The following is a 57,671-nucleotide window of genomic DNA, read 5'->3' as shown; positions in this document are numbered from 1 at the left end:
CCGGTATACGGCATATCAACCGCTTGTTGTGCACCAATAGCCAAGCAAACGCCGTCATATTGCTGCTGCAGATCCGCCAATTGCAGATCTTTACCCATGGCCTTGTTGGTGTGGATCTTCATGCCAGCGCGGCACATTAACTCAATTTCTTTGGCTAAGGTCTGCTTGGGCAGGCGGTACTCGGGGATCCCGTAGCGAAGCCAACCACCGGCTTCCGGCATGGACTCAAACAGGTCAACTTCAACGCCTTGGTGACTAAGGAAGTAACCGGCAGATAGACCCGCAGGTCCTGCCCCAATGATGGCAACGCGTTTGCCATTTTTCGCCTTAATTGGTGCTAGGTGCGGCTGCTCACCATTGAGGTCGATATCGGCAGCGTGGCGCTTCAACTGCCGGATAGCCAGCGGCTCATCAACCAAGTTACGACGACATTCGGTTTCGCAGAATGCCGGACAGACCCGCCCTACCGACATCGGCATTGGCAAGCTCTGTTTTACAATTTCGTTGGCTTTTACTTCATCGCCTTGGGCGATGTGGAACAGATAAGATTGGATGTCCACCGCGGCCGGACAGGCCGTCTTACAAGGCGCTTCACAATCTGCATGGTGATCAGACAGGATTCGGGTTAGCGCTTGTTGACGACGCAGAGTCAAAGCTTCCGAATGGCTTACCACCGTTACCGCGTCGGTAACGTGGTATTCACAGCTGCGTACGATCTCGCCATTAATCTCAACCACGCACAAGTCACATGGCGTTTTCTTGTCGGTTTGGTTATCGCCGCACAGCGATGGGATAGTCGCGCCCTGTTCGCGCGCCCAGTCCAACAAGCGTACACCTGCCGGTGCATGCAACTCTTTTTCGTCGAGAATCAGTTTGATCATATGGGTAACCACCTTGCCGTCCGCTCCGTACGGGCGAGAAAGAATGTAAATAAATCGGAGCCGGTTTGATGCATTCAATGCCGCTGCAGGATACCGCCTTCGCCGTATGTCCTCAGCGCTTTACCAGCTTTTCGTGAGCAAACGCACAGTCCATAAACCCAATTCAACCCAATCGTACTCAGAAAGATAGCAAGATGTTGCGGTGACAGCGATTTACTTAACGTATCGATAAAACCTGCTAACGCCGTCGTACTGGACATCGCCCAAAACGCACAGCGGTTTGTGCAGTTGGCCAGTAACAGCAATTTCTTATCGAAATTATCGCTGCAAACACTTGGTTTTAAGCGCAGTGTCCCCATATCAAACTGCAGATTATTCACTTCATTGGCAGTATTCATGAGCAACAATCCTATCAACGAGTTCAGTGCCAACTGGAACATTAGCCTCGACGTTAATGGCAACGCCGCCAGCGCTGAGGCTAAAACCGAGCTGGTGCCGGTAACCAAACCCGACGTGCTTCCGGTGATGCCGTTGCAAAACCGACCGTTTTTTCCTGCCCAAGTCATGCCTGTTGCCGTCAAAGGCGGTGAGTGGGAATCAACCTTAAAAGCGGTTGAAGAGAGCGAACATAAGTTGATGGTGCTGTTTCATACCAGCCAACCAGACGCTGCCAATGGTGAACTCAATTTAGACAAACTGGCGCAAACCGGTTGTGTCGTGCGGGTACATCAGTTTGATCAGACTGAAGATGGGCAATTCCAATTCGTAGCAGAAGGGGTTGAGCGGGCCCACGTACTCCGCTGGGTAACTAAGGAGCAGCCGTACTTGGCTGAGCTGAGCTACCCAATTGAAGAACACCCAGATACCAAAGAGATTAAAGCTTACGCCATTGCCATCATTAAGGCATTGAAAGAGCTGATCCCGCTCAATCCACTCTACTCTGAAGAGTTAAAGCAGTATTTAGAGCGTTTTGGCCCAAGCGAGCCTTCGCCGCTCAGTGACTTTGGTGCCGCGATTACCACCGCCTCTGTTGCCGAACTGCAAAGCGTGCTCGACACCGTCAGTCTGCTGCCGCGGATGCAAAAGGTATTAGCGCTGCTGAAAAAGGAGCTTGATGCAGCCAAGGTTCACTCTGAGATCTCTAAAGAGGTAAACAAAACGCTCGATAAGCGTGAGCGTGAGTTTTTCCTCCGTGAACAGCTCAAGGTGATTCAGCGCGAGCTGGGAATGTCTAAAGACGATAAAACCTCCGATGCCGATGAATTCCGCCAACGTATTGAAGGTAAAACTCTGCCGAAGCAAACCCAAAAGCGCTTCGATGAAGAGATGCAAAAGCTATCGGTGCTGGAAACCGGCTCGCCGGAATACGCTGTTACTCGCAGTTACCTTGATTGGCTGACTCATGTGCCATGGGGGGTGTTCAGCAAAGACAGTATCGATGTGGCCAAAGCTCGTAAAGTGCTTGATAAACACCATGACGGTTTGCAAGACGTTAAAGAGCGGATCCTTGAGTTTCTTGCGGTTGGCTCCTATAAAGGCGAAATCGGCGGTTCTATCATCCTGTTGGTTGGTCCTCCGGGCGTTGGTAAAACCTCAATTGGCAAATCCGTTGCTGCTTGTTTGGGGCGTCCATTCTATCGCTTTAGCGTTGGTGGTATGCGTGATGAGGCCGAGATCAAGGGCCACCGCCGTACTTACATCGGCGCAATGCCGGGCAAGTTGGTGCAATCACTGAAAGAGTCTGAAGTGATGAATCCGGTCATCATGCTCGATGAGATCGATAAGATGGGTAAGAGCTTCCAGGGCGATCCGGCCTCGGCTCTGCTAGAAACCCTCGATCCGGAGCAGAACGTTGAGTTTCTCGATCACTACCTTGATGTCCGACTGGATCTATCAAAGGCATTATTCGTATGTACCGCTAACACCTTAGACAGCATTCCGGGGCCGCTACTAGACCGTATGGACGTCATTCGTTTGTCTGGTTACCTTGCCGAAGAGAAGCTAGCGATAGCTAAACACCACCTGTGGCCACGCCAACTAGAAAAAGCGGGCCTGAAGCGCTCCCAACTTAAGATCAGCGATCCCGCTCTGCGAATCGTGATTGAAGGTTACGCCCGCGAAGCAGGGGTACGCGCACTGGAGAAGCAGTTGGCTAAGCTTGTTCGTAAGTCGGTAGTTAAGCTGCTGGAGAGTGAATCAGAAAAACTGAGCATTGGCATTAAAGACATTGAGCCGATGCTGGGTATGACCCGCTTCAAAAACGAAGAGGTTCTCTCTGGTACCGGAATTGTTACCGGTTTGGCTTGGACCTCAATGGGTGGGGTAACCCTGCCGGTAGAAGCCACTATTGTTCATAACCAGAGCCGTAACCTTAAGCTCTCTGGTCAGCTTGGGGATGTAATGAAGGAGTCGGCAGGCATTGCCCACAACTACATTAGCTGCAACCTTGAAAAGTACGGCGCCGAACCAAGCTTCTATGACAAAGCCTTTATTCACCTGCACGTACCTGACGGCGCAACCCCAAAGGACGGGCCAAGTGCCGGTGTAACCATGGCTACTGCCCTGCTCTCCCTAGCCCTAAATAAGGCCCCATTAGCGGGTATTGCCATGACTGGTGAGTTGAGCTTAACCGGACAAGTAATGCCGGTTGGTGGGATCCGCGAGAAGGTTATTGCCGCCAAGCGCCAGAAAATCAAAACGGTGATTCTGCCGGAAGCCAACCGCGGCGATTTCGACGAGTTACCGGATTATGTTAAAGAAGGTATAACCGCCCACTTTGCGGAGCAATACGCTCAAGTGGCCAAAATCATGTTTGGCTGACATCGGCATAATAAAGGCCGTGTCGTAGTTAGCTGTTGACGTTTATCTTAAGCCTTCGGCTTCACCGATTGCGGTGCTTTTAGGGGAGAATGTCACGGTGGCGACGGCACATTCTTATATGCATTAGGTCGCAGGCCAAAGCGCTTCGCTGGACTGCTCCAATGCGGCAGAAGATCAACGGCGGTTGTGCGTTAGCCTTGTATCGCGAATCGCCTAGTCGGTGCTTTAACTGTATTGGAAGATCAACACTTAATTGGTTCACAGCCATAATAAGCGGGAGGCAATCGCCTCCCGTTTTTCCATCGGCAATACCCGCAGGCAAACCACGCACTTGCTTCACCGCGACAATCCCCCAAAGGCGTTAACCGATAATATTGAGATAGTGTCTGTGCTTTGACGTCAGCGGTGATACTTGAACATAGCCTTGCATCCCATGAATATGTTTTAAGGGGTGATTGGCTTTTGTACGACTCCAGTCACAGAATGAAACAAACTCAACCCATCTCATTGAAACTATCGCAGCTTAACCCCATCAAATAGGTTCTACAGTTCGACAAAGGAGTCGAGATGGGAAAGTTTTTTAAAACGGCGTTAGCGATGTTGATGATGGTGGGGCAACCCGCCGCAGGCTTCGCAACGCAGTCGCAGTTTGAACAAAAGCACCAGCCAAACAACGCGGCTGAACAGAACCGTTTTCATACCGGCAACGTGCTTGAATCCATCGCCAGTTATCAGGCTTACCAACCTACTCAAGCACTAACAACCTTCGAACCGCTGTACCAACAAGCGCAACATGCTCAAAATGAGCTTGCTATGCTAACCCAAAAAAGTGCCTACCTTTCGGCCACCGATGCACTCATTCCTCAAGTAAAAAGCCCACAACGTGCATTAGCCAAGCTCCACGCCGATTGCGATGGTGACGTAACCAGACTGACTGATCTGGCGCGCAGCTCATTAGTAGCCAATGACGTTGATGGCGTTGTACGAGCCTACCGCCAGCTCAAAAGTGAGGTTGAGGTAGTACGGGTTAAAAACCGTTTCGCAACCCCTAAAGCCAATGGCTATCGTGACATGAACCTATTGGTTCGCTTGCCCGCTAGCGGTCATATTGCTGAAGTACAGATCCACTTAAGCGAAATTGCTGCGATTAAAAATGGTCCAGAGCACGACATCTACCAGCAGATTCAGCAGATTGAACGGCGCAGCAGTAATCCATCTGAATTTGAATTGGCACAAATAGACAAGCTCAAATGGCAATCCACCCAGATGTACGAAACCGCGTGGAGCAATTACATCACTCCAAAACACAAAGTCGGCTAACGCCACCAGTTACAAAAAACTAAAAAGGAGCCAGTGGCTCCTTTTTAGTATCAGCGGTGTCGCAATTTTAACTAGCGTTGCAACAGCAATTCCCCGGCAATAGGAACGTAGCGATCGGCAGCGTCAATAAGCGCCTTGGCGGTTAGGGCTTCAACCCCATACACCTCAACCTCAACGTTATATTTGGCACGAATATGATTAGCTAAAATGGCAAAGTCACCATCGCCAGAAAGTAGAATCACCACATCAACATCAGCCGCATGCTCCATCGCATCGATGGTGATGCCGACGTCCCAATCGCCCTTAGCAGTGCCATCTGCTCGTCGAATAAATGGCTTAAGTTTTACTTCAAAGCCGATCGCCCTCAGAATATTCTGAAATTGACGCTGCTTTTCATCACCACTATCGATGGCGTAGGCAAAAGCATTAACCACATTTCGATTTGCAGTCGCACTGCGCCAAAAGCGGTTGTAATCAAAGTTACAGCCGAACTGTTGTCGCGTAGTGTAATAGACGTTTTGGACGTCAGATAGGATCAAAACCGACTGCATGGGTATTTTAGGCTCTTAGAAATAATCTTAATTTATCAGGGCTTAGCTTACACCGACTGGGGCTAACTAGACAGTGTAACCACACTGTTAGGGTTACTTTAGCCGGTGGCTCGCAAGAGCTTGCAGCAATGGCTTAGCAAATGAGTAACCGGAGCGACTAGAACGGTCTTAGGTGGCTAAGGTCTGTACTACCGGAGAATCGCTAGCCGCTGCTGACCAAAGGCTGTTGCTGTTAAGGAAGCCAACAGCATGCCGTTAGTTTGGCGGGCGAAGAGTAAGCTTAATGTGGTCGGCGATCCGTAATGCCATTGCCACAACGGTTAAGGTCGGGTTGGCGTAGCCACCGGTTGGAAAGGTCGAACTGCCAGCAATATATAGATTATCAACACCATGCACTTGGCAGTTGGCGTCAACCACGCCGAATTTAGGATCCTCATGCATGCGGGTGGTTCCCATCAAATGGTGTGAGCCTGATGGCTTAACTATCTCCACTGTGCCTTCATTATTGAGCTCATAGTCGAAACTACCGAGGCCAGCATGGGACAAGGTTTCCGCCATTAATTTTACCGTTCGAGTTAAGTTGTCGGCGTCATGTTTGTGCCAATGCCAGTGGACCTCCAACTTGGGGCAACCCAACGAGTCAAGCTCGGCACTAAGCCGAACCCGATTATCGGGATGGGGCGTTTGCTCAATACAGTGGCGCACCTGAAAACGCTCAAAGCGCTTATGATTGCCGCTTAATGCTGACCAACCACCACCTCGGCCAAACTGAGGAAACAACGGCTGTTGTTGAAATAGAGATGCATATATCGCTTTAACGATTGCATCTGTTCCAAGCAGCATATTGATGGTCAGTTTTGGTAGTGACTTGAAGAAACCTGCTGGAATGGTGCGCTTTCTTAGCCCGGCGGCATTGGCATTCAAGTTCTTTAGTAAGCTCCAACCGTTTTCGCCGACGCTTTTAAACGATTCCAACGCCCGCGTTTGTCGGACGCTTGGGCAAGGAAACAACATGCTATTGATATTGATGAGGCCTTCACGTTGCAACACCGGTTTGGAGAAGTGCAAGTAGCCTTGCACTGGCACCCCTTTGACCTGCCGTAGATCGTAAACGCCAGCTCGCTCAAAAACCATGCGGTCACGGGGAGTAAAATAGCCGCTAACCGCGGTTGGATGATCATGGTAGTAGCGCCCAACAACATCATGTTGATTACCTAATCCCTGCGGCTGTTGCTTATTCGACATCAGCAAGATGCGAGCGTTTTCAAAGGCACCACAGGCCAGTACCACCACCTTAGCGGTTACCCAAAACTGATTACCATTAAGACAGGCTACACGAACCCTGCCCATGCTTTGACTGCCCTCTTTGGTGCGCACTTCCACCGCATTGGCATAGTGGTAGATAGTAATGTTGTCGGCATTCTCAAGTTCTTGTCGATAGTCGCCAAAGAAGGTCTTTCGTCGGCCAAATTGAAACATGCTTGTTTCGAGTCCGTCGACATCAAATGGCAGTTCGCTCTGTTGGTCGTGAAGCCACGCGGAGGGATGGTAATCAAGGGGGCCTATCTTGCAAATTTTTTGTGCTCTGGCAAAAAATGGCATTAGCGTTTGCCGCTTTACCGGCCAACCACTAAAGGCGACACTCTGCCGTTGCTCAAAGTCGATTTCGTCAAACATGGCGTAGCGCACCCCAATATGGTGCTTTTCTATCTTCAATACCCAACTGTTCGACAAACCGCCAAACTGACGATTAACCACCTCGTAAGGGGCAATCAACGGATCGCCAAAGGTGGTTCCAGCGGCTAACTGCTGTGTCTGCGGATCAAAGTCGGTCGTACCGCTTTCCAGCACGGTGACCTTAATATCAGCGCCGATCAACTCCCGCGCGATAGCGATACCTGCAGGGCCAGTCCCGACAATACAAACGTCTGTTACCACTTGGCTGTTCACGAAGCCACGCGCATCAATAGCCATCAAATGTCCCTATCAAGTCTGCCTGAGCCACGGCCCTTCATCGTTATGCAACCAACAAAAAAAATCGACTCCAGCAAAAGCTAGAAGCAAATCCCTATAATTGCTTAAAAAAATTGTGGCTATTTGGGCTCGGGAGTTAGCTAACGTGGTTGGGAATAGAGCAGAAGTTCACCATAGCGGTAACACTATGTCGCGCTTAACAACAAACGATCGCTGGGGTTAGCTAGCGGTTTAAACATTATTAGCGCAAACAACATTTCCGTTGTCGCAGCAAGGTTCACAAAGGTTGTCTCTAATGCCAAACAACGTGCACCTGCTGTGATAGCAGTAACACCGGCCAGCCATTAGGTTTGATTGCAGTAGCGCCTATTGAACAAAAGTAACTTACGCTAATGGCAGCGCCGTAAAGCTATAATCCTGCTGTTGCTGGGCATTAGCCACGGTCATTGGCACTCCTTATCCAATCGAGGCCGGCTCAGAACTAGCGCTTGTCGTCAGCAAGATCGAGTGCCGCCATTGGTGGCTAAATCCCATACCAATTGAGATACAGCGACAATAGCCACTCAGGGCTATAACCTATTCGCTTTGATATCAGGCTGCCATCAGAGTCAATGATAATAAAGGTTGGAAATGCAACTAAATCAAGTTGTTGCTGCAGTTGCTCGGTAGCTAAAAAAACCGTTGTTCGATCTAAGGCATGGGTAGCAACGAACGCTTCAACTTCCGCTTGGTGTTGGTAAGATGCCGCAACGGCGACGACATTGCGCTGTTGCTGCTGCCACTTCACCACTGCTGGACTGGTCAACTCACAAATCGTGCACCATGGCGCAAACAGATAGATGAGCTGTGGCTCACCGCTTGTTAGTTGCTGCGGTTGTCCAGCTAAGGTTGGCAGTGGGGTCGTATCGATAGCACCAGATACCGGTGCCATCATCATGCCCCGAGCCATGCCACCAAACCAGAGCGCCAGTAAACCGATAATCAGGTAACTAACAATGGTTTTAACTAGTGAGATTGCTGCTTTCATTAGGATCTCTATCTTCACCTGCACAAGAACAAAAACGGCCTGCGTAAGCAGACCGTCTATCGACTAAATTTGTTGCGTTAATCTGGCTTCGACAAACCAAAGTGCAGATAGGTTCGATCGGATACGATACGACCACGGGGGGTTCGTTGCAGGAACCCTTGTTGAATTAAGAACGGCTCCAACACATCTTCGATGGTTTCACGCTCTTCACCAATGGCAGCAGCAAGGTTCTCTAACCCAACTGGACCACCATTAAAGCGTTCGATAATGGTGGTGAGCAACTTGCGATCGAGCAGATCAAAGCCCTCTTTATCGACATCTAACAGTTGCAGCGCTCCTGACGCTACCTCAGCAGTCACCCGGCCATCGTATTTTACTTCGGCAAAGTCGCGCACCCGGCGTAACAAGCGGTTGGCAATACGTGGAGTACCTCGACTGCGGCGTGCAACTTCAATAGCACCCGATTGATCAATCTCGAGATTCAATACCTCGGCACTGCGGTTGACGATGGTGGTGAGATCAGCAACGTTATAGAACTCCAATCGCAGCGGAATACCAAAACGAGCACGCAATGGTGATGTTAGTGAACCTGCTCGAGTGGTAGCACCAATTAACGTGAACGGCGGTAGATCGAGCTTAATTGAGCGCGCCGCTGGGCCTTCACCAATCATGATATCCAGCTGATAATCTTCCATCGCTGAATAAAGGATCTCTTCAACAACGGGGCTGAGGCGATGGATCTCATCGATGAACAGTACGTCGTTTTCTTCAAGGTTGGTTAACATCGCTGCCAGATCGCCGGCTTTTTCAAGCACCGGACCGGAGGTGGACTTAATGTTCACCCCCATCTCATTGGCGACAATGTTGGCTAAGGTGGTTTTACCTAAACCCGGCGGGCCAAAAATCAACAAGTGGTCGAGCGCTTCGCCGCGATTGCGTGCAGCTTGAATAAAGATATCCAACTGCCCTTTCGCTTCCGCCTGGCCGGTGTAATCCACCAGCATCTTGGGACGCATAGCGCGATCAATCACTTCCTCTTCTCGGCTTTCAACCGGTGCCGCCACTAGGCGATCTGCTTCAATCATGTCTGTGCCTTGGAGTTACTTAACGCTTATAACATCGCTTTAAGCGCGTCTTTGATTATCTGTTCCGAGCTTAACCCCGGCGCCGCAACTTTGGCGACTACTTTGCTTGCTGCAGCCGACTTGTAACCTAATGCCACTAACGCGGCAATGGCGTCGTCTTGCGGATCAATTGGCTTATCAACCGCGGCATCAGTACCGTCATTACCTGCTAGACGGTCTGCATATGGTGTTAACAGCGGCGCACTGAAGTTCTTGAGGCGATCGCGCATCTCTACCACTAGTCGCTCAGCGGTTTTCTTGCCAACACCAGGGATTTTGGTTAAGCCAACAACGTTTTCCGCCTGAACCGCATCAACAAACTGTTCCGCCGACATGCCAGACATAATCGCCAATGCCATCTTAGGGCCAACGCCGTTGGTTTTGATCAACTCACGGAACAGTGCTCGCTCTTCGCGACTGGCAAAGCCATACAGTAACTGGGCATCTTCTCGCACCACAAAGTGGGTTACCACTGTGGTTTCAACGCCAGTATCTGGCAGTTTATAGAAGCTGCTCATCGGCATCTGGATCTCATAGCCAACACCACCGCATTCAATGATTACTTCCGGTGCCGTCTTTTCAACCAAGATCCCACGTAAGCGTCCAATCACACTGATTCTCCTAACAAGCGCTAAAGCGGTTACACCAAAAGCGGCATAAACCACTGTCTATATTTACAGTAGTGGTGATAGTAACGGATTGCGTTGCAGTCGTCATCCGCTAAAGAGATTATCTTATCGAATCACTTTGTCGCTGCTGCACTAACGGTAACGACGCCCCACTCGTGCAGTCGCTTTGCCGGCCATAGCCACCAAACCGCGTTGCATATGAGCATGGGTAATGGCAATGGCCAGTGCGTCAGCGGCATCCGCTTGCGGAATACCGGGCAATTTTAGGATGCTAGCAACCATGTGTTGCACCTGCTCTTTCTTGGCGCCGCCGCTACCAACCACCGCCTGCTTAATTTGGGTTGGCGAGTATTCATCAACCGGTAACTCGTTGTTCATTGCAGCAACAATGGCACTGCCCCGCGCTTGGCCGAGCTTTAAGGCTGAGTCGGCATTGCGCCCCATAAACACCCGCTCAATAGCGAATTCAGTTGGCTGAAACTGTTTGATGAGTTCGCAGACGCCGTCATAAATCACTTTTAGACGCTGCGGCAGTTCTTCGTCTGGCAGCCGAATACAGCCACTGCCTAAATAGTGCAGGTGACGGCCATTGGTTTGAATAACACCGTAACCGGTAATGCGAGAACCGGGATCAATGCCGAGGATGATTGCCATTATTATTGTTGTTCCGTCGCTATGGTATGAACTGCAAGATCAAAAAACCCGGCTTAGGGCCGGGTTTTTACTGTAACGCAGTCAACTAGACAAACACAGCGCCAAAGCGCTTTGGGTGTGTTAGTCCTGCTTTTCTTGCTGTGGCATGCGCGCGATAGCGAGCTCAACCAGCTGCTCATCGTTGGCTGTGCCCGGCGCGTTAGTAAGAGGACACGCCGCGGTGGTGGTTTTCGGGAATGCCATCACTTCACGGATAGACTCGGCGCCAACCATCAGCATGATCAAACGGTCTAAACCAAACGCCAAACCAGCGTGAGGAGGGGTACCGTATTTCAGTGCGTCCAGCAAGAAGCCAAACTTCTCTTGCGCTTCTTCATCAGAGATACCCAGTACGCGGAATGCCGCAGCCTGCATATCTGCTTGGTGAATACGTACCGAACCACCGCCCAACTCACAACCGTTCAATACCATGTCGTAGGCATCAGACAATGCGGTATCTGGGTTGGCTTCCAGCTCTGCTGGAGTCATGTTGGTTGGTGCGGTAAACGGGTGGTGCAAGGCGTAGTAACGACCGTCTGCTTTTTCAAACATTGGGAAGTCAACAACCCACAATGGCGCCCACTCACCAGACAGCAGTTCGAAGTCTTCACCTGCTTTGAGACGCAGTGCGCCCATTGCATCGGTTACCACTTTGTCGCTATCGGCACCAAACAGGATGATGTCGCCGGCCTCAGCGCCGTTACGCTCAACAATGGCGTTAACGATATCGTCAGACAGGAACTTAGCAATCGGCGACTGAACGCCTTCGATGCCGTTACCCGCTTCGTTGATCTTCATCCACGCCAAGCCCTTAGCACCGTAGATGCCAACGTACTTGGTGTATTCGTCAATCTGCTTACGAGACAGCTTAGCGCCACCTGGTACGCGCAGCGTTGCTACACGGCCTTCTGGATCGTTGGCAGGAGCTGAGAATACTTTGAACTCAACCTCTTTAAGCAGATCTGCAACATCAACCAGTTCCAGTGGGTTACGTAAGTCTGGCTTATCAGAACCAAAGCGACGCATCGCTTCTGCGTAAGTCATGTGCGGGAACTTAGGCAGATCCACGTTCAGCATCTTCTTGAACAAGGTGCGGATCATGGTTTCGGTTTCGGCCATTACCTGCTCAGCAGACATGAACGAAGTCTCGATATCGATCTGAGTAAATTCAGGCTGGCGATCAGCACGCAAGTCTTCGTCGCGGAAACACTTAACGATCTGGTAGTACTTATCCATGCCAGACATCATCAACAACTGTTTAAACAGCTGTGGTGATTGCGGCAATGCAAAGAACTGGCCCTTGTGAGTACGGCTAGGTACCAAGTAGTCGCGGGCGCCTTCTGGAGTAGCAGCAGTTAGGATTGGGGTTTCCACATCCATAAAGCCAGAGTCATCCAAGAAGCGACGAACTTCAGAGGTTACCTTGGCACGGAACTTCAGCTTGTTGGTCATCTCAGGACGACGCAGATCCAAGTAGCGGTACTTCAAACGCTGCTCTTCCGACACGTCGGTGTTGAAATCGATTGGTAACGGCTCTGAGCGGTTGATGATGGTCAACTCTTTGCCCAGCACTTCAATCGCACCGGTATTCATGTTCTTGTTGATCTGGCTGTCTGGACGTAAGCGTACCAAACCTTTTACTTGGACACAGAACTCGCTGCGCAAGCTCGATGCAGTAGCAAAGGCCTCTGGCAGATCTGGATCGTAAACCACCTGTACGATGCCTTCGCGGTCGCGAAGATCCAAGAAAACCACACCGCCCATGTTGCGAGCGCGGTTAACCCAACCCACTAGAGTTACTTCTTGGCCGTCTTGGGCCTCTGTGACGTTTCCACAATAATGGCTGCGCATCGTCAGTTCCTGTATATCAAAAGCATGAAGGCGTAGAGGAAGGTGATTCCACTACACAAAATTTAGTAATGGCGCAGTATAGAGAAAAAGCGGCGCAAGCAGAAGTAATCGAGCCGGTTCAGTTATTACTTTGCTGCGAAATCAACCATTTTTAACGGTTAACTACGCTAACTGGTAACCGCTTGGGCCTCTTTGTTGCACTTTAATGCCAGTCGCTACCGCTTTATTAAGTAAGCTAACGCCATCAAGACCGTGATTGGGGTAAGTGGCAATACCAATATGCACCTTTAGCGGGATGTAATCTGGAATGCTATGCAACATCGATTCGCTGCCAGTAAGCAGTGAATTGGCCACACTGACAATACCGTCATGTTGCTCCACTCGATCTAGCACGATGGCGAAGGTTTGTTGATCAAGGCGGGCAATGGTGTCGGAACGGCGTAACGCTTTTCGCCAAACGGCGACCAACGCACACAGCAGTTTACTGTTATCGGTTGTACCGTTTGAGTTTGCCGCTGAGCTTAAGTAAGAGCCATGGACGCTAACCACTAACAAGGCAAGCTTGGCTTGCTGGCGCTGGTGACGATTAACCGCCATTGCCAATCGGTCGTCAAACAGGTTGCGATTGGGCACACCAGTTGCCGGGTCCAACCCCACTGTTGGCACTTGCCGTTGCGCTAAGCGCTGATAACGGCGTGCACTGTGTTGCCACAGCAGCGCCAAAATTAAGCTTAACATTGCCAAAGCGCCGCACAATATCCAGCCTAATTGCGGTAACGTCGTTACCGTTTGCGGGGCAGCAGCAACCCGACTGGAGCATAAAATAACTAAAGCAAAGACAAGTAATTGCATTGATTTTTTCTATTCCAATGGCAGTTAACTAAAATTTACAAAGTATCGCTCAACAAATGGTCAAAATAGGTCCTAGCAGTTAGATTGAGCTATTGCCCGTGTATTGGCCTAACGCTAAAATCGGCGCCCTATTTCGCAGGAATCCGCCATGAGCTCAAAGCACGACCAAATTTTTTCCCAACCACATCAAGTCAGCGACTTTCGTTTTGACGAAAAGGTGGTTGCTGTTTTTCCCGATATGATTTCACGCTCGGTACCGGGCTATGCCGAAATCCTTAATACCCTATCGTTACTGTCATCGCGTTTTGTCTGTGCTAACAGCAACGTTTACGATCTTGGCTGTTCGTTAGGTGCCGCTAGCCTTGCCATGCGGCGCGGCATCAAACAGGATGAGGTAAAGATAGTCGCCATTGATAACTCTGAGGCGATGATTACTCGGGCTAGCGAACATCTCGATGCATTTGTTAGTGATGTTCCTGTCGAATTGCACTGCGCTGATATCCGCGAAGTAGAGATCAGCAACGCCTCGATGGTGGTGCTTAATTTCACCATGCAGTTTTTAGCGCCAGCCGATCGTGACGCTTTGGTGGCGAAAATCTATCAAGGTATGAAGCCCGGTGGCTTGTTGGTGGTTTCGGAAAAATTGAATTACAGCCAGCCTAAGATCCACCAGTTGCTGGACGATCTCTACCTCGACTTCAAACGAGGTAACGGCTACTCCGAATTGGAGATAAGCCAAAAACGTACCGCTCTGGAAAATGTAATGAAACCTGACACCCTTGAGGACCACCAGGCGCGCTTTGCTCGTGCCGGGTTCGAAGAATCGGAAGTGTGGTACCAGTGCTACCGCTTCGCATCAATGATCGCGGTGAAATAATGGACTTTAGTAACTTCTACAAACGCATTGCCGGAACTCGCCTTAATCATTGGCTCGAGTCAGCACCGTCGCAACTGGCACAGTGGAACAAATATCACCGCAACGGCAAATTCCCTAAATGGCAAAAGGTGCTGGATAAGCTGCCAGTCCGCCAGCCTGAGTTTAGCGATATCCAAACTCAGGTAGCGTTTGGTCACGCTGACGAACTCAGCGAAGGGGAGCAGAAAAAACTGCACAACCTATTGAAGGTGTTACACCCTTGGCGCAAAGGTCCGTTCCATCTATACGGCATTCACATCGATACCGAATGGCGCAGTGACTGGAAATGGGATCGTTTAAAGCAACATATTAGCCCAATGAAGTACCGGACCGTGCTCGATGTCGGCTGCGGCAGCGGCTATCACATGTGGCGAATGCTCGGTGACGGTGCCGAACTCGTTGTTGGTGTCGACCCGTCTGACCTTTTTTTAGCGCAATTTGAAGCGGTTAGAAAACTTAGCGGCAACACCCAAGATATCCATCTGCTACCCTTAGGGATACAGCAACTGCCCTCTTTGCATGCGTTTGATACGGTATTTTCGATGGGGGTGCTCTACCATCGCCGTAGCCCGATCGATCACTTGTTCCAGTTATGGGATCAACTTAAAGCAGGCGGTGAACTGGTACTTGAAACCTTGGTTATCGACGGTGACGAGAATCAGGTGTTAGTGCCAAGCGAACGTTACGGCAAAATGAATAACGTTTGGTATCTTCCATCCAGTGCCGCATTGATTTTGTGGCTAAATAAGTGTGGTTTCGTTAACGTGCGCTTAGTTGATGAAGATATAACCACTACCGACGAACAACGACGAACCGAATGGATGACCAATGAGTCTTTAGCGGATTACTTAGATCCAACCGATCCAAGTAAAACTGTTGAGGGCTACCCAGCGCCTAAGCGGGCGATCATCATTGCCGAAAAACCGAATAACGAGAACTAAAATGATTCGAACATCTTTTTTGTCTATCACCCTACTGGCCGTACTGAGTGGGTGTGCCGCGACAAAAGCACCGGTTGATAGCGTCACCACAACGGCATTAAACCAAGCTCTGAGTAACCACGGTGCGACGCTACAACAAACGTTGTTGGAGCAAAGCTCGATGCAACAAGAATCGCAAAGCGCGCAGCAACAGCTGTTGCTGGACAAGATTGCTGAGTTACAACAGCAGATTGCTGCCTTGCCACAGCCTGAGCACAAACCAGAACCTGTTATTGCCCCTAAGTGTGAGCCGGTGGTTGTGACGCAGCAGTCCGACAAAATGATTTTCGGCGATGCGGAACGCGTGCTTGCACCGCAATTTGACCGCACCTTTGACGCGCGGGTTGATACCGGCGCGGCCGGCACCAGCATGATCGCGATGAACACAGTAATGTTTGAGCGTAATGGCGAAGAGTGGGTTCGCTTTGACTTGCCTGAAGATGGCGAAAAACAAACCACATTCGAAGCCAAAGTTGAGCACTTCATTCAGATTAAGAAAGCCGCTTACGAAGAGAACGACCGCCGGCCAGTAATTAAGGTACGCCTAAAAATCGGTACCTTTAACGGCGAAACCGAAGTTAACTTAACCGATCGCAGTAAGATGGAGTTTCCATTATTGCTAGGCCGCAAGTTCTTTAAAGATATTGCGATCGTTGATGTATCCAAACAATACGTGCAAGAAAACAACTAAGGATTATTAGGTGTCTCGCAAACCATTTTATTTGTTGATCCTAACTCTGTTAATCGTTGGTCTTGGTTACTCAGGTATTCGTCACTCCGTTGATGGCATTCCGTTGCTGCCTGCAACCGCAACCACAGTATGGACAATCGAAGCTCGAGTCTCATTTGAAGGTCAAGGCCCGGTAGAGGCGTCATTAGCGCTGCCTGGTGACCCCAACTTCACCCTTATGTCTGAGTCGCCGGCTTCTAACGGTTATGGCCTTACGGTTGTAGAAAAAGGCAGCCAACGTCGTGCATTTTGGACCCGCCGGGATGCCGCTGGCACCCAAGAGCTGTTTTATACCACCAGTCTTAAGGTGAACGACTCGCCGGTTGAATTAGCAGGACGCGAACAACAACCAGTGCCTGAGGTTGTGTGGGACGCCAGTGTAGAGGCAGCAGCTCGGGCACTGATTAGCGATGCACACGCCAAAAGTGCTGATAACCTGTCGTTCACCCGCCAGCTTGTGCAACTTTTTAAACAGAGCAACAAGCAGCAAAACGTTGCACTGTTAAGCAGCCGTTATGACAACGCCGAGTTGTTTGTGCGCCTACTTCACTCCGCTGGTATTCCGGCAGCGAAGGTAATGGGCTTAAGCCTAGAAGATGGCCGTCGCCGTCAATCTCTAGAACCTTGGGTTGAGGTAAATACCAACGACCACTGGGTGCTATTTAATCCTCGCACCGGTGTAGAAGGTCGTCCTGAGAACCTGTTGTTATGGCAGCGCTACGGCGAATCGGTACTTGACGTAACTGGCGGCAACAACTCTAAACTCAGCTTTTCGATGATTGAAGAGACCCGCCCAGCACTTGCAACAGCACTTGATTTAATGAGTGACAACGGCCTCTCTATCTACAACTTACCATTGGAAGAGCAATCGCTGTTGCGCGGCCTGTTCTTGATCCCTATTGGCGTATTAGTGGTCGTATTTTTGCGAGTTATTATTGGCCTGAAAACCTCCGGTACCTTTATGCCGGTGTTGATCGCCCTCGCCTTTATCCAAACCAAGCTGTTAACTGGTCTCGTTGGCTTTCTGTTAATCGTTGCCTGTGGCTTGGTGATCCGCTCCTATCTATCCAACCTCAATCTGCTACTGATATCGCGAATATCGGCAGTGGTGATTGTGGTCTTGGGGATCATTGCTGGCTTTACCCTTATCGCCTTTAATCTCGGCTTAACCGAAGGTTTAACCATCACCTTCTTCCCAATGATTATTCTCGCCTGGACCATTGAGCGCATGTCTATTCTGTGGGAAGAGGAAGGCGCCCACGAGGTGTTTATTCAAGGTGGTGGCTCATTGTTGGTTGCAGTAATCACCTACCTAGCAATGGACAACGACTTGGTACGCCATTGGGCTTACAACTTCCTCGGTATTCATTTGGTTATCTTGGCTCTGATTTTGTGGATGGGACAGTACACTGGCTACCGCTTGTTAGAGCTGCGTCGATTCGCGCCGCTGGCTAAGGACGATTGATGACATTTTGCAATCCGTTCTCGTTACGCCGTCGCGGCATTATGGGAATGAACCAACGCAACATCGATTACATTGGCCGTTATAACCCTCGCAAACTGTACAAGCAGGTTGATGACAAGCTAATTACTAAGCAACTGGCGCTAAAAGATAAGATCGCTACACCAGCGCTTATCTCAGTTATCAAAGAGCAACACGAAGTGGCTCAAGTTAATCAGCGCGTGCTTGGCCAACAAGGCTTTTGCATCAAGCCAGCCCAAGGCTCTGGCGGTAAGGGCATATTGGTTATCACCAAGGTGGAAAATGGTCGCTACTTTAAGCCTTCTGGCGAAGAGGTTAGTGGCACCGATATGGAGCGACACTGCTCCAATATCCTTGCTGGACTGTTCTCTCTTGGCGGTAAAAATGATGTAGCGGTGATTGAAGCGCTGATTAAGTTTGATCCAGTATTTGAGGGGTACTCTTTTGAAGGGGTTCCTGATATTCGCTTAATCATCTTCAAAGGCTTCCCAGTGATGGGGATGTTGCGCTTATCAACTGCGGCATCCGATGGCAAAGCCAACCTGCACCAAGGTGCCGTTGGCGTTGGCGTCGATATCGCTACCGGGCAAGCAATCCGCGCAGTCCAACACGATTTACCAGTGAACCTGCACCCTGATACGCAAAAGGATCTATTGCAGATGAAGGTACCCCACTGGGAGCGCTTGCTGTATTTGGCTTCCGGTTGTTATGAAATGTCCGGCCTTGGTTACCTCGGCACCGACATGGTACTCGACAGTGAACGTGGGCCACTGCTGCTGGAGCTTAATGCTCGCCCAGGCTTGGCGATCCAGATTGCCAATGACCAAGGCTTGCTGCCACGATTGCAAAAGGTCGAGTCCCTTGGCGACCAAACCTTTGCCGTCGAAGAGCGGATCCGCATGGCTAAAGAGTGGTTTGGCAATCAGTAACCATTGCTAGCATTACGCATAACTAAGCCACCTAATTTAGGTGGCTTTTGTTGTTAGCACTGTTGGTTGTCGATACTAACCAAACAACTCAGATAACTGCTGTTGTGCCTTTACCTTGCCACCATCACCGCTGGCCATTCCCTCTGCCGCTACATGACGAATATCGGTAATACCAACAAAATTAAGCACTGTAGTCAGCATAGGATCTTGATGATTCATGCCCTGTGCGCCAGTACCAACACCATAACGTCCGCCTCGTGAAGTGATCACCGTTGCAGTCTTTCCAGCCAATAAACCTACTGGACCAGAATCGCTGTAACGGAAGGTCACCCCTACGCGACAGATAAGATCGATCCACAGCTTGAGCGAACCAGGCACTGAAAAGTTATGCATCGGTGCGGCAATTACGATTTCATCAGCCCGCTGTAATTCGGCAACCAGCTCATTAGACAGCGCCAATAGCCGAGTTGCCTGCTCATCACGATGCTCTGCTGGGGTATAAAACGCAGCTATGGTAGCGCTATCTAACGTCACAAGATTGGTATCTGCAAGGTCACGCTCAACCACCTCACCACTTGGGAAGTTACGCGCCCAATCGCGGCTATAGCCATTGGCAAGCTCTCTGCTAACACTGCTCTGTTGGTTAGGGCTTGAATTGATAACTAATAGGGTTTTCATGGTATGGCTCCGTCGATGCTTAATTTGTCTAAAGCCATTCTAATTGCAGCAGATAGAACAAAAAGCGCATAATCTAGCTAGTTATTACCTATTTTTTCGAATGGAATGTCGATGTATCGACCCAGCAGCACCTTAGAGCAGTGGCGGATATTACAAGCGGTTGTTGATTACGGTGGCTACGCCCAAGCAGCGCAGGCACTAAATAAGAGCCAGTCTTCGCTCAATCATGCCGTTGCCAAGCTGCAGCAGGTACTTGGCGTGCCGTTGTTAGAGGTAAAGGGGCGCAAAGCCCACCTGACCAAGCAGGGCCAGGTACTATTGCGCCGCTCTCGTAACCTAACTAGTGAGATTGAGCACCTTGAAACCCTCGCTGCCAATCTTGAACAGGAGTGGGAGGCGGAGATAAAACTATCCCGAGAAATTCTTTATCCGACCGAAGCGTTGTATCAAGCCTTGAGTCAGTTCTATCCACAAAGCCGTGGAACCCGAATTGTGATGGTTGATAATGTAATTAGTGGCAGCAGTGACGCGATTCACGGCGGCAATTTTGATTTAGCGATTACCGGTATTGTGCCAGCGGGCTTTAGCGGGATCGCATTAGGCACTGTACAGATGATTCTGGTTTGCCATCCTCAACACCCACTCACCCGCGAGCCACTTCTGGATCAAAATCGCCTCGCCCAAGAGTTGCAGATTGTCATCCGTGATACCGGCTCGCTGGCCGATCAAGATATGGGCTGGCTAAAAGCCGAACAGCGTTGGACCTTCTCGAACTTCTACGAAGCGATAGCTATCTTGCGCAAAGGCGTTGGCTTTTGCTGGATTCCACAACATTTAGCCACTACTGAAATCGACGCGGGCAATCTAGTTGAGTTGAAGCAGGTTGATGCCAGCGGCCCGACGGTACCGGTGTCGCTAGTTGTGCCGCAACCTGAAAAACTCGGTGCTGCCGCCCAAGCCTTCGCAAAAATATTGGTAGCCTGTGCGCCGAATAACACCGTATTTTAGCACTCGATTAGTGCCCTATTAGCTCGCCATAAGCTTAACAATAAGTAACCACGAAAAAGTACGCAGTAATGGCAACGCTCATTAAGGTGACCAAGCGACGCATCTTATCTGCCGCCACCCGTTTGGCGACGTGGGCAGACATATAGCCACCAAACAGGGTTCCGATCAGTACGGCACTGCCCTCAGACCATGCAATGGCGTCGTTATAAACAAACATTACAATGGCGATCAATGACACCGTCGATGAGATAACCAACTTAATACCGTTCATGGTATTGATATTAGTGAAACCAGCTAGTGCTAAATAGCTCAAGGCAATAATGCCTAAGCCGGCGTTAAAGAATCCGCCATAGATACATACCACGAGTAACACTGCCGCCAACAACAACGAGCCCAGTAGCGACGCATACCGATGCTGAGTTGCCATCGACTTTACTAGGGTGTTGATCTGGCCGCCAAATACAAACAGTAGCGTAGCAAACAACAGTAACCACGGGATCGCTTGTTGAAACAACTGCTGTGGCGCCTGTATCAATAGCAGCGCACCAATTGCACCACCAACAATGCTGGTCGCCACAATCACCAATAGCTGCTTCCGTTGGCCTCGTAGCTCGTCTCGAAATCCATAGGCACCACTAAGATAGCCTGCGCACGAAGCAAAGGTGTTGGTGGCATTAGCACTAACTGGCGCGACACCGACCATCATCAATGCGGGAAAGGTAATAAAACTGCCGCCACCGGCTAACGTATTCAAAATACCGCCAACAAAACCGGCAGCAATTAACAGCAGCAGATCAAAAATCATTAAAAAACCTGTAAAAGTATTAAGCGCTAACACGATTTAACGCATCAACAATATGTCCATGGATGAGGTGCACCATAGTGCCACACCAACGGCAGTAATAGCTTTAACCAGATAAGTTGAACCTGTCGATAATGAGCTAACCATTGGTGCGAGGTTAATTGCCAACCTAAGTAACTACGAATGCCATTACCCGTTCGAATCTTCCTCCAGACTCGATAGTGTGATACTGATCGTAAGTTATAGTTAACAAAAACAATAATGGAGCTCAGAAAATGGAAATGCTGACGCAATGGGTTGGAGCAGTAAACGGCATCGTTTGGGGGGTGCCGATGCTGGCGTTGATCCTCGGGGTAGGACTCTACTTAACGCTTGGTCTACGTGTTATCCCAATGCGCAAACTGGGATTAGGTTTTTCATTATTATGGAAAGGCCGAGATAGCAAAGGCGATGGTGACATCAGTGCATTTAACGCCCTAATGACCTCACTTTCAGCGACAATCGGTACAGGTAACATTGCCGGCGTAGCCACAGCAATCGCTTTGGGTGGCCCTGGGGCGTTATTTTGGATGTGGTGTACTGCCCTAGTAGGGATGGCAACTAAATACGCAGAGGCAGTGTGCGCGGTAAAATTTCGTGAAACTCGAGCCAACGGCGAGTATGCCGGTGGTCCGATGTATTACATCAAAAATGGTTTGAGTGCTAAGTGGGCATGGCTGGCAACCGCTTTTGCATTGTTTGGCGCGGTCGCCGGTTTTGGGATAGGCAATGGTACTCAATCAAACTCGGTAGCGCAGGCGCTCAACACCAACTTTGGCGTTGAGCCATTGGTTACCGGCATTGTGCTGATGATATTGGTTGGAGCGGTGTTGCTTGGTGGGGTAAAACGCATTGCCGCGGTGGCTGGTAAATTAGTTCCGCTGATGGCATTTTTCTACGTGACTGCTGGGCTTGGTGTGCTCGCAGTTAACTTTAGCGAGATCCCAGCGGCAATCGCACTTGTGGTTGAAAGTGCATTTAACCCCGTTGCCGCCCAAGGCGGTTTTGCTGGTGCAGCAGTATGGGCAGCTATTCGTTTTGGTGTTGCTCGCGGCGTTTTTTCCAATGAAGCTGGTTTGGGTTCAGCCCCTATCGCTCACGCATCCGCCAAGACCAACGACCCGGTGCGACAAGGGCTGATTGCTATGTTGGGCACCTTTATCGATACCATCATCGTTTGTTCCATCACTGGGCTTGCCATCATTCTTACCGGGGTGTGGACGTCCGGCGAGAGTGGTTCCGATTTGACCACCAGTGCATTCGCAAGCGCAATTCCATTAGGTAACTACATCGTCACCATCTCATTAGCGGTATTCGCTTTTACCACCATCCTTGGCTGGAGCTTCTACTGTGAACGTTGTGTGCAATACCTAATTGGCGACAAAGCGGTAACACCGTTCCGTATTGTATTTACCTTAGCGGTGCCAGTTGGTGCAGTAGCATCGTTGGATTTTGTATGGCTGTTAGCGGACACCTTAAATGCAATGATGGCTATTCCTAACCTCGTCGCCCTGCTGCTACTCAGCCCAGTAGTATTTAAGCTGACCAAAGAGTACTTTTCCAAGCCAGAAGCAACAGTTCTTAACGAGCCCAAATAAACGGTTGCTGTTGTAAATAGCTGAACATACGGCAGGGGTTACTTCCTGCCGTATCCTTTTTTAACAGGCGCAGATGGCACGGGAATTAGAGCAACGCTGTTCAGTCTGTTGTCAGACCTGCATTCAACCATATCATCCGACGATATTGGATTGAGGCCAATACCGGCGGCTACTCAGTTACGCTGACACGCTGACACGCTGACACGCTGACACGCACTAGCATCACGCTTTAGTACCCAAATGCACTGCGACTTATGGCTATCGGCTATGGCTATGGCTATGAATGATGACGGTTCGAATCGTCCTCCTCTGCAGTCGTAGCTAAACATTGAGTAAAAACAACAATTTTGGTAACTAAAATAGGCTCTGTCGTAGTTAGCTGTTGAAGTTTATTTTAAGCCTTCACTGCACCGATTTCGGTGCTTTAGGTGAGGATGTCGCGGTGGCGACGGCACATTATTGTACGCATTAGGGGCGAGCTTCGCCCCCTTTGCAATCGTCCCTTGCCTTAGGTCGCAGTCCAAAGCGGCAAAAACTCAACGGCGGTAGTGCTTTCCATTTGTCTCGCGGCTCGCCTAGCCGGTGCTTTAACTGCATTGGCAACAACACTTAGTTGGTACACAGCCTCAAAATATGCAGTAGAGGTGCTATCGCAAGATAGCTGGATTCGATACATTAACCATTACTCTAGTGAACAGGGACTGTCATGAGACTGAATCAATCAATTATCGCTTTGTGCTGCAGCGCGCTTTCGCTCCAAGCCTACGGCTTCGATCGTGTTACCGGTGACACATTCGCATCCCGTTCTCCGGTATATGCACAACATGGGATGGCTGCTACTAGCCAGCCGTTAGCAACTCAGGTGGCGCTAGATGTGCTTAAAGCCGGTGGCAGTGCCGTTGATGCTGCCATTGCAGCCAACGCAACCTTGGGGCTAGTCGAACCTACCGGCTGCGGAATTGGTGGTGATCTATTTGCCATCGTTTGGGATGCTAAAACCGAGCAGTTACACGCACTGAATGCATCAGGGCGTAGCCCCAAAAGTTTGTCCATGGCAGACTTTGAGCGTTTAGGCTTAAGCTATATTCCCCCTTATGGTCCGCTGCCAGTATCGGTACCTGGTGCCGTCGACGGTTGGTTCGAGCTGCATGACAAGTTCGGCAAACTGCCAATGGATAAACTATTGCAGCCTGCAATCGATTACGCTGAAAATGGCTTCCCCGTATCCGATCTTATTGCCTTCTACATTGATCGTAGCGTGGCAAAGATTGGCAATTACCCGGGCTTTAAAGAAACCTATATGCCCAGCGGCGCTGCCCCAAAAACCGGGGAAATATTTAAGAACCCCGATCTTGCTGCTACTTATAAACTGATCGCAACACAGGGGCGGGACGCCTTCTACAAAGGTGATATTGCCCGAAGCATTGATGAGTTTATGAAGTCTCAAGGGGGCTTTCTCAGCTATCAAGATCTCGCCGAACACCAAAGCGATTGGGTTACCCCAGTAAGCATCAATTATCGTGGTATCGATGTGTGGGAGCTACCGCCGTCTGGACAAGGGATTGCTGCACTGCAGATTTTAGAGATGATGGAAGGCTATGACGTTGCCAGCATGGGTCAAACCAGCCCGGAGTACGTCCACACGTTTGTCGAAGCCAAGAAGCTGGCTTTTGCCGATCGCGCCAAGTATTACGCCGATCCAGACTTTGCAGAGGTGCCAGTAAAGCAGCTTATTTCAACTGAGTACGCCACTGAACGGCGCAAGCTGATTGGTGATAAGGCTGGCAAGTCGGTTGATGCCGGTAACCCTGCCCTACTTCATGGCGACACCATCTATCTCACCACTGCCGATGCTGCCGGCAACATGGTATCGCTGATCCAAAGTAACTACCGCGGCATGGGCTCGGGCATGATCCCGACCGGTCGAGGCTTTATTTTACAAGACCGCGGCCAACTGTTTTCCCTGAACGAGGGCGAAGCCAACAGTTATGCCCCTGGCAAGCGTCCGTTTCATACCATTATTCCAGCCTTTGCTACAAAGGACGGTAAACCTTGGCTATCCTTTGGTGTAATGGGCGGAGCAACTCAGCCACAAGCCCATGCACAGATCATCATTAACATGATCGATTTTGGTATGAACGTTCAAGAAGCCGGTGATGCGCCGCGAATTTTACATACCGGTTCAAGCCAACCCACTGGTCAAGTGATGAAAAAGGGCGGTGTCGTTAGCTTAGAGTCTGGGTTTCCTTATCAAACCAAACGCGACTTAATGCTTAAAGGTCACAAGATTCAGGAGTCGTTAGGCGCCTATGGTGGTTATCAAGCGATTGAGTGGGACTCAGCTAACAAGGTTTATCGAGGCGCGTCCGAAAGTCGTAAAGATGGTCAAGCGGCTGGTTACTAGCGCTTGAGTTTCACTTTTTTCGCTTTAACCAATTAAGCCATCGATTATTCGGTGGCTTAATTATTTGCTTGTTAAGATTGTGGTTACCGACAGTACCAATAGCTCCAATGTAGCGACGACACTCAAAGGGGCAGCTCCAATGCGGCGCACGATCAGCCCCCCTAAAAAGGCTGTGTACCAACTAAGTGTTGTTCTAACCAATGCTGTTAAAGCACAGACTCCGCGAGTTTTGATAAAAGGAGATTCCAAAAGGGGGCGAAGCTCCCCCTAATACATACCAGAATGTGCCGTCGCTACCACTACATCGTCCCCTAAAAGCACCGAAATCGTTGAAGCCGAAGACTTAAGATAAACTTCAACAGCTAACTACGACACAGCCTAAAAGCCCCAATGAGCAATCATTGAGGCTTGTTGTTGGCCGAATAGCTGTGGCTATAACTCACCGTAATTATGGCTTTTACCACACTCCGACAGCAAACCGATGTCATTGCTCATACATTGGTAGAATGCACGAACCTCACCGCTAGAGTACTTACACTCTGACTCAGATATCCGATAGCCGATCTGCTGTAAGGTCTCATTCATACTTAGATAGTTCGATTTCGGCAAGTAACCTTTTTTGTAGTTTTTGCTATTGATGAAAATCATCTTCTGTAATGACTTAGTCGCGTTATTAGCGGCGATCTTACAGTTAAGGCCATCATCTGGAATCATCGGTTTTTTGTTAACCTTCGCTGCTTTTGCTTTGGCAACAGCCACCTGTTTTTTCTTCGGTTCTTGTTTCTTAAACTTAGGTTTGGGTTGCGCTTTCGCTGCGAAGGTTGGTGGCGCTTGCTGGGTCAAAGCGGTCACCGCCGTTTCTGGCTCAGACGTGGGTTTCACCTTGGCAACAATGGCTTTCGCCGCCGGCGTCTTTTCAGCTTCCACTATTGCCAATTCCGCTTGTTTACGGTTGGCTGCTTGTGCCGCCTCAAGCTTCGCCGTTGCCAGTCGAGCGGCCTCTAGCGCCGCCGCTTCAGCGGCCTTGGCTCGCTCCAACAGCGCCATCATCTCCGCCCGTGCAGCCTCCAGCTCTGCCGCTGCCTTAGCTTCAGCTTGAGCGATTCGTTTCGCTTCCGCCTGTTGCTGTGCCTCTTGCGTTTGCTTAGCCAATAATTGGGCTTCTGCTTTTGCCTTAGCTTCCGCCTCAGCCTTAGCTTTCAATTGGGCTAACGCCAGCGCATCCGCCTCTGCTTTGGCCTTTGCTTGCGCTTTTGCCAACGCCTTAGCTTCCGCCTTTGCCTTTGCTTCAGCCAACACTTCCGCTTTAGCCTGCGCTTTAAGCTCCGCCAGCAGTCTGGCTTGCTCTTGCGCTTTAATCGTAGCCAATACCTCCGCTTCGGCTTTCGCTTTCGCTTTTGCTATCAGCAACGCGTCCGCTGCTGCCTTGGCTTTCTCTTCTGCTAACGCTTGTTGTTTGGCCGCTTCCGCAGCGGCTTTTTCGGCCGCAGTTGGTTTATCTTCTGGTTGGGAGATGGTACGAGTCTTAACGACTTTAAACTGCTTTTGTTTCTCTGCCCGTTCAACGCTCAAGGTCGTTACTGCATCAGCACGCTTCTTGTGCTGATTGCCATCCTTAACAACCAAACCATTGCCGCGGTGTTCCAATTGATCGGATTTATGTTTCTTCGGTGGCTTTTTGTCTGAATAATGCACTTTGCCATTGCTGTCTACCCACCTATATAGGGCGGAGTCTACCGGCAAAGCTATCAGCATTAACGCTAACAGCGGTATTGCTCGCATCTGTCTCTCCTTGACCACCGCTACTCAATCCATCGTCATTCCATCATTGGTGCCCTGCTGAACTGCTCAACAAAACCCTCCAACGAACGTCGTTAACAATTTTGATACATTGATCCACTTTAACCAAGTCACATAGATAATCAAATCACCATGGTAATTAAATTCAAATATTCTAGTTAGTTAGCGTTAATGTTGCGGTTTAACTCAATGGCAAACGACGGTTTTGCGACAGTAGCGTCGACAGTCGCGTCATGTTGCAGATATAAATATTATCGTTTCGATAAACGTTGACACATCTAACCAAAGTTCGGGGAAAGTTCAATATTGAACGCCAAGCTAATATGGTTTGTTACCCTACGGTTTATTTGCCCCTAGAATTTGAGTACAAAAAGGGCTGTGTACCAATTAAGTGTTGTTGCTCTTTCTAATACAGTTAAAGCACCAGCTAGGCGAGTTGCGATACCAAGGGTTAAGCACTGCCTTCGTTGATCTTCTGCCGCATTGGAGCAGTTCAGCGAAGCGCTTTGGACTGCGACCTAAGGTAAGGGGGATTCCAAACGGGCGAAGCTCCCCCTAATGCATACAAGAATGTGCCGTCGCTACCGCGACGTCGTCTCCTAAAAGCACCGAAATCGGTGAAGCCGAAGGCTTAAGATAAACTTCAACAGCTAACTACGACACAGCCCAAAAAAAGCCGCTGACTGACGTCAACGGCTTGATAGCAATACAGCGATCTTATTTGGCGCGTTTGGCAATCCACTCTAACCACAAATCCATGCCTTCACCGCTGGTTGCAGATAAACAAATTACCTCAATTGATGGATTAACCTTGCGCGCATTGGCGATGCAAGCAGGAAGATCGAAATTGAGGTGTGGCAGTAGATCGATCTTGTTTATTAGCATTAGCTCTGAAGCAGCAAACATCTCCGGGTATTTCAGTGGTTTGTCTTCACCTTCAGTAACCGACAAAATGGCGACCTTACAAGCCTCACCTAAATCAAAGGCGGCAGGACAAACCAAGTTGCCAACGTTCTCAATAAACAGCACGCCACCGGCTGGCATCTCTAGCTGATGGTATGCCTTATGGATCATCGCTGCATCCAAGTGACAGCCTTTGCCGGTGTTGACCTGAATCGCCTTAACGCCCGTTGCACGAATACGTTCCGCGTCGTTACTGGTTTCTTGATCGCCCTCAATTACGGCCATCTCAGTTGAGTCTTTCAGTAACTTCAAGGTTTCAGTGAGTGTGGTGGTTTTACCAGAGCCGGGGCTTGAAACGAGGTTCATTACAAACACATTGTCACGTACAAAGTGGGCACGATTGTGATCGGCAATATCGTTATTTTTGCCTAGAATATCTTGCTCAATCTGGACCATACGATGTTGCGACATTCCCGGCGCATGTGCGTGTGCAGGGCCGTTGCCGTAATGCAGATCGTCATTGGTTTGAGTTGGTTCAAAGGTTTCAATAAATTGTTGCTTTACTTCGCCATGGTGGTGCTGATGAGCGTGATCGCTCGCATGACTGTGCCCATGTGGCTGCTCTGAAGAACCCGCAGCAACATGATAATGAATATGGTGGTGCACATCGCCACTGTGATGATAGTGGTGATGAATCGCTACTGGTTGGCTTTCGACATCATTGCTGTGCTGGCTCTGATGTTGGTGCGCATGGTTATGATGACTATGGCCGTGTTGGTGGCCATGGTCATGGTGATCGTGGCTGTGGTGTTCATCATGGTGATGATGGCCATGTTCACCTTCAACTCGGGTTTCGCCTTCTGCGCAACCGCATACTGTACACATCTATTCTAACTCCATCGATTTCACTTGCATTTGCGTACCGTCGATTACCGTTAATTGGTAACCATCGCAGCGGGGGCAAGGGTTTCCCTGTTTACTTAATGGCACTTGAGCACAGCAATTGAAACAAAAGGCACTACCGGACACTGGGTGGTATTCCAGAATTGCGCCATGTGCGATGGTGCCGTTCGACACCACCTCAAAGCCAAACTCCAGTGCCTCTTTTTCAACTCCGGCAAGTTCACCAAGGCTTAAGATAACCTTGGTGACCTTATTTCCGTGGCCTTTGCTTTGGGTTTCGACAATTTGCATTATCCCCTCAGCAAGAGACATCTCATGCATCGTCGAGCCCTTCTAAGTACTCAACCTCAATTTCGACACAGGGGGCGTGCGATTGCAGCCATACAGTCAGACCACGACGCCAATCGTGACTATCAACCACCTCTTGCCCAATCAAGGAGCGACTCACACTCTCAAGGGTGGCAACGGTTGGGATATCGATTGAGTAGAAACCCGCAAGTCCATCAACCCACTGACAGCGGTGACACAGATTACCCCGTGCCGCTGCAACAACACCTGGCTCGTGCAGTGGCGACGCTACCTCATCAGGGTGAGTAGCCCAAGCCGCAGCGTGCCACCATTCAACCCATAGCGCTTCAAAGCGGTCACCAAGGGAGACTTCGCCCATGTGCAAGCGGTGAGCAGGACCAGACTCAAGCTCTTTGATGTTGACGGTTTCGGTGTGGAAGCGCTTTTCCCAATCGTGTTTAGCAATCTCTTCTAGCAACGGCTCATACACCAGCTTCAACCACTGGTCACGCCAATCGGCTAGATCGGGAATGCTGATAGGCTCTACCACGGCGTAAGGTTGGAACCGCTTGCTGTCCATTTCACTGCGCAGTGACGCAAGCTCTTGGCGCCACTGATTAAGTAGATCCATGCGTTCGTCGCTGTGTGGCAGGATGTGATGAGCACTGCGCCACATTTGCCAGCTATGCTCATTGACCCATTCGAGCCATAACGCTTGGGCTCGAGCGGCTTGAGTTGAAGGAGCAACCGGCTCGTCCACCTCAAGTAACGATACTGCAGCCCAGCGCTGGGCTTCAGCACATTGGCTGTAAATTAACTTTAATCGAGCGTTTACCTGCTCGAAATCCATCCCATCTAACAATGCTGCTACGTTCGGCAGTTCAATTTGAGGGTGGCATTCTGCGATACGGCCTTGCTCTACACGTAGTTGAACAAAAGCGCGTGGTAGTGTCACGGATGGTGTCATGCCATTCCTCCTTGTTGATGCTGAGCCCAAGCCACTGCGGCCTGGCCCAGAGATAACCCACCATCGTTGGCGGGTATCTGATGATGAGACAATGGCTCCAGTTCCAATCGGCGTAATCCGTCAACCAACAAACTGTGCAGTAGCTGGTTTTGCATCACACCGCCAGATAAAACCACGGTACTCACGTGTAATCGTTTAGCCTGAGTTGCTACTGCGCCAAGTAAGCACAGTGCAAGCTGCTGGTGAAACAATAGAGCAACTTGGCTAGCTGGAACGCCGTTACAGATCTCAGTCAGCAACATTGACCATATCGGTGTTAGCTCAATGTGATCTGTTTCAACAATTAACGGCAAATGTGGTTGATTATCGACCGCCTGCCACGCGAGTGATTCCAGTGACATCGCGGCTTCGCCTTCAAAAGTTATCGATTCAAACTTGTCAGTTAACAACGCCGCCGCTGCATCGAACAAGCGTCCGGCACTGGATGCTTTAGGACTGTTTATTCCTGCTTGCAGCCCCTTACGTAATAGCGCCAGCGGTTTTTGCTGCAAACGTTGCAGCACTGGCAGGTCAATGCTTTGCCAGTTACTAACGTTACTTTCTAATTGAACCAATAAGTTACGCCAAGGCTGTTGGGCAGCAAGTTCACCACCAAGCAAGGCCATCGGCGCAATGCCATCAAGCCGAGTCACCTTAGTGTAATCGCCATACAGCAATTCGCCGCCCCAAAGCTGGTGTTCAGTGTCGTTACCACCCCACCCTAGTCCGTCCAAAACTAAGGCCAACATCGGTTTACTACCCAGTGCTATCTGGTTATCGACCATACATGCCGCCATATGAGCATGATGATGACCGACTGCCGTTATTTTCGACTGTTGCTTGGCGATAGCAAAACTGTGATAGCTCGGATGAGGATCGCAGCTATATAGCGTCGGCTTTACATCAAACAGTTTCGCAAACAGCGACAGATTGTGTTGATACGCGTCGCGCAACTGCAAGTCAGACAGATCACCTAAGTGCGGCGACAACAACGCCTGTCCTCGTTTGAGGTAACAGAAGGTATTTTTTAGATCTGCGCCATAGGCCAAAATATTGTCTGCTTGCTCAAAACCGGCCGGCAGCCCGATTGGCGTTGGTACAAATCCGCGCGCTCGGCGCAGCACTATTGGCTGGTTGTCATCTACCCGAACGATGGAATCGTCGACACGGTTAACGATGGCTCGATTGTGTTGCAGCAGCAGATCGGCAATAGTGCCTAGCTCTACCACCGCTTGGGCATCATCGATTACCGGTGGTTTGCCTGAGGCATTGCCAGAGGTCATTACCAGCGGTCGTTCAAATCCGCTAAAGATAAGATGCTGGAGCGGATTTGATGGCAACATCATGCCAACACGATGCATCGATGGCGCCACATTCGCCGCTAGATTGTCAATGTTGTTGCGTTTTAGCAGCACAATCGGCGCAGCACCACTTTGTAGTTGTTGCTGTTCTAGCGCTGTTACCATCGCGTAGTTTGCAATAACGGTTAGGTCCCGTGCCATCAGCGCAAATGGTTTGGTTGGCCGATGCTTATTACGACGTAATCGTTCCACCGCAGCTTGATTGGTGGCATCAACCGCCAGGTGATAGCCACCCAATCCCTTTATCGCCACGATTTGGCCAGCTTCGAGTGCGGCAATGGTTTGTGCCAAGGCAAGTTGCTCACTCGCAACTACCTCACCGTGGTTATTAACTAGGGTCAGTTTCGGACCACAGGTGGCACAAGCATTGGGCTGGGCATGAAAACGCCTGTCAGCCGGATGGTCATACTCTTGCTGGCATTCAGGGCACAGCGGAAATGCCCCCATTGAGGTGTAAGGGCGGTCATAAGGTACGGCTTTAATAATTGAAAAGCGCGGGCCACAGTGAGTGCAGTTGGTAAATGGGTAGCCAACACGACGATCGGCGGGGTTGCGGATCTCAGCGATACAAGCTGTGCAGGTCGCGGTATCGGGGGCAATACGAGTGTTGACCTGCCCCCCTTGGGATTGGGTAATGACAAATTCGGTCGGAACAACGGTGAACAGGTATGGGTTAATCTCGCTGCTATCGATTCGTGCCAAAGGTGGCAGACGCTCAACCATTAATGAAACAAAAGCGACGGCATCAACCGGTTCAAGTAGCTTGATTAATACCCCCTCGCTGTCGTTAAGCACTTCACCTAACAGGGCGAGTTCGTTGGCCAGTTGCCAAATAAAGGGGCGAAACCCCACCCCTTGAACCTGACCACGAACCCGTATGACATAGCCATTATGACTAGACGCCGGGATCATATTAGATCTCCCCTTGTTCCATTTTGGTTACGATCTCTTGGTACAACTCTAAGCTACTTAGAGCCGCTTCCTTTTCCATCTTATTTAACGCAAAACCGTTATTGATCAAGATGTAGTCCCCCAACGCCAATGGCTCCAAAATGGTATGCACGCTAACATGACGGATCTTGCCCATGGTATCGATAGTGGCGATATCTTGCTCATTATCGAGCTCAATGATCTTTGACGGGATAGCAAAACACATCGGCTACGCCTCCTCCGCAATTCGCGCAGAGGACGGCGCTGTGCCGATCTTATTGGCACTTACAAACAGGGCCCCTAACGCGAGATTATTGCCAGCCAAATCGAGCGGCTGTGGCAGCTTCAGCGTTACGTTGCGACCCAAGCGCAAACGGATCTGTTGCAGCAAAATGGGGTTATCAAATTCATCACCAGCCAGCACAATAGTGTTGAGACCGATATCTTTATCAAACTGTTCAATCCAGTTGCCGACGAAATCTGCAAAGGAGTCGATAACCCCAAACGCGATGCCTTGTGGCGTATCCGGTGACGCCAAGCGGTAGCTCATACAAGCTTGCAGTACTGGCAGCCAGTTAACCACAATGCCCTCTTCATCGATTTCAAGTTTGTAATCCAAGCGCGGTGACACCAGCTGTTCATGTCCTAACGCGGTCGCCAGTAGTTGCTCCGCCGCTAGCTCCGCATCGTTACTGCAGTCTAACTCAAGCAGCCATGCCACCATCGCCATAATGCCTGATAGGTTGCCGCGTACGCGACGGTGATTCGTGCCGGTTAACTGGGCCAGCCAATCGCCGTGCTGGTGTTGATAACGCGTCAACAACCGCTCAGCGGTATCGCTGGTTTCGACCAACTTAGTTAACAGATCAGCGGGATTGTTATCGGCATAAGGTAAACGCATCAGCCACTCGCGCTCACCATTGGCATTTTTGTAGATCAGACCTGACTGATGATGACGGCTGAGGTACAGCACCGCGGTTGAATCACTAAAACGTTGCTGTTGTTGCAAGCCTTCCAGCGCGTAATGCGCAGCTAACTGCGGATCAACTGCTTGGCTTAATGCAGTGCGGCTAAGGTAGGCATGGCCATCGTCATAGCGTGCTTCAAATTCGCCGACGATGGCTCGATGCTGTACCGGTTCTCGCACTGGTAACGGCTTCAGTTCCTGATCGCCCTGCATTGCTGCTGGGCCATCGATCCATTGAGAAATAAGTAATGGTCGATAGTCGCTGTCCGAGCCAACGGCAACTATCCCCTGTTGCGCCAACATCGCAGCCAACGCCAACGAGATCCGATCATCGGCTAAATGGCAGTTGTACAGCGGACGCGCCAATTGATGTTGCTCAGTAAACTCTGGCCGCGGTTGTAAGCGCAGTTGCGGCTTTTCTTGGCTTGAGAGCATCAACACACCGGAGTTATCGATGTAAAGCGCACTATTTAGCGCTTGTGGATCGCAAAACATCAGGCTACTCGTGTGCTTATCCAAGTTGTTAAGTAACGTTAACGAGCGGCGGCCATTGCGATTGTCGTAGCTTACCTGGCCAAACTCCAACAACGTTTCCAATAAACCGTGCACATCAACAAAACCATCGGCCTTGGTACCACAGTGACTGCAATCGTCCGCTTGCTTATCTTGGCAATGGCGACAATAGGCTACCGGCGTGAGTGCCACCGGCAACGGCCTTGCCTCGCCAGTGAACTCTTCAATTACAACGGTGTTGGTTGCAGTTACCCAACAGGACAATGGAAAGGTCGAAGCGAGCAGATCCGCTAAAGGTTCCAGTTCCGCAACCTCGCCTTCCGCTTCGATAAAGTAACCCTTATCGTCGGCATAAATGGCTTTAACATGCGGATGCTGCAGAAATTGGTTACACAGCTTGGCGTAGTGGCCGACCGGACGAACGGTGGCAAAAGAGAATCGTAACTTCATGGTGACACTCAGCTGTTAGACGGAGGCGTGGGCGATAGCTTGGATATCTGGTTCAGCTTGTTGAGTGCAGGTCATTCCTAAACTACTCAAGTGCTTACACAGCGTATCTTCCATCGCAGGAACCGCATCAATAATTGATTGCGTAAGAGCAAAGCTCATCGCTTCGAGCACTTCTGGGATTACGCCCAGTACGTATGTGGTTGGACGGTCACCAACCATGTCCATCATTGCTAAGGTGTGGAGCATCTCAACTTCATGGGCACTGCCTTGAAAGTCGATGTGGTTTGGTACCTTGTCAAAATCAAAGAAAAACGCATCGCCAATCTTTCCCGTATTAGAGTTAACCGTGTCACAGATAATGACGTGGTCGTATTTGGCAATGGTTGGAATAAGAGCTTGGGCTAAGGTTCCGCCGTCGACGAAGTCCACTTGGGCTTCGCCGGACAGCTGATATTTGGCTTGGAAGTACTTGGCAAAATGTACGCCGATGCCCTCATCGGCGTACAGTACGTTGCCAATCCCAAGAATCAGGATTTTTTGCGGCATTTCAGGTCCTTAATGGTCCTTGTCGTTTTTCATTGGGTGGTAGTCGTAACCAGAAATAATCGAATCAACCGAGTTATGACGGAAGCGAATACCTGACCATACCGCCATGTACACATGGATTACGATAAAGACAACAAACACCCAAGTCAGAATGTGGTGGATTTCACGAACTGGCGCTAAACCACCAAACATCACGACTACCCACTCAGAGAATGGCATGAAGAATGCACCAACCCCGTCGTGGTAGACATGGGAGTGCAGTGCGATGCCTGTTACGCACATCACTACAATCACTAAGGTGGTTGCTAGGTAAGTCATGTATTGCAGCGGACCGTAGATCCCCTTCTTATGTAACTTACCCACCCATACGTAGGACAATAACTGCTTCACCCAGCTGTCTACGCTTATTACGTCCCCCCAAGAGCGACGTTCAATATCGCTCTTCGAAAAGAAGTACAGGTAAGCGCGGATAACCGTAATGGCACACAACACAAATCCGAAGATCAGGTGCGCCATGCGGAACCAACCTTGCTGCAAGTTATCGGAACCACCGTAAGGGGTCAGAAACGGCCAAGCAATGTAGAAACCGGTGGCTACTAGCACAACGATCGCTAATGCCCGTAGCCAGTGAAATATCCGAATTGCAGGACTAAATACATAGTCGCGCGAATGCGGTAGATGGTCGGTTTCAGGAATCATAATGGACCTCCTTAAGCACCAGCTTTAATGGTGTACTCACCCAGATCGGTGCCTTTGAAATCCATTACGTGTACGGCACAAGCCATACAAGGGTCGAAGGAGTGGATCACGCGGATCACTTCCAGCGGCTTGGTTGGATCTTCCAGCTTCATTCCGATCAAGCTCAGCTCGTATGGGCCCTTCTTACCAGCGGCGTCCATTGGACCTGAGTTCCATGTGGTTGGCACCACGGCTTGATAGTTTTCAACCACGCCATTTTTGATGCGTACCCAGTGGCTCAACATGCCACGTGGTGCCTCAATCATAGAGTGACCCTTGTACTCTTTACTTGGGTCCATGACTGGCTCAACGTAGGTTGCTTCGTCAGCTAACAGGTTGGTGATCAGCGCATTGAGGGTTTCATCAACAGAGTCAGCAACCAACTTGGTTTGCAGCAAACGACCAGCGGTTCGACCCAAAGTGGTGAACAACGCTTCGATTGGCAGACCAGTCAGCTCTAACAAGCCATTAACTGCATCAACAACCGCTTTGTTGCCTTTACCGTAGTTCACCAATAAACAAGCCAATGGCCCTACTTCTACTGGTTCGCCGTTGTAACGTGGCGATTTAACCCATGAGTATTTGCCCTTCTCATCTAACGTTGGCAGCTCACCGTAAACGGTGTCACGTTTGATCATACCGGTGTAGTTAGGATCAGTGGTACCGTCGTACGGGTGTTGTGCATCGTTAGCGTCATACCACGAGTGGGTAACGTCTTCTTTGATAGCATTTGGATCGATTGGCTGAATGTTGGCCAAGTCACCATTCATGATCACGCCGCCTTCAAACAGGTACTTACCGTTACCGAGCGCGAAATCTTGAGTAGCTAAGAAGTTCTTAACACCAACACCACCAAGGACAGAGCCTTCGCTCTTAAATGCTTCTGCCGCCATAACAACATCAGGCACATAAGCGCGGTTAATGAAGTCGGTTACGATGCCGTGTTTGTGCTTAAACTCTTGCAGACGAGCTGGTGAGAGCATGTCTCGAACGGAGGTAACACCACCAACAACCAGTGATTGTGGGTGTGGCATTTTGCCGCCAAAGATCGCCATCATTTCAGCAGCGACACGCTGCACTTCGAGTGCCTTCAGATAATGAGATACGGCAATCAAATTCTGCTCTGGCGACAACTTGTAGGTCTGGTTGCCCCAGTATGCGTTAGCAAAAGGACCTAACTTACCAGTCGATACCAACTTAGCAACACGCTCCTGAGTTGCGCGTAAGTCACCTTCACCAGCCGCGATTGGCTTGTCGGTGTACTTCATTGCAACTTGAGCTGCCTTGGCTGGATCGGCGCTGAGTGCAGAGACTACGTCTACCCAGTCCAGTGCATGCAGATGGTAGAAGTGAACTACGTGGTCGTGCATGTACAGCGCTTGCTGCATCAAGGTACGCAATAGTTCAGCGTTCTTGGGGATTTTTACATCCAATGCATCTTCTACCGCTTCGATACCCGCCCGGTAATGAGAGAAGGTACATACGCCACAGATACGCTGTACCAATAGGCCCGCATCCATTGGGGTACGGCCTTTCATGATGGTTTCGATGCCGCGCCATAAAGTGGAGGCGGTCCACGCATCGGTAATCACATTGTTTTCGTCTACTTCGACTTCCACCCGCAGGTGGCCTTCGATACGAGTGATTGGGTCAACTACAACGCGCTTGCTCATTTGCTAGCCTCTTCCTTTTTGGTAACAACAACACTGGCGACGGCATGGGCGCCAAGACCTAACGCTGACAACCCTAGGATTGCTCCACCGATCTTGTCGGCAGTCATGTCGAGGCTATGCAGCTCGCGACGCCCCAGCGGCTTTTCAAAGTCAGCCATCGAATCCCAGAAGTTCGGCTCAGAACAGCCGATACAACCGTGACCAGCCAATACCGGCCAAGAAACGTGGTGATTAAAGCGTTCAGTAGGACAGTTGTTATAGGTGTATGGGCCTTTACAGCCAACCTTGTACAAGCAGTAACCGTCTTTCGCTCCTTGGTCACCGAAGGTTTCCACAAACTCACCGGCATCAAACCGGCCGCGACGTTCACAGTTGTCATGCACTCGTGCGCCATAAGCCCACTTTGGACGACCGAACATGTCCAGCGCAGGTAAGCGGCCAAACATGATGAAGTACATCACCGTGCCAACGATGTTCTTTTCGCTTGGTGGACAGCCACCTAAGTTAACCACTGGCTGGTGAATGACTTCCTCAACCCCTTTAGCTTCGGTTGGGTTAGGCGCAGCCGCCTGAACACCACCAAATGCCGCGCAGGTTCCAACCGATACAATCGCCGCCGCGCCAGCAGCCGCTTCTTCGATGATGTGTAAACCGGTATGGCCTTTACAGCCAACTGTTAGGAATTGGCCATCATTTGCTGTCGGCACGGCGCCTTCGACCGCTAAGATGTACTGGCCTTTATAGGCAGTCATCGCGTGCTCGAGGTTTTCTTCTGCCTGCCAGCCTGCTGCTGCCATTAGAGTTTCGTGGTACTCCAGTGACACATGATCAAAGATCAAGGCGTCGATGCTTGGGGTATCGGCACGGATCAGTGACTCAGAGCAGCCGGTACATTCAGCGAGGTGCAACCAGATCAGCGGTACGCGATCGGCGATCTCTGCTGCTTCAGCAACCATTGGGGCAAACTGCAGTGGAAGACCCAAAGCAGCTGCAGTGGTGGCACTCCATTTCATGAAGTCACGGCGGCTAACGCCATCCTGCTCCATGCGAGTGTCTAATGATTTTTCTTTTAGGGGAGCTTGTGCCTTCAACTCATCTATTCGAGTGCGGCATGTCGCCATCAGGGCATCATATTTAGCCAAAATCCATTCCTCCGTTAGAATTTTTGCGCGACCAGTTAACGCTTGATAAAGCGCCAACCTATCCATGCGACTGCTGCAACTGCCACAATTGGCATAAGATCACTGGCGTGGTGGAATAAGCCGAATGCGCCGTGGCCTTCGTGGGCTGATGCCGTCAATGGAAGCAAGCTGGCTGATAGGGCCAAAATTACTCGTTGCATGTGTACCTCGTTGTTCACTTTTGGTGTCGTTCTAAGCCGTTTGCAATCAGCCGAGCAACACAATAGTTACCGAGCAAATAGACAAAGGCGGATAATATTTACTGATTAGGATGGCGATTTGAATTCGAAATTATTTCTCTGCCAAATATAATCAGAAGCAGTACTAAGGCATGAGATGAATAAATTTCAAAACCAAATTCAAAGCTTCCAAAGTAGCTTAACTAACGTTTATAGAGTCTTTTTATTGGCATTAAAACAATCGTATCAATGTTGTCGTTAACATCTTGATTGAGATCAATATTTTGTTGCGCAACGAGTGATTCTGATCACATCAACACAAAATCACTTGAAAGGATTAATCGCTAATCACAACAAAATTTGCGAGCACCCAAGATCGCAAAAACCTTACCAACTACAAATATAGGCAATTTAAAACAACAACTTAAAGCAAACAAAGCCATTTACACATTCACTATCCATGTTTGTTTTAGGCGAAAGTTACTTCTCGCCCGACCAAATTTTAAGCAGCAAAAAACAACCAATTTAAGATTAATTTAACTACACTTAAGTTGGCACTTGCCACTTTGACCCTTATTGTTTTTTTCTTTGGACAATTTGTCTCAATTAAAATCGCCCCTGCCGCAACAAAATAACACCAGCCTATTAACACTCATTGTAATGACGACAATAATCCAAACGGTTTAACCTTTTATAAGGCGGGATTACGCCATTGAAATAATAATTGGCACGAATGACATTCAGCGCCGCAATTGGGTGGGTCATATTGTCTAAAGGGGTACCAATATAATTACTAACAAATAATTAAGGATAAACTTAGTTGGCAACAAGGCAGCACCAACGCATATTTAAGCAGAATTTATGTTGTCAATTGGGGCGCCGTGCCGCCACGATAGCCATTTTCGCCGTAGACTTAAGACAAATCACCACATAGCTATCGGTGTTGTGGCACGCCGACGCCACACAAATGGAAACCAGAGCCGAAATCAATTAGCGCCAGTAACGTAGATTACGTGACCATATTTGCACTATTCTCGTCATCAGATATGTCGCCCAATAATCAGCGGATTAATCTAATGACCACACCGAACAATGTATTGCTCTTAATGGCGCACCCCAATTTACGCCACTCGGAAATCAACTTACCCTTGTTCCAACAAGCGCAAAAAATTCCCGGGGTAACAGCCATCGATCTGTATGCCCACTATCCACGTTTCAACATCGACATCGAAGCTGAACAACAACGGCTGCAACAGCACGACACTATACTGTTCCAGTTCCCACTGTACTGGTACTCGGTGCCATCGTTGCTTAAAGAGTGGATGGATCTTGTTTTCGAGTACGGCTTTGCCTACGGCAGTGAGGGTACTGCCTTACACGGCAAGCGTTTTGGTTGTGTGATTTCCGCAGGCGGCAAGAAGGACGCTTATTGCGACAAAGGCATCAATCATTTCTCTATCGAAGAGTTGCTGCGGCCATTAGAGCAAACCGCCAGCCTAACAGGGATGATCTATCAACAACCTCTGACCCTATTTGGTGCTCGGACTGCTGCTGAAGATGGTAGTTTGGAGCGGCACTTAGAAAACTGCCAACAACATCTGCAATTGTTCATCAAGGAGCCAGCCAAATGACCGGTTACCTATTACAAGCCTTTATCTATTTAATTGCCGCCGTTATTGCCGTGCCCGTTGCTCGCAGGTTAGGACTTGGCTCGGTACTTGGCTACCTGATTGCTGGCGTGATCATTGGACCAGTAATCGGCTTAGTTGGCGATGAAACTATAGCAATTCAACACTTTGCCGAGTTTGGCGTCGTGATGATGCTGTTCCTCGTCGGCCTCGAATTAGAACCGAAGATGCTATGGGGCATGCGCCATAAGCTTATCGGGCTAGGTGGCTTGCAGGTTGGCCTAACCACCGCTGCGGTTACCTTTATAGCAATGAAATTAGGCCAACGCTGGGAAGTAGCCTTAACCATCGGCTTGCTGTTTTCACTGTCATCAACCGCAATTGTACTGCAAACCTTCAGTGAAAAAGGGTTAGCGCGAACCGACGGTGGCAAAAGCGCCTTCTCGGTGCTGCTGTTGCAGGATATTGCGGTTATTCCAATGCTGGCTTTTATCCCTTTACTGGCTATTCCAGAATTGGTCGCCGCCGGCGAAGCGTTAGCGCAAAGTGCCGAACATCATGACGAGCTAAGCCTTGTTGCAGGGCTTGCCCCTTGGGCTTATGTCGCCATTATTGCTTCAAGCATCGTCGCCGTCATCGCAGCTGGACACTATCTTACCCGCCCACTAATGCGCTTTGTTGCCGCTGCTGGGGTTCGCGAACTCTTTACCGCTACGGCGTTGATGTTGGTTATCGGCGTAGCTGCATTAATGAGCCTAGTCGGCCTATCACCGGCTCTGGGCACCTTCCTTGCAGGGGTAGTGTTGGCTAACAGTGAATTTCGCCACGAACTGGAGTCCAATATTGGTCCGTTCAAAGGGCTGCTATTGGGGTTGTTCTTTATTACTGTTGGTGCCGGCATCAATTTTTCCGTGCTGGCAGATCAGTTCATTACCATTGTGTCGTTAACGGCGGGGTTAATGCTGTTAAAGGGCGGCGTGTTGTTTCTGTTGGCGCAGATCTTTCGCATTAAGAAAGCCAATGGTTGGTTATTTACCTTAAGTCTCGCTCAAGCCGGTGAGTTTGGCTTTGTGTTGCTGTCATTTGGCTCCCAGAATCACGTTTTGGCCGCGCCACTAGTTGAAACATTGAGCTTGGTTGTGGCGCTGTCAATGTTCTTAACCCCAACCCTATTCATCCTATATGACAAGGTCATTCTACCTCGGTACCAGCAAACCAGTAACGACCAAGAAGCCGATGTGATTGACGATCATGGTGCGGTTATCATCGCCGGTATTGGCCGCTTTGGTCAGATAGTTAACCGGTTACTGGTCAACAATAACATTCCTACGGTGGTGGTTGACCACCAAGCGGAACAGGTTGAACTGATGCGCCAAATTAATACTAAAGCCTACTTTGGTGATGCAACTCAACCGGAGCTATTGCATACCGCTGGCATCGAACACGCCAAGGCATTCGTTATCGCTATCGATAACCGCGATGAAGCCGTTGAATTAACCGCCTACCTACGCCATACCTACCCGAAACTCACTATTTTGGCTCGCGCATTTGACCGTGGCCACTCCTATCTATTAAGACAGGCTGGCGCAAACGTAATTGAAAGCGAAACCTTCCATAGTGCGCTCGAACTCGGTGCTGCAACTATGCGTGAGGTAGGGGAGCATCCATTTTATGTCGAACAACAAAAAGCCACCTACATGGATGTGGAGCGACGCAGCTCTGACATGATGTACCAAGGTTGGTCAGAAGTAGATGGCGATCGTCGTTACGACAACAACTATCGTAAGCTGTTCATGGAACTGGAAGATAACATCAGAAAGGCTATGCAGGCCGATCGGCAGCATCATCTGAGCAAATCTGACCGCGCCTGGACGCCACCACCAAAAGACTACGCTGATAAGTTAGACAACTAGTAGTGCAATAACACTGGCCGAGCTGAAATTGATTTCAGCTCAGCCAGTTTGGCTAATAACAACTTCATCAACCCAGGCGCATTGCCATTGAGCTAAAAGTAGAGGCTGTGTACCAACTAAGTGTTGTTCTTTCCAATGCTGATAAAGCACCGCAATCGGTAGAGCCGAAGGCTTGATATAAACCTCAACACTTAACTGTGACACAACCAAAGTAAATATCGTTTGCACTACTGTGGTTGCTGTTCTAATCGCGGCTTTAAGATTTTATGAAAAAACATGCTACTAATATCCACTAACGGTGCCGCTCCCAAGGATGGGTATTCCTTCAACATCGCTTCGGTCATAGCTGCTTGATCAATATTCTCGTCTGAATTAACAATTCGTTCAGCCGTCTCTAAATACTGCTGCTGCTGGGTAATAGCATCAGCGTCAGCCTCAGCGGGGAAGCCGTGGCCAATAAATAAACGCCAATCTGAATAGTGAGTCTGCAAGTAGTTAAGCTGTGTTTGCCAACTGCTAAAGTCCAATTTGGCAAAAAACGCATGGGCATTGTTTGACAACAGATCTTGGACAAACGCTACCTTGTACTGCGGCAAGCGAACAATGGTCTGATAATCAGCCTCGGCATCTTTAACCAACTCAAATTCAAATTTAATGCCATCGATGGTGGTTGCCGAGGTAATAACGTTGTCAACATGGGCCGGGGTGGCGGTAACCCGCTCACCAAACTCTTTACGGCGCACCTTAATAAACATATTTGCTTTCGCTTCGAGTTCCTTGGCTATCTCCGCTTGGGCATATATTGGCGTCTCGGCAAACATCTCCAAACCAAACCAGTGATCTGGATGTTGATGAGAAAGATAGACTCGGTCGAGCGGCTTGCCTAAGCCATCCACATAACCACGCAACTGCTTGGCATAATCACGAAAAAACTGGCCGTCAATCATAATCAATCGATTAGGCGTCTCAATAATATGGCTGTTAACCAATTCACTCTCTTCCGGAGCAGTGAAACTATGGATAGTTAACTGTTTATCCAGTTCAGTGATACTAACGTGGCCCAGCATTTGGCTCGATTGCGCCGCTACCGAAGCGCTACTAACGACCACTAACACGGCTCCGATACGAGCCAACAAGCGATTAAAAGACAACATGATTTTTCCTTTTCGATGCTTCAACGTCAGTTACGCTAAGCATGCTGTGGTGCCAATGATGCTGAGCAGTATGCAATATTCGCCTGACGCTGATTATCCTAAGAAATACAGAGTAATTGTTCCTTAAAAGGAGCAAATCGATATATATGAATGATTGCTGGCGGCTAAAAGCAACAGGGCGAGCACGGTCACCATTGACTGCTTGGTGACGATGGCAAGTTATGTCTGTCTGAGCACGGCATCTTGCACATTCAATCAATCCACAACGCCACTTTACACTGCTGTCACCACATACCGTCCTGCTCGCTCAGGAGCGAATTTAGACCAAATATTTGGGCTGTGTACCAATTAACTGTTGCTCTTTCCAATGCTGTTAAAGCACTGACTAGGCGAGTCGCGATACCAAGGGTAACGCACTACCGCTATTGATCTTCTGCCGCATTGGAGCAGTTCAGCGAAGCGCTTTGGACTGCGACCTAAGGCAAGGAGGATTCCAAAGGGGGCGAAGCTCCCCCTAATGCATACAAGAATGTGCCGTCGCCACCGCGACATCCTCCTCTAAAAGCACCGCAATCGGTGAAGTCGAAGGCTTAAGATAAGCTTCAACAGCTAACTGCGACACAGCCAATATTTGTATTGCCCACGAGACTGTTTCGTTATGTCAACTTTAGGGCCTATAGCCCTAAATTTGATGAGACCCGACTCCCACGGGGTGAATCTCATTCAATTTAGCGGATAGTTATCAAATCGTTAAGGTAAAAACCAATTGTTAAATCAAAGTTTATGTATTTGTTAACTTTTTGCCTGACAACTGTAGTAGCATGGAGACTTTGGAGGGACCCACATTATGCATATACGCAATTCAATTCGAGCTGTTACTGCTTTACCGTTTTTTGTCATCGCAGGCTATGTCACACCAGCCTTAGCAGCTGATACACCAGTCGCGGCAGTGACCGTTGCTACTGCTACAATGCGTGAAGTTACTCCAAGTACCGGCTTTAGCGGCCGAGTCGAAGCGGTCAATACCGTTTCACTTAAAGCCCGTGTCGCCGGTTACTTAGAGGGTATTCACTATATTGAAGGGGCTGAGGTTGAAGCGGGACAACTGCTTTTTTCGATTGAAAAAGGCCAATATCAAGCGCAAGTAGATGCCATTAAAGGGTCTATCACTAGCTTGGACGGCACCACTAAGTTGGCCGCGGTAGAGAAAAAGCGTTTCGCCAAACTGCTTAAAACCAACGTCGCCTCCCAAGATGACTTTGATAAGGCAAACGCCGCCTTAATTGAAGCAACAGGTAGTATGCAGAGCCAGCAAGCCAATTTACAAAAGGCTGAGCTCGACTTAAGTTACACCGATATCTCCGCACCAGTTGCCGGTAGAATCAGCCGTTCCGCTTATGATCCCGGCGATTACCTCAACCCGCTTAGTGGCGATTTGGCCACCATCGTTAGCCAAGATCCTATCTATGTAACCTTTCCGGTAACCCAATTAGAACTATTACAAATCCGTAAAGAGTCCAGTGCAATTGACTCATCTAAAGTCGCAGTAAAAGTCGAGATGGCTGATGGCACGGAGTACGACCAAACCGGGGTTATTAACTATATTGACGTAACCTCTAATCCTAGCACCGACACCACTTTAGTTAGAGCTGAGTTTCCCAATCCACAAGGGTTACTGGTCGACCAACAACTGGTCAATGTGAAGGTAGAAAGCACTAATGCCGAGCTCAAATTGATGGTGCCGCAGCGCTCTATTCAGCTTGATCAAGTCGGCTCCTACGTGATGATGGTGGATGGTAGCAATATCGTCCAACAGCAACGAATCACAACCGGCACTGTGATTGGAACCAACGTGGTGATTCTAAAAGGCCTTAACGAAGGCGATAAGGTCATTATTGCCGGTATTCAAAAGGTTCGCCCTGGCGTTACCGTTAACCCGACCACCGTAACCGCGGACTGAGGCTGAACTCTATGTCGTTCTCTGATACGTTTATCGACCGTCCTCGCTTTGCCATCGTCATCTCATTGGTATTGGCTATTGCAGGTATGGTCTCGCTTGACCGATTGTCGGTATCGCAATTCCCAGACATCGTCCCACCGCAGGTGGAGGTAGTTGCCTATTATCCTGGGGCAAGTGCCGAGGTTATCGAAGCTACTGTCGCCCAGACTATCGAATCGCAAGTAATCGGTGTCGATAACCTGCTCTATATGAAATCAAACAGCGGTAGCGACGGCAGTTACTACCTAACAGTATCGTTTGAGGTAGGTACTGATCCCGACATCAACACCGTTAACACCAAAAACAAAGTCGATTTAGCGATGGCGTTATTGCCCAGTGAGGTAACACAGCTTGGGGTCGACACTAAGAAGAAATCTTCGGCACTATTACAAACCATCCCTATCTACTCTCCAAATGGTGAGTTCGATACGCTGTTCTTAAGTAACTACGCCAACATCAACATCATCGATGAATTAAAGCGTCTTAATGGCGTGGGTGATGTGCAGCTGTTCGGTTTGAGCTACAGCATGAGGATCTGGCTCAACACCGACAAGATGACTCAGCTTAAGCTGACCAATAACGATGTTATTGCCGCCCTGCAAGCGCAAAACCTGCAAGCCGCAGTAGGTCGTATTGGTGCTCAACCAATGACCTCAGATCAAGAGTTTCAGCTAACTATTAACACCAAGGGCCGCTTAAGTACCCCAGAAGAGTTTGAAAACGTTGTTATTCGCGCCAACCCAGACGGCTCCTTTATCCGCTTAGGCCAAATTGGTCGCGCTGAAATTGGCGCTGAGATTGCCGATGCCTATAGCCGCTATAACGGTGGCCCAACCGCACTAATTGGCATATTTAAATCTCCAGGTTCAAACGCCATCGACGCCGCCGATAATGTGGTGGCCAAAATGACTGAACTGTCCGAACGCTTCCCAGAAGGGGTAGAGTTCACCGTTGATTACGACACAACCAGCTTCGTCAAATCGAGTATTGAAGCGGTTAAACACACTCTATTTGAAGCACTCATCTTAGTTGTCATCGTCGTTTATCTGTTCCTCGGTAATTTCCGCGCCACCTTAATCCCGATCGTTGCCGTACCGGTATCCATTATCGGTGCCTTTATTGTTATGGGGGCGATGGGTTTCTCTGCTAATACCGTGTCATTACTGGCGTTGGTGGTCGCCATCGGTATCGTCGTTGATGACGCCATTATCGTGGTTGAAAACGTTGAACACATTATGGAGACAGAGCCCGAGCTAACTCCGGTTCAGGCAGCAAAGAAAGCGATGAGTCAAATCACCGCGCCTATCATTGCGGTTACTTCAGTGCTGTTAGCGGTATTTGTGCCAGTAGCATTTATTCCAGGCATCACTGGTCAAATGTTTCAGCAATTCGCAGTGGCGGTTTCTGCCTCGATGGTAATTTCAGCCATTAATGCTTTAACGCTTAGCCCTGCGCTGTGTGCAATCCTATTGAAGCCACATAAGCCTGAAGACGGTGAGAAGTACAACGTCGTTGTTCGTAAGGTAATGGGCGGAATCGACAAAACCCGAGATGGTTACGTATCGATAGTTAGGCGCTTGGTTCGAGTTTCAATGCTGAGTTTACCGGCGCTGGCGTTTATTTTCTTCAGTATCTATACCACTGGCAATATGGTTCCGACCGGCTTCCTGCCCGATGAAGACCAAGGGGTATTCTTAGTTGAGGTGCAGCTGCCAGAAGGTTCGTCGGTTAACCGAACTGCCGAGGTAGTTAAGCAAGCCGAAGCGTTAATGCTAGAAACCGATGGTATCCGCAGCTTCGGTACGGTAATTGGTTTCAGTATCATCGATAATCAAGCCAAGTCGAATTCCGCGTTTTTTGCTGCCACATTAGATCCCTATGAGGAGCGAACAACCGAAGAACTAAGCTTGTATGGTATTCTTGGTAACCTGCAAAGTAAGTTTGCAATGATTCCTGATGCCAATATCTTCGCCTTTAACATCCCGCCGATTATCGGCTTAGGCACAGGTTCAGGCTTTGAGTACCAGCTCAAGGATCTGCAAGGGCGACCGCCGGTTGAATTGGCAGCCGTAGGCCGTGGATTGGTGATGTCTGGCAACCAAAGTCCTGAACTCGCCGGGCTATTTACCACCTACACCGCTGAAACGCCGCAGGTTTATCTAGACATTGACCGAGATAAAACCCAAACGTTAGGGGTAAACATTGCTGATGTATTTTTAGCACTGCAGGCCACACTTGGCGGCGTTTACGTTAACGATTTCAATATGTTCGGCCGTACCTGGCAGGTGAATATTCAAGGCGAAATGGAAGACCGTAATGAGTTTGACGACCTTTACCGAATCCACGTACGCAACAACAAAGGCGAAATGGTGCCGTTGCGAGCAGTAGCAACCCCATCGCTGAGCTTGAGTCCACAATCAATCGTGCGTTACAACAACAGCCGTAGTATCACCATTAACGGTGGCCCAGCAGAAGGCGTTTCCTCCGGCGATGCACTTATTGCAATGGAAGAGTTATCTGCAGCTACGCTACCGGCAGGTTACGACTTTGAATGGACAACCAACGCCTTGCAAGAGAAACGTGCCGCTGGACAGATGGCACCGATCCTTATCTTTGCACTGGTGTTTGTCTATCTATTCTTGGTCGCTCTATACGAAAGCTGGAGCATTCCAGCGGTGGTTATCTTATCGGTATCGGTTGCCATTTTAGGCGCTTTAGTTACCTTGTTAATCACCGGACTTGAACTCAATATGTACGCTCAAATTGGTATTGTGGTGTTGATAGCACTGTCAGCCAAGAACGCCATCTTGATTGTAGAGTTCTCCAAAGAACGGCGTGAAGCGGGTGAATCCATTCTCGATGCAGCCGCTGAAGGGGCTAAGTTACGTTTTCGTGCAGTAATGATGACGAGCTTCGCCTTTATCGCCGGCTTGATCCCGCTCATCATTGCCGATGGCGCTGGTATGCTCAGTCGTCGTGGGGTTGGTACAGCAGTATTTGGCGGTATGCTTGCCTCCGCAGTTATCGCTATTTTTATCATCCCACCGCTGTACGTAGTATTTCAGCGCTTAAGAGAAAACCTACATACACGGTTAGGCAATGCCCCGCTCGAAGTGACTGCAGAGCAGGTAAACAAGGCGGATTAACCTTTCCTGTTCAAATGGCAACACCCATTACAGGGCGCTACTCGGTAGCGCCCTTTTTATTGGCTGTGTCGTAGTTAGCTGTTGAAGTTTATCTTAAAGCTTTCGGCTTCATCGATTTCGATGCTTTTAGGAGACTATGTCGCGGTGGCGACGGCACATTCTTGTATGCATTAGCGGGGAGCTTCGCCCGCTTTGGAATCCCCCTTTGCCTTAGGTCGCAGTCCAAAGCGCTTCGCTGCACTGCTCCAATGCAGCTGCAGATCAACGACGGTAGTGCTTTCCCTTTGTATCAACACTCACCTAGCCGGTGCTTTAACAACATTGGAAACAACAACACTTAGTTGGTACACAGCCTTTTTATTACGATGGTATTGATGGTATTGATGGTATTGGGCTTATACCCTTGCCAGTTACTCTTGCTCAAAGCAAACGACTAACCACCCAAAGCAGTTAGCTGCCGTGAGAGCGTTGGCCAAGTTAATTACTGATAATAAACAATATTTTTATTTATCAATGACTTCGTACTAGTATGTAAATCTAAAGATAGCCGTTTCAAATCAACGGGTGTTAGCGTTGTGGCCGCCATTTCAACTAGTAGTAGTAACAATGAAAATAACATGCAACAGTCCCCTTGCGATCACGCTTAGCACGAGTGCCGCTACGTTCGATGCAACCATCATCAACTGGTTCGACAACCAAGTATCAACAGTTTAACGCCACAGGAACAGCATTATGGAAAGTGAGCGACTGCGTTTTGCCCCACCTTCACTCCAGCATCAGCCATTAATGCTGGCTGCCATAATTGAAAGTCAGCTTGAGCTAAGTCAGTTCTTGCCGTGGGTTAGCTCGGCGCTTACTGAGCAGGAGTCTGTTGCGAGCATGAAACAAGCGATAGATGACTTCGCCAATTATCAAAATGAGCTGCGTTTCTCACTCTTTGAGAAAGAGTCCGACGAGTTTATTGGCGCCATTGGCCTGTTCATCCGCGATAAATCGGTGCCCTACTTTGAGATTGGTTACTGGCTACGCACCGCTTACGTTGGCCACGGTTACATAACCGAAGCGGTTAACACCATCGAGCATCACACCTTCGTTGAACTAGATGCCGAGCGAATCGAGATAAGAACCGACGTTAACAACGATAAAAGCCGGGCGGTGGCTATCCGCTGCGGTTACCAGTTTGAGGGAATCCACTACTGCGATCATCGCTTACCCAACGGCGATTTAAGTGACACTGCGGTTTATGCCAAGACACGATAAAATCGACGGGGTTCCCCTTTAAGCAGACACTTCAGCACGCAGTACTAGATCAATATTCGACCAGGCGAACTGACCAGCGTGAAGCGCCTATTGGAACCAATAACGTTATCGACTCCGGCTGCAATGCTTGCCACAGCGGGCCAATGCTATCAGGTAATGATATTGGCTATGTCGTAGTTAGCTGCTGAAGTTTATCTTAAGCTTTCGGCTTCACCGATTGCGGTGCTTTTAGGTGAGGATGTCGCGGTGGCGACGACACATTCTTGGATACATTAGGGGGAGCTCCGCCCCCTTTGCCTTAGGTCGCAGTCCAAAACGCTCCGCTGGACTGCTCGGCTTAACAACCATTACCACAGCCTCTAGTTTTGTTTTATCTTTCCACTAGTCAGTAATGGGGTTACGGCCAAGTTATTACTGTAATGGCGCCAACAAAACCAAAAAAGCCGGCAGCCTTCTTAGGTTGCCGGCTTTTTGAAACACTACGCTTATTTTTGCTTGGCTAGCTCGCCACGCCAATATGCTGGACCGGTTTCATGAACGTTATTGCCATTCGCATCAACCGCTACGGTTACCGGCATATCCTTCACATCAAACTCGTAAATCGCTTCCATGCCGAGATCTTCAAAGGCGACTACCCTTGCTGATTTAATCGCTTTGGAAACCAAGTAAGCAGCACCACCAACAGCCATTAAATAGGCTGATTTGTGCTTAGCAATACTATCGACTGTGGCGGGCCCACGCTCGGCTTTGCCAATCATCCCCATCAAGCCAGTTTGAGCTAGCATTTGCTCGGTAAACTTATCCATCCGTGTTGCGGTTGTTGGTCCTGCTGGGCCAACTACTTCATCACCCACTGCATCAACTGGGCCTACGTAATAGATAAACTTACCGGTAAAGTCGACGCCCTCAGGCATGCCTTGACCACTGTCTAGCATCTCTTTTAAACGCTTGTGCGCCGCATCGCGTCCGGTAAGGATCTTGCCATTCAGTAACAATACGTCGCCGGCTTGCCAGCTTTGTTGCTGTGCAGCGCTGATGTTATCGAGATTCACCCGCTTAACGTTGTCACCCACTTCTTGAGTAATTTGCGGCCAATCGTTTAGATCTGGTACCGGCAGTTCAGCAGGGCCAGAGCCATCGAGATGGAAGTGGACATGACGAGTCGCGGCACAATTAGGGATCATCACCACCGGTTTTGACGCGGCGTGGGTAGGCGCGGAATGGATCTTTACATCCAGAACCGTGGTAACGCCGCCAAGACCTTGGGCACCAATGCCAAGCTCGTTGGCTCGTTCAAAGATCTCTAAACGTAGCTCCTCTTCTGCATTTTGAGGGCCGCGTGCTTGCAGTTCATGGATATCAACATGACCCATCAATGATTCTTTTGCTAATACGGCGGCTTTTTCTGCCGTGCCACCGATACCCAAACCAAGCATGCCCGGTGGACACCAGCCAGCGCCCATGGTTGGCAATGTTTTAATTACCCAATCGGCAATATTATCCGACGGATTGAGCATGGCCATCTTCGATTTGTTTTCCGAGCCGCCACCTTTAGCCGCCAGCATCACTTCCACTTCGCCACCAGCAACCATCTCAATATGAACCACTGATGGTGTGTTGTCCTTGGTGTTTTTACGACTGCCAGCAGGATCGGCAACAATAGACGCACGCAGCGGGTTATCAGGGTTCAAATACGCTTGACGTACTCCCTCATCAACCATCTCTTGCACGGTTTGGTCTGAATCCCACTGCACCTGCATACCAATTTTCACAAAGCAGGTAACAATGCCTGTGTCTTGACACAGAGGTCGACGGCCCTCGGCGCTCATACGGGAGTTAATAAGGATCTGTGCAATCGCATCCTTGGCTGCCGGGTTTTGCTCCCGTTGGTGGGCCTTGGTAAGCGCTTGAATGAAATCCTTAGGGTGGTAGTAGGAAATGTACTGCAGAGCGTCAGCTACGGAGCTAACAAAATCTTCCTTACGAATTACTGCCATGATGTTCTCCGGTGGGCATCCCGCCCAAAATCACGTTACCCCGGTTGATTACCGGTGTTGTTTAGTTTGCTTGGGACATCATACCTTGATGATGGCGTACGCTCCACCATCCGTGACCCAGATCACGCCCTTAAAATAAGGCTGTGTGTAGTTAAGTATTGAGGTTTATATCAGCCTTCGGCTGTACCGATTTCGGTGCTGTTAGGCGACGGCACATTCTTGTATGCATTAGGGGGAGCTTCGCCTCCTTTGGAATCCCCCTTACCTTAGGTCGCAATCCAAAACGCTTCGCTGGAGTGCTCCAATGCGGCAGAAGATCAACAGCGGTAGTGCTTTTCCCATGTACCAACACTCGCCTAGCCGGTGCTTTAACAGCATTGGAAAGAACAACACTTAATTGGTACACAGTCCAAAATAACGCCGCTGAGCATTCAATAACTCTTTGTTATCAAAAACTCAGCGGCAAAAAACAAACAGCGATTACTGCTCTAATACTGGGTTACCCTGCCAACCTCCGCCTAATGCACGGAACAGGGATAACAGGTTATTTTGCTGATCGTAAGCTAGGCTAATCAACGACTGCTGCGCGGCAAAATAACTGCGCTGGGAATCGAGTACGTTGTAGAAGCTGTCTACCCCTTGGCGAAAGCGCAGATCCGACAGATAGAAACTCTCGCCGGTGGCATCAACCAAACGCTTTTGCGCCTCTAACTGTTCCGCTAAATATTGCCGAGCGGATAGCGCATCAGCAACTTCGCGAAACGCGTTTTGAATGGTTTGCTCATATTGTGCCAGTGCCAGTTGTTGGTCTGCTTCGGCTAATTCAAGGTTGGCATCCAGCTCGCCCCAATGGAAAATTGGTAGTGTCAGCCCCGGACTGAAGCTCCAACTGCGCGCATCACCACTAAATAGATCATCCAAATCTGAACTCAATAAACCAGAACTAGCGGTTAAACTGATAGATGGGAAGTACGCTGCCCGCGCGGCGCCGATGTTGGCGTTGCCAGCCATCAACAGATACTCCGCTTGAACGATATCAGGGCGCAAGGTTAACAAATCGGATGGCATCCCTATCTGAACCGGTGCCAACCACTGCTGTACGGTATCGTCTGGCAGTAAACCTCCGTCAAACTTAGTGCCTACTAATACCGCTAACGCGTGCCTATCTGCTGCCAACTGGTTGCGAAAACGAGCCAAATCCACTTGCGCAGTAGCAACCGTTACCTTTGCTTGAGCGACATCAAGGCCAGACACGACGCCATTCTCAAAGCTTTGCTCGGTAAGTTGCAGCGACGAAATCTGGCTATCTAAGGTTTCTTGCGCCAGATTTAGCAGCGCAGTATCTGCCACTACGCTCAAGTAGGTACTGGCTATCTGTCCAATCACCACAATCTCGGTGTTGCGACGTCCCTGCTCGCTCGCAAGGAAATTAAACAACGCCTGCTGCTCAAGGTTGGCAATGCGGCCGAAGAAGTCGAGTTCATAACTAAACAAACCAACGTCGACATTGTACTGCCTACTGATAGATTCCGGCGTAGTCACTGCCTCCGGGATCCTTTGATTGGCCGCACCAACGCTAACATCGACGTTAGGAAACAGCTCACTTTTTTGAATACCGTAAAGCGCTTGGGTGCGCAGCAAGGTTTGCTGTGCAATGCGCAGATCGCGGTTATGCTCAAGCCCCAACTCAATTAATTCACGTAACTTAGGATCGAGTATGAACTGCCGCCAATCGGTGCTGGCGCTGCTGACTTCATCAACCTGTAGATTGCTCTCCAACCAGGTTGAGTCCATTGGTGCATCTGGTCGTTGATAGTCATCTGCTAGGTTAACGCAACCGGTCAGCGCAACTGAGACTACTAAGGTAATTAGCTTTTTCATGATTGCGCCTCCTTCTCTTCGCGATGTACCAACCGATTCACAAACACAAAGAACAGCGGTACAAAGTAAACCCCAAGGAAGGTTGCGGTAAGTACCCCGCCGACCACACCGGTACCAACAGCATTCTGCGCACCTGAACCGGCACCACTGGAAATGGCTAATGGCAATACCCCAAAACCAAAGGCCATTGAAGTCATCAAAATTGGGCGCAGACGCATCCGTGCCGCATGCATCGCCGACTCAACAATACTCTGCCCTTGATCCAGATATTGTTTGGCATATTCAACAATCATGATGGCGTTTTTGGACGATAACCCCACTGTGGTAAGTAGCCCTACTTGGAAATAAACGTCGTTAGCTAAGCTGAAGAAATCTGTGGCCATAACCGCACCAAGAACCCCCAAAGGCACCACTAAGATTACCGCAAACGGCACCGACCAACTTTCGTATAACGCCGCTAAACAGAGAAATACCACCAGAATTGACAACGCATACAACGCCCCGGCCTGATTACCGGAAGCCCGTTCTTCAAAACTCAAACCGGTCCACTCCATCGAGATCCCATCTGGCAGTCCAGCAACAATCTCTTCCATTGCAGCCATCGCTTCACCGCTACTTACGCCAAGCTTTGGTTCACCTTGGATCTGCATCGAGCTTATGCCGTTATAGCGTTCCAAACGTGGCGAACCGTATTCCCACTTGCTGGAGCTGATCGCTTTAAGCGGAACCATCAAGCCTTTGTCATTACGGAGGTACCAATCGTCAAGTTGCTCTGGTCCCATACGGAATGGCGCATCGGCTTGCACATACACCTGCTTTACTCGACCGCGATCGATAAAGTCGTTCACATAAGAGGAGCCAAAGGCGGTAGACAGTGAGGTATTCACATCAGATAGGCTGATCCCCAACGCTTCGGTTTTAAGTTTGTCGATATCAACCACAAATTGTGGCGTGTCGTCTAAGCCATTAGCACGTACGTTTTGCAGCAGCGGGTGTTGATTCGCCTGTTGCAACAGTTGATTACGGGCATTAACTAGAGCTTCGTGACCGAGATTACCGCGATCTTGTAAGTGCATATCGAAACCCGTAGCGTTACCCAGTTCGATAATTGCTGGAGGAGTAAAGGCGAACGCCAGCGCCTCTTTAATGCTAAAGAAGAACCCTTGGGTTCGAGCCATCACTTGACTAACATGACCCTCTGCGGTTGCACGCTCGTCCCATGGCACTAAGTTTAAGAACATCATCCCAGCGTTAGAGCCAGCCCCGGCGAAACTGAAACCCGCCACCGAAAATATCGATTGAATCGCTTCGGTCTCTTGAGTAAGCACGTAATCTTCAGCCTTACCTAACACATCAAGGGTCTGCTCTTGGGTTGCACCTGCTGGTAGGCTAACCATTCCCATCATTACCCCCTGATCCTCATTGGGTAGGAATGAGCTTGGCAACTTAATCATAAAGTAGCCGGCCAAACAGCTAAGCAGCACAAACACCACCATCACTCGACCGATGGTATTGGAGAAACGACCAACGTGACCAACGTACTTTTCGGTAACGTTATTGAAGGTGCGGTTAAACCAACCAAAGAAACCGGTATGATTGTGATCACCAGGCCGCATCAGGGAGATACAAAGGGTTGGGGTTAGAATCAACGCAACCAACACTGACAACGCCACCGCCGTTACAATGGTTACCGAGAACTGCTTATAGATGATACCGGTGGTGCCGCCAAAGAAAGCCATTGGTACGAATACCGCACACAACACCATACCGATCCCCACCAAGGCTCCGGACAGTTGCGACATCGCTTTTTTTGTTGCCTCTAGCGGTGACAGCCCTTCGTCTGCCATCACCTGTTCGACCCCTTCCACCACCACAATGGCGTCATCAACCAATAGGCCGATCGCCAGCACCATCGCAAACATGGTTAAGGTGTTGATGCTGTACCCCAACAGCATTAGTACCGCTATGGTACCAAGCAATACCACCGGCACCGCGATAGTGGGGATCAGTGTCGCCCGCAGGTTTTGCAAGAATAAATACATCACCAAGAACACCAATACGATGGCTTCAATTAAGGTGTGTACTACGTTTTCAATCGACAGATTAATAAACGGGGTGGTGTCGTACGCTAACGACATCTTTACGCCCTGCGGAAAATATGGCTCCAGTTGCTTCAGCTTGTCATTAACTGCTTCCATGGTATCAAGCGCATTGGCACCTGTTGCCAAACTAACGGCTAAACCACTGGCTGGGTTGCCGTTAAAGCGCGATGACGTGCTGTAGCTTTGTGAGCCCAACTCCACCCGTGCTACGTCGCGCAACAGCACCCGCGAGCCATCTTCATTTACTTTAAGCAAGATCTGCTCAAACTCTTCAACCCCAGTCAGCAGAGACTGCACACTAATGGTGGCATTAAGTTGCTGCCCCGATAACGCCGGTGCTGCACCCAATTGCCCAGCGGAGATCTGGGTATTTTGCGCCGAAATCGCCGTGTTGATATCGGACGGCATCAGGTTATAGCCTTCGAGCTTGTTAGGATCGAGCCAGATCCGCATCGCGTATTCCGCCCCAAAAAGGGTAACAGAGCCAACACCAGCCACTCGGCTAAGCGGGTCTTGCAATTGACTGGCGATAAAATCCGACAGGTCGTTGTAGGTCATGGTGCCATCTTCAGAATAGAGCGCCATTACCATTAAGAAACTGGTACTGCCCTTCTCTACCGTTACCCCCTGACGCTGCACCGATTCCGGTAATGACGCGGTTGCTGACGACACCTTGTTTTGCACCTGTACCTGCGCCACATCGGGGTCGGTACCCGCCTTAAAGGTTAAGGTGATGCTACTGGCACCAAATGAATCGGAAGTGGCAGCGATGTACTGCAGGTTATCCAAACCGGTAAGTTGTTGTTCGATCACCTGAGTTACCGTCTCTTCTGCTGTCTTAGCAGAGGCACCAGGATAGCTAGCCGAAACCTGAATTTGAGGCGGGGCGATATCGGGGTACTGCGCCACCGGAAGCATTGGTAATGCCAGCAAGCCAGCTAGCATTAACAACAGCGAAAGCACCCAAGCAAAGACTGGGCGTTCAATAAAGAAATTAGCCATCAGTTACCTCACTGGGTTGCTTCTTTCACATCACCAACAGGCATGCCTGGCCGCACAAACTGCAGCCCCTCAAGAATTACACGCTCACCGGTTTCTAAACCTTTGTCTACCAACCACTCTTGGCCGACCATCTCTGTTGCGGTTATCTTGCGCATTTCAACGATGTTTTCGCTATTAACCAACATCACCGAGGCCGAACCTTTAGCATCGCGCGCAACCGCTTTGGCTGGCAACAACACCCCATTAGGCTTAACCCCACGAGTCAATTCGGCTCGAACGAACATTCCCGGTAATAGAATACCTTTCGCATTCGGGAATATGGTGCGGATAGTGAAGGTGGCCGTAGACTCATCGATATTTACGTCAGCAAATTTAAACTTACCTTTGATGTCATAGGGTTCGCCATCATCAAAATAGAGGATTACGTCGGCGGCATCTTCAGTTTGGACAATGGCTCCACTAGCCCATGCTCGACGTAACTTGTTGAGCTCTCGGCTGGATTGGCCAACATCTACAAACATTGGATCAAACTGCTGCACCACAACAAGCGGATCCGCTTGGTTGGCAGTAACCAAGGCGCCGGCGGTAACCGACGACTTACCTGCACGCCCAGTAATTGGTGAGTAAACCTTGGTGTAATCAAGGTTAATACTGGCACTGCGCTTGGCCGCCTCAGCGGTAGCAACCTGAGCCTCGGCCTGCTCAAATTGCGCCAGTGCATCATCGTAATCCTGCTTTGATACCGCCTTTGACGCCACCAGCGAACGATAACGCTCCGCTCGTGCTTTGGCGGTTTTCAGATTGGCAATAGCATTGGCGTAGTCCGCCGCGGCTTTCGCTTCGTCAGCTTCGTAAGTGGCAG

General features: G+C 49.6%; 44 protein-coding genes (2 of these 44 running past the window's edge). 15 read left to right on the top strand and 29 right to left on the bottom strand.

Annotated features, from left to right (window positions below; genetic code table 11):
* Together fdhF and HER31_RS05995 are read right to left on the bottom strand one after the other, a co-directional pair.
* Positions 1 to 881 carry the 5' portion of a formate dehydrogenase subunit alpha gene (fdhF, locus tag HER31_RS06000; protein WP_168659715.1) on the bottom strand. Its footprint begins 3,220 nt before the window's first position, so the window shows 881 of its 4,101 coding nt (coding positions 1-881); its start codon is at positions 879 to 881; its stop codon lies beyond the left edge, outside the window.
* A gap of 74 nt (positions 882 to 955) precedes the next feature.
* Entirely contained in the window at positions 956 to 1,279 is a 324-nt protein-coding gene (locus HER31_RS05995; RefSeq protein WP_168659714.1) for a hypothetical protein, read from the bottom strand.
* On the opposite strand from HER31_RS05995, the gene lon reads away from it, so the two are divergent.
* Positions 1,278 to 3,701, top strand: a complete 2,424-nt coding sequence (gene lon, locus HER31_RS05990; RefSeq protein WP_168659713.1) for an endopeptidase La — start codon at positions 1,278 to 1,280, stop codon at positions 3,699 to 3,701. The genes HER31_RS05995 and lon overlap by 2 nt on opposite strands.
* Positions 3,702 to 4,268: 567 nt before the next feature.
* Positions 4,269 to 5,021, top strand: a complete 753-nt coding sequence (locus HER31_RS05985; protein WP_168659712.1) for a RelA/SpoT domain-containing protein — start codon at positions 4,269 to 4,271, stop codon at positions 5,019 to 5,021.
* A 71-nt stretch (positions 5,022 to 5,092) separates the two neighbouring features.
* On the opposite strand, the gene HER31_RS05980 is transcribed toward HER31_RS05985, so the two are convergent.
* The 8 genes from HER31_RS05980 to HER31_RS05945 all read right to left on the bottom strand — a co-directional run bounded on the left by HER31_RS05980 (position 5,093) and on the right by HER31_RS05945 (position 13,722).
* Positions 5,093 to 5,572, bottom strand: coding sequence for a LabA-like NYN domain-containing protein (locus HER31_RS05980; RefSeq protein ID WP_168659711.1), 480 nt, complete (start codon positions 5,570 to 5,572; stop codon positions 5,093 to 5,095).
* 255 nt (positions 5,573 to 5,827) lie between these two features.
* Entirely contained in the window at positions 5,828 to 7,546 is a 1,719-nt protein-coding gene (locus HER31_RS05975) for a GMC oxidoreductase (RefSeq protein WP_168659710.1), read from the bottom strand.
* A 523-nt stretch (positions 7,547 to 8,069) separates the two neighbouring features.
* The gene (locus HER31_RS05970) at positions 8,070 to 8,573 is read right to left on the bottom strand and encodes a TlpA family protein disulfide reductase (RefSeq protein ID WP_168659709.1); all 504 of its coding nucleotides are present in this window, start codon (positions 8,571 to 8,573) and stop codon (positions 8,070 to 8,072) included.
* Positions 8,574 to 8,650: 77 nt separating this feature from the next.
* Positions 8,651 to 9,658 (bottom strand): Holliday junction branch migration DNA helicase RuvB, encoded by a 1,008-nt coding sequence (ruvB, locus tag HER31_RS05965; RefSeq protein ID WP_168659708.1) that lies wholly within the window; start codon positions 9,656 to 9,658, stop codon positions 8,651 to 8,653.
* Positions 9,659 to 9,684: 26 nt separating this feature from the next.
* A complete protein-coding gene (gene ruvA, locus HER31_RS05960; RefSeq protein ID WP_168659707.1) occupies positions 9,685 to 10,308 on the bottom strand; it encodes a Holliday junction branch migration protein RuvA in 624 nt (207 codons plus the stop codon).
* A gap of 150 nt (positions 10,309 to 10,458) precedes the next feature.
* The gene (gene ruvC / locus HER31_RS05955; RefSeq protein WP_168659706.1) at positions 10,459 to 10,980 is read right to left on the bottom strand and encodes a crossover junction endodeoxyribonuclease RuvC; all 522 of its coding nucleotides are present in this window, start codon (positions 10,978 to 10,980) and stop codon (positions 10,459 to 10,461) included.
* 120 nt (positions 10,981 to 11,100) lie between these two features.
* Positions 11,101 to 12,870 (bottom strand): aspartate--tRNA ligase, encoded by a 1,770-nt coding sequence (gene aspS, locus HER31_RS05950; RefSeq protein WP_168659705.1) that lies wholly within the window; start codon positions 12,868 to 12,870, stop codon positions 11,101 to 11,103.
* A gap of 162 nt (positions 12,871 to 13,032) precedes the next feature.
* Positions 13,033 to 13,722 carry a GGDEF domain-containing protein gene (locus HER31_RS05945; RefSeq protein WP_168659704.1) on the bottom strand — a complete coding sequence of 230 codons (690 nt, stop codon included), beginning with the start codon at positions 13,720 to 13,722 and terminating at the stop codon, positions 13,033 to 13,035.
* Positions 13,723 to 13,870: 148 nt separating this feature from the next.
* On the opposite strand from HER31_RS05945, the gene cmoA reads away from it, so the two are divergent.
* From cmoA to HER31_RS05920, 5 genes are read left to right on the top strand one after another with little or no spacing between them, the layout of a single operon-like run.
* Positions 13,871 to 14,599: a carboxy-S-adenosyl-L-methionine synthase CmoA gene (gene cmoA, locus HER31_RS05940; RefSeq protein ID WP_168659703.1), complete on the top strand. Its 729-nt coding sequence runs from the start codon at positions 13,871 to 13,873 to the stop codon at positions 14,597 to 14,599.
* A complete protein-coding gene (gene cmoB, locus HER31_RS05935; RefSeq protein ID WP_168663183.1) occupies positions 14,596 to 15,579 on the top strand; it encodes a tRNA 5-methoxyuridine(34)/uridine 5-oxyacetic acid(34) synthase CmoB in 984 nt (327 codons plus the stop codon). The genes cmoA and cmoB overlap by 4 nt, the downstream gene beginning before the upstream one ends.
* A 1-nt stretch (position 15,580) precedes the next feature.
* On the top strand, positions 15,581 to 16,309 hold the full coding sequence (locus HER31_RS05930) for an ATP-dependent zinc protease family protein (protein WP_168659702.1): 729 nt from the start codon (positions 15,581 to 15,583) through the stop codon (positions 16,307 to 16,309).
* 10 nt (positions 16,310 to 16,319) lie between these two features.
* Positions 16,320 to 17,813 (top strand): UUP1 family membrane protein, encoded by a 1,494-nt coding sequence (locus HER31_RS05925; protein WP_168659701.1) that lies wholly within the window; start codon positions 16,320 to 16,322, stop codon positions 17,811 to 17,813.
* Positions 17,813 to 18,760: an alpha-L-glutamate ligase-like protein gene (locus tag HER31_RS05920; RefSeq protein ID WP_168659700.1), complete on the top strand. Its 948-nt coding sequence runs from the start codon at positions 17,813 to 17,815 to the stop codon at positions 18,758 to 18,760. Before HER31_RS05925 ends, HER31_RS05920 begins: the two co-directional genes overlap by 1 nt.
* Positions 18,761 to 18,835: 75 nt before the next feature.
* On the opposite strand, the gene HER31_RS05915 is transcribed toward HER31_RS05920, so the two are convergent.
* Entirely contained in the window at positions 18,836 to 19,438 is a 603-nt protein-coding gene (locus HER31_RS05915; RefSeq protein ID WP_168659699.1) for an FMN-dependent NADH-azoreductase, read from the bottom strand.
* A 111-nt stretch (positions 19,439 to 19,549) separates the two neighbouring features.
* On the opposite strand from HER31_RS05915, the gene HER31_RS05910 reads away from it, so the two are divergent.
* Positions 19,550 to 20,446 (top strand): LysR family transcriptional regulator, encoded by an 897-nt coding sequence (locus HER31_RS05910; RefSeq protein WP_168659698.1) that lies wholly within the window; start codon positions 19,550 to 19,552, stop codon positions 20,444 to 20,446.
* A 34-nt stretch (positions 20,447 to 20,480) separates the two neighbouring features.
* On the opposite strand, the gene HER31_RS05905 is transcribed toward HER31_RS05910, so the two are convergent.
* Positions 20,481 to 21,251 (bottom strand): sulfite exporter TauE/SafE family protein, encoded by a 771-nt coding sequence (locus HER31_RS05905; protein WP_168659697.1) that lies wholly within the window; start codon positions 21,249 to 21,251, stop codon positions 20,481 to 20,483.
* A 272-nt stretch (positions 21,252 to 21,523) separates the two neighbouring features.
* Here HER31_RS05905 and HER31_RS05900 point away from each other — a divergent pair, with 272 nt between their 5' ends.
* Positions 21,524 to 22,885 (top strand): alanine/glycine:cation symporter family protein, encoded by a 1,362-nt coding sequence (locus HER31_RS05900; RefSeq protein ID WP_168659696.1) that lies wholly within the window; start codon positions 21,524 to 21,526, stop codon positions 22,883 to 22,885.
* 706 nt (positions 22,886 to 23,591) lie between these two features.
* Positions 23,592 to 25,289, top strand: a complete 1,698-nt coding sequence (ggt, locus tag HER31_RS05895; protein WP_168659695.1) for a gamma-glutamyltransferase — start codon at positions 23,592 to 23,594, stop codon at positions 25,287 to 25,289.
* Between the two features lie 432 nt (positions 25,290 to 25,721).
* Here ggt and HER31_RS05890 read toward each other — a convergent pair whose 3' ends face one another.
* The 12 genes from HER31_RS05890 to HER31_RS05835 form a co-directional block, all read right to left on the bottom strand.
* Positions 25,722 to 27,071 (bottom strand): DUF4124 domain-containing protein, encoded by a 1,350-nt coding sequence (locus tag HER31_RS05890; RefSeq protein ID WP_168659694.1) that lies wholly within the window; start codon positions 27,069 to 27,071, stop codon positions 25,722 to 25,724.
* A gap of 735 nt (positions 27,072 to 27,806) precedes the next feature.
* Positions 27,807 to 28,877, bottom strand: coding sequence for a hydrogenase nickel incorporation protein HypB (gene hypB, locus HER31_RS05885; RefSeq protein ID WP_168659693.1), 1,071 nt, complete (start codon positions 28,875 to 28,877; stop codon positions 27,807 to 27,809).
* Complete coding sequence (hypA, locus tag HER31_RS05880; protein ID WP_168659692.1) at positions 28,878 to 29,216, bottom strand: hydrogenase maturation nickel metallochaperone HypA; 339 nt, start codon at positions 29,214 to 29,216, stop codon at positions 28,878 to 28,880. It abuts the gene before it with no gap.
* Complete coding sequence (locus HER31_RS05875; RefSeq protein ID WP_168659691.1) at positions 29,209 to 30,150, bottom strand: hypothetical protein; 942 nt, start codon at positions 30,148 to 30,150, stop codon at positions 29,209 to 29,211. The genes hypA and HER31_RS05875 overlap by 8 nt, the downstream gene beginning before the upstream one ends.
* Positions 30,147 to 32,462: a carbamoyltransferase HypF gene (gene hypF / locus HER31_RS05870; RefSeq protein ID WP_168659690.1), complete on the bottom strand. Its 2,316-nt coding sequence runs from the start codon at positions 32,460 to 32,462 to the stop codon at positions 30,147 to 30,149. Before hypF ends, HER31_RS05875 begins: the two co-directional genes overlap by 4 nt.
* 1 nt (position 32,463) lies before the next feature.
* Complete coding sequence (locus tag HER31_RS05865) at positions 32,464 to 32,706, bottom strand: HypC/HybG/HupF family hydrogenase formation chaperone (protein ID WP_168659689.1); 243 nt, start codon at positions 32,704 to 32,706, stop codon at positions 32,464 to 32,466.
* A gap of 3 nt (positions 32,707 to 32,709) precedes the next feature.
* Positions 32,710 to 34,410 carry a Kae1-like domain-containing protein gene (locus tag HER31_RS05860; RefSeq protein ID WP_168659688.1) on the bottom strand — a complete coding sequence of 567 codons (1,701 nt, stop codon included), beginning with the start codon at positions 34,408 to 34,410 and terminating at the stop codon, positions 32,710 to 32,712.
* A 15-nt stretch (positions 34,411 to 34,425) separates the two neighbouring features.
* On the bottom strand, positions 34,426 to 34,956 hold the full coding sequence (locus HER31_RS05855; RefSeq protein WP_168659687.1) for a HyaD/HybD family hydrogenase maturation endopeptidase: 531 nt from the start codon (positions 34,954 to 34,956) through the stop codon (positions 34,426 to 34,428).
* Between the two features lie 9 nt (positions 34,957 to 34,965).
* Entirely contained in the window at positions 34,966 to 35,655 is a 690-nt protein-coding gene (gene cybH, locus HER31_RS05850; protein ID WP_168659686.1) for a Ni/Fe-hydrogenase, b-type cytochrome subunit, read from the bottom strand.
* A gap of 11 nt (positions 35,656 to 35,666) precedes the next feature.
* The gene (locus HER31_RS05845) at positions 35,667 to 37,367 is read right to left on the bottom strand and encodes a nickel-dependent hydrogenase large subunit (RefSeq protein ID WP_168659685.1); all 1,701 of its coding nucleotides are present in this window, start codon (positions 37,365 to 37,367) and stop codon (positions 35,667 to 35,669) included.
* A complete protein-coding gene (locus HER31_RS05840; protein WP_420811007.1) occupies positions 37,364 to 38,509 on the bottom strand; it encodes a hydrogenase small subunit in 1,146 nt (381 codons plus the stop codon). The genes HER31_RS05845 and HER31_RS05840 overlap by 4 nt, the downstream gene beginning before the upstream one ends.
* 35 nt (positions 38,510 to 38,544) lie before the next feature.
* On the bottom strand, positions 38,545 to 38,709 hold the full coding sequence (locus tag HER31_RS05835) for a hypothetical protein (protein WP_168659684.1): 165 nt from the start codon (positions 38,707 to 38,709) through the stop codon (positions 38,545 to 38,547).
* Positions 38,710 to 39,740: 1,031 nt separating this feature from the next.
* On the opposite strand from HER31_RS05835, the gene HER31_RS05830 reads away from it, so the two are divergent.
* Positions 39,741 to 40,358, top strand: coding sequence for an NAD(P)H-dependent oxidoreductase (locus tag HER31_RS05830; protein ID WP_338030615.1), 618 nt, complete (start codon positions 39,741 to 39,743; stop codon positions 40,356 to 40,358).
* Positions 40,355 to 42,268, top strand: a complete 1,914-nt coding sequence (locus HER31_RS05825) for a monovalent cation:proton antiporter-2 (CPA2) family protein (RefSeq protein WP_168659683.1) — start codon at positions 40,355 to 40,357, stop codon at positions 42,266 to 42,268. The genes HER31_RS05830 and HER31_RS05825 overlap by 4 nt, the downstream gene beginning before the upstream one ends.
* Before the next feature lie 227 nt (positions 42,269 to 42,495).
* On the opposite strand, the gene HER31_RS05820 is transcribed toward HER31_RS05825, so the two are convergent.
* A complete protein-coding gene (locus HER31_RS05820) occupies positions 42,496 to 43,422 on the bottom strand; it encodes an MBL fold metallo-hydrolase (RefSeq protein WP_168659682.1) in 927 nt (308 codons plus the stop codon).
* Positions 43,423 to 44,269: 847 nt separating this feature from the next.
* On the opposite strand from HER31_RS05820, the gene HER31_RS05815 reads away from it, so the two are divergent.
* The 3 genes from HER31_RS05815 to HER31_RS05805 all read left to right on the top strand — a co-directional run bounded on the left by HER31_RS05815 (position 44,270) and on the right by HER31_RS05805 (position 49,827).
* On the top strand, positions 44,270 to 45,382 hold the full coding sequence (locus HER31_RS05815) for an efflux RND transporter periplasmic adaptor subunit (RefSeq protein WP_168659681.1): 1,113 nt from the start codon (positions 44,270 to 44,272) through the stop codon (positions 45,380 to 45,382).
* Between the two features lie 11 nt (positions 45,383 to 45,393).
* The gene (locus HER31_RS05810; protein WP_168659680.1) at positions 45,394 to 48,567 is read left to right on the top strand and encodes an efflux RND transporter permease subunit; all 3,174 of its coding nucleotides are present in this window, start codon (positions 45,394 to 45,396) and stop codon (positions 48,565 to 48,567) included.
* 732 nt (positions 48,568 to 49,299) lie between these two features.
* Positions 49,300 to 49,827: a GNAT family N-acetyltransferase gene (locus HER31_RS05805; protein WP_168659679.1), complete on the top strand. Its 528-nt coding sequence runs from the start codon at positions 49,300 to 49,302 to the stop codon at positions 49,825 to 49,827.
* A 485-nt stretch (positions 49,828 to 50,312) separates the two neighbouring features.
* Here the strand turns inward: HER31_RS05805 and HER31_RS05800 are convergent, their stop codons facing one another.
* The 4 genes from HER31_RS05800 to HER31_RS05785 all read right to left on the bottom strand — a co-directional run.
* Positions 50,313 to 51,824 carry a fumarate hydratase gene (locus tag HER31_RS05800; RefSeq protein WP_168659678.1) on the bottom strand — a complete coding sequence of 504 codons (1,512 nt, stop codon included), beginning with the start codon at positions 51,822 to 51,824 and terminating at the stop codon, positions 50,313 to 50,315.
* 480 nt (positions 51,825 to 52,304) lie between these two features.
* Positions 52,305 to 53,705: an efflux transporter outer membrane subunit gene (locus tag HER31_RS05795; protein ID WP_168659677.1), complete on the bottom strand. Its 1,401-nt coding sequence runs from the start codon at positions 53,703 to 53,705 to the stop codon at positions 52,305 to 52,307.
* Positions 53,702 to 56,809 carry an efflux RND transporter permease subunit gene (locus HER31_RS05790; protein WP_168659676.1) on the bottom strand — a complete coding sequence of 1,036 codons (3,108 nt, stop codon included), beginning with the start codon at positions 56,807 to 56,809 and terminating at the stop codon, positions 53,702 to 53,704. Before HER31_RS05790 ends, HER31_RS05795 begins: the two co-directional genes overlap by 4 nt.
* Before the next feature lie 8 nt (positions 56,810 to 56,817).
* Positions 56,818 to 57,671 carry the 3' portion of an efflux RND transporter periplasmic adaptor subunit gene (locus HER31_RS05785; RefSeq protein WP_168659675.1) on the bottom strand. The gene runs 289 nt beyond the window's last position, so only the last 854 of its 1,143 coding nucleotides appear in the window; its start codon lies off the right edge, out of view — the gene reads right to left on this strand; its stop codon occupies positions 56,818 to 56,820.

The sequence above is a fragment of the Ferrimonas lipolytica genome, from assembly GCF_012295575.1.
Taxonomy (GTDB): domain Bacteria; phylum Pseudomonadota; class Gammaproteobacteria; order Enterobacterales; family Shewanellaceae; genus Ferrimonas; species Ferrimonas lipolytica.
Note: the sequence above shows the minus strand (reverse complement) of the source record. Positions and strands in the feature narration are given on the sequence as shown.

Bases quoted from the DNA above. Each gene is read 5' to 3' on its own strand.
- HER31_RS05975 (WP_168659710.1), bottom strand. From the start codon at position 7,546: ATGGCTATTGATGCGCGTGGCTTCGTGAACAGCCAAGTGGTAACAGAC.
- HER31_RS05815 (WP_168659681.1), top strand. From the start codon at position 44,270: ATGCATATACGCAATTCAATTCGAGCTGTTACTGCTTTACCGTTTTTT.
- HER31_RS05845 (WP_168659685.1), bottom strand. From the start codon at position 37,367: ATGAGCAAGCGCGTTGTAGTTGACCCAATCACTCGTATCGAAGGCCAC.
- HER31_RS05800 (WP_168659678.1), bottom strand. From the start codon at position 51,824: ATGGCAGTAATTCGTAAGGAAGATTTTGTTAGCTCCGTAGCTGACGCT.
- cybH (WP_168659686.1), bottom strand. From the start codon at position 35,655: ATGATTCCTGAAACCGACCATCTACCGCATTCGCGCGACTATGTATTT.
- HER31_RS05980 (WP_168659711.1), bottom strand. From the start codon at position 5,572: ATGCAGTCGGTTTTGATCCTATCTGACGTCCAAAACGTCTATTACACT.
- HER31_RS05860 (WP_168659688.1), bottom strand. From the start codon at position 34,410: ATGAAGTTACGATTCTCTTTTGCCACCGTTCGTCCGGTCGGCCACTAC.
- HER31_RS05920 (WP_168659700.1), top strand. From the start codon at position 17,813: ATGACATTTTGCAATCCGTTCTCGTTACGCCGTCGCGGCATTATGGGA.
- HER31_RS05905 (WP_168659697.1), bottom strand. From the start codon at position 21,251: ATGATTTTTGATCTGCTGCTGTTAATTGCTGCCGGTTTTGTTGGCGGT.
- HER31_RS05805 (WP_168659679.1), top strand. From the start codon at position 49,300: ATGGAAAGTGAGCGACTGCGTTTTGCCCCACCTTCACTCCAGCATCAG.
- HER31_RS05835 (WP_168659684.1), bottom strand. From the start codon at position 38,709: ATGCAACGAGTAATTTTGGCCCTATCAGCCAGCTTGCTTCCATTGACG.
- HER31_RS05915 (WP_168659699.1), bottom strand. From the start codon at position 19,438: ATGAAAACCCTATTAGTTATCAATTCAAGCCCTAACCAACAGAGCAGT.
- HER31_RS05810 (WP_168659680.1), top strand. From the start codon at position 45,394: ATGTCGTTCTCTGATACGTTTATCGACCGTCCTCGCTTTGCCATCGTC.
- HER31_RS05865 (WP_168659689.1), bottom strand. From the start codon at position 32,706: ATGTGTTTTGCTATCCCGTCAAAGATCATTGAGCTCGATAATGAGCAA.
- HER31_RS05890 (WP_168659694.1), bottom strand. From the start codon at position 27,071: ATGCGAGCAATACCGCTGTTAGCGTTAATGCTGATAGCTTTGCCGGTA.
- HER31_RS05825 (WP_168659683.1), top strand. From the start codon at position 40,355: ATGACCGGTTACCTATTACAAGCCTTTATCTATTTAATTGCCGCCGTT.
- HER31_RS05945 (WP_168659704.1), bottom strand. From the start codon at position 13,722: ATGCAATTACTTGTCTTTGCTTTAGTTATTTTATGCTCCAGTCGGGTT.
- HER31_RS05790 (WP_168659676.1), bottom strand. From the start codon at position 56,809: ATGGCTAATTTCTTTATTGAACGCCCAGTCTTTGCTTGGGTGCTTTCG.
- HER31_RS05985 (WP_168659712.1), top strand. From the start codon at position 4,269: ATGGGAAAGTTTTTTAAAACGGCGTTAGCGATGTTGATGATGGTGGGG.
- HER31_RS05970 (WP_168659709.1), bottom strand. From the start codon at position 8,573: ATGAAAGCAGCAATCTCACTAGTTAAAACCATTGTTAGTTACCTGATT.
- hypF (WP_168659690.1), bottom strand. From the start codon at position 32,462: ATGATCCCGGCGTCTAGTCATAATGGCTATGTCATACGGGTTCGTGGT.
- HER31_RS05855 (WP_168659687.1), bottom strand. From the start codon at position 34,956: ATGCCGCAAAAAATCCTGATTCTTGGGATTGGCAACGTACTGTACGCC.
- aspS (WP_168659705.1), bottom strand. From the start codon at position 12,870: ATGCGCAGCCATTATTGTGGAAACGTCACAGAGGCCCAAGACGGCCAA.
- HER31_RS05910 (WP_168659698.1), top strand. From the start codon at position 19,550: ATGTATCGACCCAGCAGCACCTTAGAGCAGTGGCGGATATTACAAGCG.
- hypA (WP_168659692.1), bottom strand. From the start codon at position 29,216: ATGCATGAGATGTCTCTTGCTGAGGGGATAATGCAAATTGTCGAAACC.
- ruvB (WP_168659708.1), bottom strand. From the start codon at position 9,658: ATGATTGAAGCAGATCGCCTAGTGGCGGCACCGGTTGAAAGCCGAGAA.
- hypB (WP_168659693.1), bottom strand. From the start codon at position 28,877: ATGTGTACAGTATGCGGTTGCGCAGAAGGCGAAACCCGAGTTGAAGGT.
- cmoA (WP_168659703.1), top strand. From the start codon at position 13,871: ATGAGCTCAAAGCACGACCAAATTTTTTCCCAACCACATCAAGTCAGC.
- HER31_RS05930 (WP_168659702.1), top strand. From the start codon at position 15,581: ATGATTCGAACATCTTTTTTGTCTATCACCCTACTGGCCGTACTGAGT.
- ggt (WP_168659695.1), top strand. From the start codon at position 23,592: ATGAGACTGAATCAATCAATTATCGCTTTGTGCTGCAGCGCGCTTTCG.
- HER31_RS05875 (WP_168659691.1), bottom strand. From the start codon at position 30,150: ATGACACCATCCGTGACACTACCACGCGCTTTTGTTCAACTACGTGTA.
- HER31_RS05900 (WP_168659696.1), top strand. From the start codon at position 21,524: ATGGAAATGCTGACGCAATGGGTTGGAGCAGTAAACGGCATCGTTTGG.
- ruvC (WP_168659706.1), bottom strand. From the start codon at position 10,980: ATGGCAATCATCCTCGGCATTGATCCCGGTTCTCGCATTACCGGTTAC.
- lon (WP_168659713.1), top strand. From the start codon at position 1,278: ATGAGCAACAATCCTATCAACGAGTTCAGTGCCAACTGGAACATTAGC.
- HER31_RS05820 (WP_168659682.1), bottom strand. From the start codon at position 43,422: ATGTTGTCTTTTAATCGCTTGTTGGCTCGTATCGGAGCCGTGTTAGTG.
- HER31_RS05795 (WP_168659677.1), bottom strand. From the start codon at position 53,705: ATGAAAAAGCTAATTACCTTAGTAGTCTCAGTTGCGCTGACCGGTTGC.
- HER31_RS05995 (WP_168659714.1), bottom strand. From the start codon at position 1,279: ATGAATACTGCCAATGAAGTGAATAATCTGCAGTTTGATATGGGGACA.